The organism is Microbacterium sp. NPDC064584, from assembly GCF_040687315.1.
Lineage (GTDB): Bacteria > Actinomycetota > Actinomycetes > Actinomycetales > Microbacteriaceae > Microbacterium > Microbacterium lacus.
Map to the genome: position 1 here is coordinate 1 of NZ_JBFBMZ010000007.1, position 53506 is coordinate 53506.

63 protein-coding genes and 1 pseudogene (1 of these 64 cut by a window edge) are annotated in these 53506 nt (G+C 68.8%); 35 read left to right on the forward strand and 29 right to left on the reverse strand.

Translation table 11 applies throughout. The features are described 5' to 3' along the window. Window positions 1–89: 89 nt before the first annotated feature. Both AB0P18_RS10870 and AB0P18_RS10875 read right to left on the reverse strand, forming a co-directional pair. Window positions 90–314 (reverse strand): hypothetical protein, encoded by a 225-nt coding sequence (locus AB0P18_RS10870; RefSeq protein WP_344055582.1) that lies wholly within the window; start codon window positions 312–314, stop codon window positions 90–92. A gap of 28 nt (window positions 315–342) precedes the next feature. After that, window positions 343–1302 (reverse strand): DNA-3-methyladenine glycosylase 2 family protein, encoded by a 960-nt coding sequence (locus AB0P18_RS10875; protein WP_363360024.1) that lies wholly within the window; start codon window positions 1300–1302, stop codon window positions 343–345. A gap of 99 nt (window positions 1303–1401) precedes the next feature. On the opposite strand from AB0P18_RS10875, the gene AB0P18_RS10880 reads away from it, so the two are divergent. Beyond that, the gene (locus AB0P18_RS10880; RefSeq protein ID WP_363360025.1) at window positions 1402–2409 is read left to right on the forward strand and encodes a DUF1214 domain-containing protein; all 1008 of its coding nucleotides are present in this window, start codon (window positions 1402–1404) and stop codon (window positions 2407–2409) included. Here AB0P18_RS10880 and AB0P18_RS10885 read toward each other — a convergent pair. The 7 genes and pseudogenes from AB0P18_RS10885 to AB0P18_RS10915 all read right to left on the reverse strand — a co-directional run bounded on the left by AB0P18_RS10885 (window position 2394) and on the right by AB0P18_RS10915 (window position 5723). After that, window positions 2394–3359, reverse strand: coding sequence for a DUF2332 domain-containing protein (locus tag AB0P18_RS10885; RefSeq protein ID WP_363360027.1), 966 nt, complete (start codon window positions 3357–3359; stop codon window positions 2394–2396). The genes AB0P18_RS10880 and AB0P18_RS10885 overlap by 16 nt on opposite strands. A gap of 83 nt (window positions 3360–3442) precedes the next feature. Further along, window positions 3443–3682 (reverse strand): annotated as a pseudogene (locus tag AB0P18_RS10890) (recombinase family protein); the annotation flags it as partial. Continuing rightward, complete coding sequence (locus AB0P18_RS10895) at window positions 3661–3957, reverse strand: hypothetical protein (RefSeq protein ID WP_363360028.1); 297 nt, start codon at window positions 3955–3957, stop codon at window positions 3661–3663. The gene AB0P18_RS10895 and the pseudogene AB0P18_RS10890, both read right to left, overlap by 22 nt. Before the next feature lie 123 nt (window positions 3958–4080). Next, window positions 4081–4329, reverse strand: coding sequence for a hypothetical protein (locus AB0P18_RS10900; protein ID WP_363360029.1), 249 nt, complete (start codon window positions 4327–4329; stop codon window positions 4081–4083). A 129-nt stretch (window positions 4330–4458) separates the two neighbouring features. Continuing rightward, window positions 4459–4584 carry a hypothetical protein gene (locus AB0P18_RS10905; protein ID WP_363360030.1) on the reverse strand — a complete coding sequence of 42 codons (126 nt, stop codon included), beginning with the start codon at window positions 4582–4584 and terminating at the stop codon, window positions 4459–4461. Between the two features lie 477 nt (window positions 4585–5061). Continuing rightward, window positions 5062–5202 carry a hypothetical protein gene (locus tag AB0P18_RS10910; RefSeq protein ID WP_363360031.1) on the reverse strand — a complete coding sequence of 47 codons (141 nt, stop codon included), beginning with the start codon at window positions 5200–5202 and terminating at the stop codon, window positions 5062–5064. 41 nt (window positions 5203–5243) lie between these two features. Further along, window positions 5244–5723 (reverse strand): VOC family protein, encoded by a 480-nt coding sequence (locus tag AB0P18_RS10915; protein ID WP_363360032.1) that lies wholly within the window; start codon window positions 5721–5723, stop codon window positions 5244–5246. A 226-nt stretch (window positions 5724–5949) separates the two neighbouring features. Between AB0P18_RS10915 and AB0P18_RS10920 the strand changes: the two genes are divergently transcribed. Next, window positions 5950–6243 carry a hypothetical protein gene (locus tag AB0P18_RS10920; protein WP_363360033.1) on the forward strand — a complete coding sequence of 98 codons (294 nt, stop codon included), beginning with the start codon at window positions 5950–5952 and terminating at the stop codon, window positions 6241–6243. Between the two features lie 107 nt (window positions 6244–6350). Here the strand turns inward: AB0P18_RS10920 and AB0P18_RS10925 are convergent, their stop codons facing one another. The 4 genes from AB0P18_RS10925 to AB0P18_RS10940 all read right to left on the reverse strand — a co-directional run bounded on the left by AB0P18_RS10925 (window position 6351) and on the right by AB0P18_RS10940 (window position 8481). Then, complete coding sequence (locus AB0P18_RS10925) at window positions 6351–6731, reverse strand: hypothetical protein (RefSeq protein WP_363360034.1); 381 nt, start codon at window positions 6729–6731, stop codon at window positions 6351–6353. Continuing rightward, window positions 6728–7297, reverse strand: a complete 570-nt coding sequence (locus AB0P18_RS10930) for an RNA polymerase sigma factor (RefSeq protein WP_363360035.1) — start codon at window positions 7295–7297, stop codon at window positions 6728–6730. Before AB0P18_RS10930 ends, AB0P18_RS10925 begins: the two co-directional genes overlap by 4 nt. Then, window positions 7294–7944, reverse strand: coding sequence for a hypothetical protein (locus AB0P18_RS10935; RefSeq protein ID WP_363360036.1), 651 nt, complete (start codon window positions 7942–7944; stop codon window positions 7294–7296). Before AB0P18_RS10935 ends, AB0P18_RS10930 begins: the two co-directional genes overlap by 4 nt. A 231-nt stretch (window positions 7945–8175) precedes the next feature. Further along, a complete protein-coding gene (locus AB0P18_RS10940) occupies window positions 8176–8481 on the reverse strand; it encodes a hypothetical protein (RefSeq protein ID WP_363360037.1) in 306 nt (101 codons plus the stop codon). Between the two features lie 225 nt (window positions 8482–8706). Between AB0P18_RS10940 and AB0P18_RS10945 the strand changes: the two genes are divergently transcribed. Genes AB0P18_RS10945 through AB0P18_RS10955 form a run of 3 tightly spaced genes read left to right on the forward strand, consistent with a single transcriptional unit; the run spans window position 8707 to window position 10248 of the window. After that, complete coding sequence (locus tag AB0P18_RS10945; protein WP_363360038.1) at window positions 8707–9180, forward strand: hypothetical protein; 474 nt, start codon at window positions 8707–8709, stop codon at window positions 9178–9180. Window positions 9181–9220: 40 nt separating this feature from the next. Beyond that, window positions 9221–10111: a glycosyltransferase family 8 protein gene (locus AB0P18_RS10950; RefSeq protein WP_363360040.1), complete on the forward strand. Its 891-nt coding sequence runs from the start codon at window positions 9221–9223 to the stop codon at window positions 10109–10111. After that, window positions 10108–10248 carry a hypothetical protein gene (locus AB0P18_RS10955; protein WP_363360041.1) on the forward strand — a complete coding sequence of 47 codons (141 nt, stop codon included), beginning with the start codon at window positions 10108–10110 and terminating at the stop codon, window positions 10246–10248. The genes AB0P18_RS10950 and AB0P18_RS10955 overlap by 4 nt, the downstream gene beginning before the upstream one ends. Before the next feature lie 124 nt (window positions 10249–10372). Here AB0P18_RS10955 and AB0P18_RS10960 read toward each other — a convergent pair whose 3' ends face one another. Both AB0P18_RS10960 and AB0P18_RS10965 read right to left on the reverse strand, forming a co-directional pair. Further along, complete coding sequence (locus tag AB0P18_RS10960) at window positions 10373–10579, reverse strand: hypothetical protein (protein ID WP_363360042.1); 207 nt, start codon at window positions 10577–10579, stop codon at window positions 10373–10375. Between the two features lie 63 nt (window positions 10580–10642). Further along, window positions 10643–10864 (reverse strand): hypothetical protein, encoded by a 222-nt coding sequence (locus tag AB0P18_RS10965; RefSeq protein WP_363360043.1) that lies wholly within the window; start codon window positions 10862–10864, stop codon window positions 10643–10645. A 291-nt stretch (window positions 10865–11155) separates the two neighbouring features. Here AB0P18_RS10965 and AB0P18_RS10970 point away from each other — a divergent pair, with 291 nt between their 5' ends. Then, complete coding sequence (locus AB0P18_RS10970) at window positions 11156–11485, forward strand: hypothetical protein (RefSeq protein ID WP_363360044.1); 330 nt, start codon at window positions 11156–11158, stop codon at window positions 11483–11485. 194 nt (window positions 11486–11679) lie between these two features. Here AB0P18_RS10970 and AB0P18_RS10975 read toward each other — a convergent pair whose 3' ends face one another. Continuing rightward, window positions 11680–12420, reverse strand: a complete 741-nt coding sequence (locus AB0P18_RS10975; protein WP_363360045.1) for a winged helix-turn-helix domain-containing protein — start codon at window positions 12418–12420, stop codon at window positions 11680–11682. 559 nt (window positions 12421–12979) lie between these two features. Between AB0P18_RS10975 and AB0P18_RS10980 the strand changes: the two genes are divergently transcribed. From AB0P18_RS10980 to AB0P18_RS11020, 9 genes are all read left to right on the forward strand, one after another. Then, entirely contained in the window at window positions 12980–14005 is a 1026-nt protein-coding gene (locus tag AB0P18_RS10980) for a LacI family DNA-binding transcriptional regulator (RefSeq protein WP_363360046.1), read from the forward strand. Window positions 14006–14117: 112 nt separating this feature from the next. Then, a complete protein-coding gene (locus AB0P18_RS10985) occupies window positions 14118–15428 on the forward strand; it encodes an extracellular solute-binding protein (protein ID WP_344055559.1) in 1311 nt (436 codons plus the stop codon). A gap of 56 nt (window positions 15429–15484) precedes the next feature. Next, on the forward strand, window positions 15485–16447 hold the full coding sequence (locus tag AB0P18_RS10990) for a sugar ABC transporter permease (protein WP_344055558.1): 963 nt from the start codon (window positions 15485–15487) through the stop codon (window positions 16445–16447). Continuing rightward, a complete protein-coding gene (locus tag AB0P18_RS10995; RefSeq protein WP_344055557.1) occupies window positions 16447–17352 on the forward strand; it encodes a carbohydrate ABC transporter permease in 906 nt (301 codons plus the stop codon). The genes AB0P18_RS10990 and AB0P18_RS10995 overlap by 1 nt, the downstream gene beginning before the upstream one ends. Continuing rightward, window positions 17352–19574, forward strand: coding sequence for an alpha-xylosidase (yicI, locus tag AB0P18_RS11000; RefSeq protein WP_363360047.1), 2223 nt, complete (start codon window positions 17352–17354; stop codon window positions 19572–19574). The genes AB0P18_RS10995 and yicI overlap by 1 nt, the downstream gene beginning before the upstream one ends. A gap of 70 nt (window positions 19575–19644) precedes the next feature. After that, window positions 19645–19953 (forward strand): GNAT family N-acetyltransferase, encoded by a 309-nt coding sequence (locus AB0P18_RS11005; protein WP_363360048.1) that lies wholly within the window; start codon window positions 19645–19647, stop codon window positions 19951–19953. A gap of 31 nt (window positions 19954–19984) precedes the next feature. Continuing rightward, on the forward strand, window positions 19985–20404 hold the full coding sequence (locus AB0P18_RS11010; RefSeq protein ID WP_344055554.1) for a DUF1622 domain-containing protein: 420 nt from the start codon (window positions 19985–19987) through the stop codon (window positions 20402–20404). Window positions 20405–20483: 79 nt separating this feature from the next. After that, a complete protein-coding gene (locus AB0P18_RS11015) occupies window positions 20484–20645 on the forward strand; it encodes a hypothetical protein (protein WP_363360049.1) in 162 nt (53 codons plus the stop codon). After that, window positions 20642–20962 carry a hypothetical protein gene (locus tag AB0P18_RS11020; RefSeq protein WP_363360050.1) on the forward strand — a complete coding sequence of 107 codons (321 nt, stop codon included), beginning with the start codon at window positions 20642–20644 and terminating at the stop codon, window positions 20960–20962. The genes AB0P18_RS11015 and AB0P18_RS11020 overlap by 4 nt, the downstream gene beginning before the upstream one ends. A 1-nt stretch (window position 20963) precedes the next feature. On the opposite strand, the gene AB0P18_RS11025 is transcribed toward AB0P18_RS11020, so the two are convergent. After that, a complete protein-coding gene (locus AB0P18_RS11025; RefSeq protein WP_363360051.1) occupies window positions 20964–21704 on the reverse strand; it encodes an alpha/beta hydrolase in 741 nt (246 codons plus the stop codon). A gap of 63 nt (window positions 21705–21767) precedes the next feature. Between AB0P18_RS11025 and AB0P18_RS11030 the strand changes: the two genes are divergently transcribed. From AB0P18_RS11030 to AB0P18_RS11045, 4 genes are all read left to right on the forward strand, one after another. Then, a complete protein-coding gene (locus AB0P18_RS11030; RefSeq protein ID WP_363360052.1) occupies window positions 21768–23258 on the forward strand; it encodes an MFS transporter in 1491 nt (496 codons plus the stop codon). Between the two features lie 55 nt (window positions 23259–23313). Then, the gene (locus tag AB0P18_RS11035) at window positions 23314–24468 is read left to right on the forward strand and encodes an exonuclease SbcCD subunit D (RefSeq protein WP_363360053.1); all 1155 of its coding nucleotides are present in this window, start codon (window positions 23314–23316) and stop codon (window positions 24466–24468) included. Next, window positions 24465–27455, forward strand: a complete 2991-nt coding sequence (locus tag AB0P18_RS11040; RefSeq protein ID WP_363360054.1) for an AAA family ATPase — start codon at window positions 24465–24467, stop codon at window positions 27453–27455. The genes AB0P18_RS11035 and AB0P18_RS11040 overlap by 4 nt, the downstream gene beginning before the upstream one ends. A gap of 61 nt (window positions 27456–27516) precedes the next feature. Then, window positions 27517–27702 (forward strand): hypothetical protein, encoded by a 186-nt coding sequence (locus tag AB0P18_RS11045; RefSeq protein ID WP_344055547.1) that lies wholly within the window; start codon window positions 27517–27519, stop codon window positions 27700–27702. 6 nt (window positions 27703–27708) lie between these two features. Here AB0P18_RS11045 and AB0P18_RS11050 read toward each other — a convergent pair whose 3' ends face one another. From AB0P18_RS11050 to AB0P18_RS11065, 4 genes are all read right to left on the reverse strand, one after another. After that, window positions 27709–28266, reverse strand: a complete 558-nt coding sequence (locus AB0P18_RS11050; RefSeq protein WP_363360056.1) for a nucleoside phosphorylase — start codon at window positions 28264–28266, stop codon at window positions 27709–27711. 118 nt (window positions 28267–28384) lie between these two features. Further along, the gene (locus tag AB0P18_RS11055) at window positions 28385–29848 is read right to left on the reverse strand and encodes an NAD(P)/FAD-dependent oxidoreductase (RefSeq protein WP_363360057.1); all 1464 of its coding nucleotides are present in this window, start codon (window positions 29846–29848) and stop codon (window positions 28385–28387) included. A gap of 3 nt (window positions 29849–29851) precedes the next feature. After that, on the reverse strand, window positions 29852–31921 hold the full coding sequence (locus AB0P18_RS11060; protein WP_363360058.1) for an NAD(+) synthase: 2070 nt from the start codon (window positions 31919–31921) through the stop codon (window positions 29852–29854). Between the two features lie 36 nt (window positions 31922–31957). Then, on the reverse strand, window positions 31958–32386 hold the full coding sequence (locus tag AB0P18_RS11065; RefSeq protein WP_363360059.1) for a YdeI/OmpD-associated family protein: 429 nt from the start codon (window positions 32384–32386) through the stop codon (window positions 31958–31960). Window positions 32387–32533: 147 nt separating this feature from the next. Here AB0P18_RS11065 and AB0P18_RS11070 point away from each other — a divergent pair, with 147 nt between their 5' ends. From AB0P18_RS11070 to AB0P18_RS11080, 3 genes are all read left to right on the forward strand, one after another. After that, window positions 32534–36079: a TM0106 family RecB-like putative nuclease gene (locus AB0P18_RS11070; RefSeq protein ID WP_363360060.1), complete on the forward strand. Its 3546-nt coding sequence runs from the start codon at window positions 32534–32536 to the stop codon at window positions 36077–36079. Between the two features lie 186 nt (window positions 36080–36265). Continuing rightward, the gene (locus tag AB0P18_RS11075) at window positions 36266–36787 is read left to right on the forward strand and encodes a hypothetical protein (RefSeq protein ID WP_363360061.1); all 522 of its coding nucleotides are present in this window, start codon (window positions 36266–36268) and stop codon (window positions 36785–36787) included. Next, a complete protein-coding gene (locus AB0P18_RS11080) occupies window positions 36784–38031 on the forward strand; it encodes a type III PLP-dependent enzyme (protein ID WP_363360062.1) in 1248 nt (415 codons plus the stop codon). Before AB0P18_RS11075 ends, AB0P18_RS11080 begins: the two co-directional genes overlap by 4 nt. Before the next feature lie 5 nt (window positions 38032–38036). Here the strand turns inward: AB0P18_RS11080 and upp are convergent, their stop codons facing one another. Beyond that, the gene (upp, locus tag AB0P18_RS11085; protein ID WP_344055539.1) at window positions 38037–38669 is read right to left on the reverse strand and encodes a uracil phosphoribosyltransferase; all 633 of its coding nucleotides are present in this window, start codon (window positions 38667–38669) and stop codon (window positions 38037–38039) included. Window positions 38670–38724: 55 nt separating this feature from the next. Here upp and tadA point away from each other — a divergent pair, with 55 nt between their 5' ends. Further along, window positions 38725–39186 (forward strand): tRNA adenosine(34) deaminase TadA, encoded by a 462-nt coding sequence (gene tadA, locus AB0P18_RS11090; protein ID WP_363360063.1) that lies wholly within the window; start codon window positions 38725–38727, stop codon window positions 39184–39186. A 278-nt stretch (window positions 39187–39464) separates the two neighbouring features. Here the strand turns inward: tadA and AB0P18_RS11095 are convergent, their stop codons facing one another. Together AB0P18_RS11095 and AB0P18_RS11100 are read right to left on the reverse strand one after the other, a co-directional pair. Continuing rightward, window positions 39465–40445, reverse strand: coding sequence for a cation diffusion facilitator family transporter (locus tag AB0P18_RS11095; protein ID WP_344055537.1), 981 nt, complete (start codon window positions 40443–40445; stop codon window positions 39465–39467). A gap of 46 nt (window positions 40446–40491) precedes the next feature. Further along, window positions 40492–41604 carry an alpha/beta hydrolase gene (locus tag AB0P18_RS11100; RefSeq protein ID WP_363360064.1) on the reverse strand — a complete coding sequence of 371 codons (1113 nt, stop codon included), beginning with the start codon at window positions 41602–41604 and terminating at the stop codon, window positions 40492–40494. A gap of 124 nt (window positions 41605–41728) precedes the next feature. On the opposite strand from AB0P18_RS11100, the gene proC reads away from it, so the two are divergent. The 3 genes from proC to AB0P18_RS11115 all read left to right on the forward strand — a co-directional run bounded on the left by proC (window position 41729) and on the right by AB0P18_RS11115 (window position 44696). Further along, window positions 41729–42574, forward strand: coding sequence for a pyrroline-5-carboxylate reductase (proC, locus tag AB0P18_RS11105; protein ID WP_363360065.1), 846 nt, complete (start codon window positions 41729–41731; stop codon window positions 42572–42574). A gap of 66 nt (window positions 42575–42640) precedes the next feature. Further along, a complete protein-coding gene (locus tag AB0P18_RS11110; RefSeq protein WP_363360066.1) occupies window positions 42641–44008 on the forward strand; it encodes a potassium transporter TrkG in 1368 nt (455 codons plus the stop codon). Beyond that, window positions 44001–44696: a TrkA family potassium uptake protein gene (locus AB0P18_RS11115; RefSeq protein WP_363360067.1), complete on the forward strand. Its 696-nt coding sequence runs from the start codon at window positions 44001–44003 to the stop codon at window positions 44694–44696. Before AB0P18_RS11110 ends, AB0P18_RS11115 begins: the two co-directional genes overlap by 8 nt. Before the next feature lie 12 nt (window positions 44697–44708). Here AB0P18_RS11115 and AB0P18_RS11120 read toward each other — a convergent pair whose 3' ends face one another. Both AB0P18_RS11120 and AB0P18_RS11125 read right to left on the reverse strand, forming a co-directional pair. Then, window positions 44709–45380 (reverse strand): TrkA family potassium uptake protein, encoded by a 672-nt coding sequence (locus tag AB0P18_RS11120; protein ID WP_344055530.1) that lies wholly within the window; start codon window positions 45378–45380, stop codon window positions 44709–44711. After that, complete coding sequence (locus tag AB0P18_RS11125) at window positions 45373–46776, reverse strand: potassium transporter TrkG (RefSeq protein WP_363360186.1); 1404 nt, start codon at window positions 46774–46776, stop codon at window positions 45373–45375. Before AB0P18_RS11125 ends, AB0P18_RS11120 begins: the two co-directional genes overlap by 8 nt. A 101-nt stretch (window positions 46777–46877) precedes the next feature. Here AB0P18_RS11125 and AB0P18_RS11130 point away from each other — a divergent pair, with 101 nt between their 5' ends. Beyond that, window positions 46878–47285: a metalloregulator ArsR/SmtB family transcription factor gene (locus tag AB0P18_RS11130; protein WP_344055529.1), complete on the forward strand. Its 408-nt coding sequence runs from the start codon at window positions 46878–46880 to the stop codon at window positions 47283–47285. Between the two features lie 7 nt (window positions 47286–47292). On the opposite strand, the gene AB0P18_RS11135 is transcribed toward AB0P18_RS11130, so the two are convergent. Next, window positions 47293–47682 carry a hypothetical protein gene (locus tag AB0P18_RS11135; protein WP_363360069.1) on the reverse strand — a complete coding sequence of 130 codons (390 nt, stop codon included), beginning with the start codon at window positions 47680–47682 and terminating at the stop codon, window positions 47293–47295. Between the two features lie 158 nt (window positions 47683–47840). Here AB0P18_RS11135 and AB0P18_RS11140 point away from each other — a divergent pair, with 158 nt between their 5' ends. The 4 genes from AB0P18_RS11140 (at window position 47841) to AB0P18_RS11155 (ending at window position 48933) form a co-directional block, all read left to right on the forward strand. Further along, entirely contained in the window at window positions 47841–48032 is a 192-nt protein-coding gene (locus tag AB0P18_RS11140) for a helix-turn-helix domain-containing protein (RefSeq protein WP_257503521.1), read from the forward strand. Between the two features lie 123 nt (window positions 48033–48155). Next, window positions 48156–48254 (forward strand): AURKAIP1/COX24 domain-containing protein, encoded by a 99-nt coding sequence (locus tag AB0P18_RS11145; protein WP_003792170.1) that lies wholly within the window; start codon window positions 48156–48158, stop codon window positions 48252–48254. 113 nt (window positions 48255–48367) lie between these two features. Next, entirely contained in the window at window positions 48368–48661 is a 294-nt protein-coding gene (locus tag AB0P18_RS11150; RefSeq protein WP_344055527.1) for a rhodanese-like domain-containing protein, read from the forward strand. Next, complete coding sequence (locus AB0P18_RS11155) at window positions 48658–48933, forward strand: glutaredoxin family protein (protein ID WP_344055526.1); 276 nt, start codon at window positions 48658–48660, stop codon at window positions 48931–48933. The genes AB0P18_RS11150 and AB0P18_RS11155 overlap by 4 nt, the downstream gene beginning before the upstream one ends. On the opposite strand, the gene AB0P18_RS11160 is transcribed toward AB0P18_RS11155, so the two are convergent. Continuing rightward, window positions 48915–49721 (reverse strand): tyrosine-protein phosphatase, encoded by an 807-nt coding sequence (locus AB0P18_RS11160; protein ID WP_363360070.1) that lies wholly within the window; start codon window positions 49719–49721, stop codon window positions 48915–48917. The genes AB0P18_RS11155 and AB0P18_RS11160 overlap by 19 nt on opposite strands. A 5-nt stretch (window positions 49722–49726) precedes the next feature. Next, on the reverse strand, window positions 49727–51067 hold the full coding sequence (gene aspS / locus AB0P18_RS11165; protein WP_363360071.1) for an aspartate--tRNA(Asn) ligase: 1341 nt from the start codon (window positions 51065–51067) through the stop codon (window positions 49727–49729). Between the two features lie 148 nt (window positions 51068–51215). On the opposite strand from aspS, the gene AB0P18_RS11170 reads away from it, so the two are divergent. From AB0P18_RS11170 to AB0P18_RS11185, 4 genes are all read left to right on the forward strand, one after another. Continuing rightward, a complete protein-coding gene (locus AB0P18_RS11170; protein WP_363360072.1) occupies window positions 51216–51887 on the forward strand; it encodes a DedA family protein in 672 nt (223 codons plus the stop codon). A 26-nt stretch (window positions 51888–51913) separates the two neighbouring features. Then, a complete protein-coding gene (locus tag AB0P18_RS11175; RefSeq protein WP_363360073.1) occupies window positions 51914–52282 on the forward strand; it encodes a DUF6264 family protein in 369 nt (122 codons plus the stop codon). Window positions 52283–52361: 79 nt separating this feature from the next. Further along, a complete protein-coding gene (locus tag AB0P18_RS11180; protein WP_363360074.1) occupies window positions 52362–52991 on the forward strand; it encodes a histidine phosphatase family protein in 630 nt (209 codons plus the stop codon). Beyond that, window positions 52991–53506 carry the 5' portion of a TlpA disulfide reductase family protein gene (locus AB0P18_RS11185; RefSeq protein ID WP_363360075.1) on the forward strand. The gene runs 96 nt beyond the window's last position, so 516 of the gene's 612 nt are visible here — the first part of the coding sequence; it begins with the start codon at window positions 52991–52993; its stop codon lies beyond the right edge, outside the window. Before AB0P18_RS11180 ends, AB0P18_RS11185 begins: the two co-directional genes overlap by 1 nt.

Below are 53506 nucleotides of genomic sequence, written 5' to 3' on the forward strand. Positions count from 1 at the left end.
CATCGAGCATTACAACGCTCATCGCCACCACACCGCCATCAACGGCACACCCCTCAGCCGAGTGTTACCAACGTGACTGCCGAGTACACCTAGAGCTGCGCGCCGTTGTCGTCGGGGTCGTCGATGCCGATGTGCCGCCCGCGCCAGGATTCGTACGCGATCAGCCAGCCGACCGAGATCGCCAGGGCCAAGACGATGCCGATCCACAGCTGTCCCCAGATCAGACCGAACAGCACGCCGCCGGCGAAGATCAGGATCGTGCCGATGAGCCACTGGATGCGGCCCTTCGGCCAGCCGGTGCGAGGTTCAGACATGGAATCAGCCTAGGGCGCGGCCTCGAGCTCAGCGGTTGCGGTGGTCCTCGGGGTGCAGGCGCGGAGCGCGCCGGGGCTCGCGGATGCCGCTCGCTTCGAGGTAGCGGATCACGCGCTGACGCTGACCCGCCCACGGGGCGAGCAGCTCCAGCATCCCGTCGTCGTCTACGCGAGAGCCGGTGAGGGCATAGCCCACTTCGTGTGCGAGGTGGAAGTCGCCGACGCTCACGGCGTCGGGATCTCCGAGCGCGCGGATGCGGGTCTCGGCCGAGGTCCACGCGCCGATGCCGCGCTGGCTGATCAGCACGCGGTCGCGGGCCTCGCCGTCGGTCGCCGCCATGAAGACACGGCCGATGGCCTCGCCGCGGCGGGCCGCCTCGACGATCGTGCGCGACTGCGGGGGCTCGAGACCGGCGCGGTGCCACGACCATGACGGGATGCGACGCCACCCCTCGATGTCCGGCGGGGCGTACATCGGCTTCGGCGTCGGCCCGGGGGCGCGCTCACCGTGCCAGGTGACCAGTCGGCGCCACGCGCCGAACGCCTGCATGCCGGTGACTTTCTGCTCGATGATCGCGCTCGCCAGGGAGTCGAAGAACAGGTCGGTGCGTCCGATGCGCACGCCCGGGTGGCGGTGATGCGCGTCGGCGATGAGCGGATGCCGCGTCGCGTCGAAGTCGCCGGGATCGTCGTCCCGCCCGCAGAGCGCAGGCAGCTGATCCAGCGCCCAGGACGCACCGGGGCCCCACGCGGCGCCGCGTATCACGCCGGGGGAGACCTCTCGGATCGCCAGGGTGGCGATGCCCTCCGGGGTCCTGCTGGCGCGCCAGATGACCTCGCCCGCGATCACCATGGTGGGGTCGCCGCCGCCGTGGCGCTGATAGACGACGGTGCGACGCACGTCGACCGGATGCCGCGGGCGGTACTCGGTCTCGAGCGGTCGATCGGCGGCGGTCCGCGCTGCCGGCCGGAGCTCCGCGATCGTCATGCGCTCACCCTACGCTCCGCCCACCGACACTCGGCGCTCGCGACCGCGCCCGCGCGGAATACGATGGCGCCAGGTGTTCAGTGAGCGGGCGGAGGAGCGGTGGTCGAGCTGGTCACGGTCGAGAACTTCGTGCGTGCGGAATCTGATCGCATGTTCGCGGCGATCGGCTCCGATACCGGTGGGATCAACGGGTGGAAGCACTATCGTGATCCGTCGCCGTTGGACCATCAGAACGTCATTCGACTGAACCGCGACACGCTGTACAGCGCGTCGATCGTGGACGCTCGCGAAGGGTTCACCCTCACGCTTCCGGACACCAGCGGCCGGTACATGTCGGCGATGATCATCAATCAGGATCACTACATCCCGGCGGTGTGGCACGGTGCCGGCGAGCATTCCCTCACCCGAGCGGAGGCGGGTAGCGATTACGTCCTCATCGGCATCCGCACCCTCGTCGATCCTGCCGACCCGGATGACGTCGCGACCGTCAATGCGCTGCAGGACCAGATCACCCTCCGCGCTTCGAGCGCCATCCCGTTCACGCGTGACGTGGTCGACGAGGCGACTCTCGACGAAACGCGAGCAGCGCTGCTGACCCTCGCGAAGGGTCTGCCGAACTACGCCGGAGCGTTCGGCGCCGAACGCGACGTGGACCCGATCCGTCACCTGATCGGCTCGGCCTCTGCCTGGGGTGGCCTGCCCGAGACCGAGGCATTCTACATCAACGTCGAGCCGGGGCTGCCGGTCGGCGACTATGAGCTCACCGTGGGAGACGTGCCGGTCGACGCGTTCTGGTCGATCTCGGTGTACGGCGCCACGGGGTACTTCGAACCGAACGATCGCGGCGTCTACAACCTCAGCAGCGTCACCGCCGCGCACAACCCCGACGGCACCACGACCATCCGGTTCGGCGCGGGTGACGCACCGAACACCATTCCCATCACGGACGGGTGGAACTACCTCATCAGGCTCTACCGGCCACGCCCCGAGGTGATCAACGGCACGTGGACCTTCCCCGCCATCGAGCGCCGGCCAGATAGTGGGGCCCCGCCCGACCGACTCGAGTCCGCGCAAGAAATCACGCGGATGGATCAGAGCGCCAGGTAGCTCTGTCCGTGGGGGCCTGTGAGGGCTACCGGTCGACCGTTGACCGCGAGTATTGCTCTCTCGCCGACTTCGGCGTCGACCTGGCTGCTGACGGTCGGGATCACGCCCGGTCCCTCGTTGCTGATCCAGGTCACGCTCGGAAACGACGACACGAGCTCCACGAACGTTTCGCGCTTGTCCAGCGGTAGGTAGTTGAGCACGGCGCTGTGGAAGACGACGACGTGTGCGCCGGTGGGTGCGTCGTTGATGAGCTCGGGAATCTTCTCGAGGAGGTCATCGTGCACGAGGTGCGACGGGTCGGCGGCGGCGATGGTTGCGGCGTCGTGAAGTCGTTGTCGGCGTTCGTCGTGTTCCGGCCAGACCAGGGTCTCCAGCCAGTTCAGTTGCTCCGGGTCTTGGGCGTCGATCGGGTTTAGGTCGACCCCGGCGCGCCAGGCGATGTTCGGCAGCCGCGACGGCACGCTTCCGCTGTCGATGGTGCAAGTGATGACGACGCGGCTTCGCCCGTCGTCCGGGTCGAGCTCGGTGATGGCGCCCTCATCGTCATAGCGGTAGCTGTACCGGTCCGGGTACAGCGCTAGTCCGGCGGAGGCGCCGGCCTCGATCAGAGCGAGATCGCCGTCGAGTCGACTCAGGATCGGGAGCAGCACCGCGCACCGGGCCGCTTCGTTGGTCTGTGTCGAACGCGTCTGGACAACTGCGGTGACGGTCGACCAGTTCGAAAGAAGCCAACTGCGAAACGGATCGTAGGGTCCTTCTGGTGCCCCGAGGTGGCGCGCTGCCGCGAAGACCAGATTCGGTTGGCGTTTGATGCCCGGGAGTTGGCCGATCAGATTCGTCACTTCTGGATCATCAGCAATGGCCTCTGCCCATCGGAAGTAGATCTCGGAGACTCCGCGAGCCTCAACATCGGCAAACCGTCGATACGCGGCCGCGACCTGCTCATCCACTCCGCCACGCTATCCCCACCTCAAGGGCCGATCAGCACCGCCGATGGGATGGACTCCGCGGGGGGAGCGGCGTAGTCAGGGGTTGTCAGAAGCAATTTGCGTTGAGCCATCGACAGCTTCGGCTGCTTGCCCTTCAGATGTCCTTTGGCGCGGGCGACGGCCATCCCTTCCTTGGTGCGCATGCTGATCAGGTCGCGTTCGAACTCGGCGACCATGGCGAGCACATTGACCAACAGCCTTCCGACGGGGGCGGTGGGGTCGTATCTGCTGCCGCCCAGGCTCATGGCGACGCCCTTCGGCGTCAATCCGTCGGCGATGTCCCGGCATCCCGACTGGATCGCCCTTGCGCAGCTCGAGAGCCGGCGAGGAAGGCGATAGCCAGGAGTCCGATCGCCAGGATCACCAGTCCGATGATCGCGACGCGTGACAGGAACACGCCGCCCGCATCGGGAACGAACGTGGCATTCGCGAGCGGCTGGTAGGCGAACCAACCGAAAGCAACGGGAGTCATCAGCCCGACGATCAGCACCACAGCACCCGCCACGGCCACGACCACCGCCGCCGTCCAGCCCACCACCGACTTCTTGCGTTCGTTCACGCGTCGACACTATCCAGGTGCCGAGCGTGGGGATCGGTCTACGGGCCCCGCGCGAGGATTTAGCGGGACGAGGCGCTGACCATACACGGCGCCTAAATCGTGGCCACAGTCGTCACTGCGTTGTCAACCACGGTGTTCGGTGGGAGGTTCGCTGGCTGCCACGACCCGACTGGCGCTTCTCTGCTTGATCTCCCGCCCGAGCTGGATGCCGCCTGCGATGACCGCGACGAAGCCGGCCGCAAAGAGTAGAACGCGAAGCCAGATTTCCGCTTCAGGCATGAAGAGCGCAGGCGCGGCGAAGATGAACGTCGCTCCCACGAAGTACCAGACGGCGATATTCGGCGTGTCTTTAGTGCTCTGCGACGAGTTCATCTTTTCCCTTCCGATCGAGGCGGACTTCCCTACGCTCACGTTCGCTCCAGACGTTCACAACTGGTGGTCTGAACTCGAGTGGCTTGATCGACGCACAGGGTCTGCAGTAGTTAATCCATCGCACCGTGGTTACGTGGTCGTCAGGTGAGTGGCGAGGAAGGTGGCCGCCTGGAGTGTCAAGCGCGGTTCTGCGTCGCGCAGGTACTTGGTTGCAGCCACGGTGTCCTGCGCCGCCGCGACGTCGAAGGGAATCACGTCGCGCGCCCAAGCGAGCGCGGGTGCGGGCGGTTGGCCACCGGTCGGAATCGTGCCACCGAAGAGGAGCTGGAGTCTCCTCCGCGGATCCTCTCGATCTCCGAATACTTTCGCTGCCCATGTGCTCTGCATGATCCACCTCCGTCCACCACGCTATGTATCGGCGGCCGGACCCGCCTCCACCTCGCGACGGATACCGTGCCCGCAAGTCGATCCCATCTGACACGCTTCCCGATGCGCAAGACGCCCGTCATCGCGAATCCGCATCGGGCGGGTCTTGCGGGAACTCAGACAGCTTGAGGATTGTCACGCCGGCGCTCGAGTCGCCCGTCGAGGTGCGTCGCACTGGCCCACGCTGAACCGAACGCAATCTCGCAGGCACGCCTCGTGCGTCAATCGCGCCCCGCCCGGCGCCAGCAGCGTGAACGCGATCTCGCGCCGCATAACCGCGCACCTGCCGCGCCGGACTCGCCAGCCCTACACCGGCTCGGTCGTGCGGATCAGGCCACGGTTGAGGCACGACCACGCGACCAGGAACCGTTCGTCGTGGAAGATCTCGAAGTTCAGCTCGTTGCCGCAGGTGGGACAGGTGCAAGGGGTCGCGGCATCCCTCCTCATGGTCGAAGCCTGAACTCGACCGGCCCACCGCGGCTCCGCCCTCAGCTCGGCAGCTGCTCCTGCGACCACCGCTTCATGTCGGCGGTGAAGGCGGCGTCGCGCAGCGGCGCGGGTCGTCGCGCGGTGAAGACGAGTCGCAGGCCCTGCGGACTGACCACGGTCAGGTCACGCGTGTTCCACGGGGTGTCGGCCGGTCCCTCCACGACCGTGCGGTCGAACGACTGCGCGCGGGCCGCGAGGTCGTCGAGCTCGCTATAGGTGGCGGCGAGCGACAGCTGGACGCCGGTACCGACGTCCGCAGCCGCTCCCTGCCGCAGCAGGATGTCCTGATACCGCCAACGCCGCAGGTGGATGAGCACGGGCTGGTCGCCCGGGGGCATGGCGAACAGCTCGATGAAGTCGAGCGCCTCGACGAACCATCGCGCCGCGGCACGGACGTCGTCGACCTCGAGAGAGATGAAGGCCGGCATGCCGTAGATATCGCGAGTGATGCCGGTCTGAAGTTCGGTCGTGTCTGTCATACCGACGAGTGTGGGCGTTGACGCAACGTCAAAGTCAAGCCCCGCGGTCGCAGTGCCCGGCAGTACGAGGATCGCCCCTAGCGCTAGAAGTCGAGATCGGTGATGCCGACTAGAGCGACGGCGATGCCTATCTGACTGGCAGCCCCCTCAAGAACGGGCTTCCCGCTGCGGGATCGGCTATCGGCCAGAGGGATCCGGTTGGACGGCGCCTCTTACAATCCAGGGTGTGGACCAACCTTGCGAGTCGCTGGCAAACCTTCCCGATCCTTCAGCCCATGGGTTTCTGGAGTTCAGGTACTTCGCGCATGAGTACCACCTGATGGCCGAGGCCGACAAATGGGCGCTTGTCCGAGTGGCTGACGCGCGCCGCTTGGCTTGGCTTAGCCGCACCGAGTCCGGATGGGTCGTCGTTCCACCCGAGGGAGACGGCCAATGGAACGACAAGACACACCGCGACGCGCTCGAGGCCTTCTTGGACGACAACGACGAGTGGGAATTCATCGCCGAGCCCGAGCGATGAAGGACCCTCTTCCGGCACGCTAGGCAGCGACCGGACCGCAAGGGCCGAGGCGCTAACGGTTTCGAGGTAAGTGCCCGAGGAGTGCCTCCCCGAAGTGGGGTAGCCAATCAACGGTTGAGTTGGTCGACTTCAGCGATCTTGTCAAGGCGGTCGAGAAGGAGGTCGCCGGCGGAAGCGATGGTGCCGACCGCGAACTGAGTAATGACGATTCCGATGATCACGAAGGCCACGGTCGCCGGCCATGCGTATCGTCGCGTGACGGTGAGCACGATGGCTACGATCGCGCTGAGGATGGCGATCGTCTGTCCCGCCACGGTCGCGAATGCCATCCGAAGGGCACCGTCCACAGTCAGAGCGCCATAACTGTTCAACGCGACCTTCAGCAAGAACGGCAGCACAAAGACTCCCACGACGAGAACTGCACCGCGGCTGATGCGGCGAGGTCTGCTCACCGTCGGAGCCTGATCGAGGTCGGTCGGCACTGTCATGGTTGCGACCCTATCCGGCGAGGTGTGCGAGGGGACCGTCCATCAGAGGGCGGATGCAACTCAGGATTGGTGACGGAGAGTTGGGCGCGTAGATCGTCTTTCGCTTTTTGGTAGCGGCTGCGCGCTGTGGAGGCGGGGATCCCGGTGACCTGGGCCGCTTGGGCGATGGTGAGCCTGTCCCAGTGGACGAGTCTGATCAGCTCCGCAATATCTGGGTCGAGGCGGGCGACGGCATCTCTGACGTCGAGGCCGGCATCGGAGGCCGGCGCAGTGCTCTCGGGGTGAAGCATGAGTCGTAGCCGATCTGCTAGTCGCCAGCGGCGCCGTTCGGCGCGGTCAGCGTTGGCGAGGACGTTTCGTGCGACGCCGAACAGCCACATGCGCGCCTCTGTCGTGTCCTCTGGCACGTCTGCTGCTTTCCGCCAGGCTGTCAGCATGGTTTCGGCGACTAGATCGGCGGCGTCGTTGGTTCCGACTCTTCGTTCGAAGTAGGCGAGGATGTCGACGGCGTTGAAGGAGATGACGTTGGTCAGATGGGCGGCGAGGTCCTTATCTGTGCGCGTCACCACTGCATCCCCGGGCAGATGGCGTCGCTTTGCCAGGAGAAGTCGTCCGGATCTACGTCGTACCCGTTGCGCTGCAGCTCGGCAGCGACGGCCGTGGTGACGGCCGCCGGCACCGCCGAGACGTACTCCACGTCGGGGCTGGGATAGTTCTCGGTCCCGTACCCGATCTGGACGTCTTTGCCATTGAGGCGCGCGACCGACGGTGGGGCCATGCGCTGCTTTTGGATCTCCGCATCGACGTCGAGGATGGCAGCGATGTCCACGCTGCGCAGGTAGGCCGCTGTCTCTTCGCTGATCGCGGGGGTTGGTCCCTGCAGGTTCCCGATGACCTGGAACTCACAGTTCATGCCGCTGGGCAGCGTGACACTGAACGAGTCCGGCGATTCCTGCTGCCACCACGGCAACAGTCCCCCGGTGCTCGCCGCGGCCGCGCCTGCCCCACCCAGCAGCACCACGGCCGCGACACCGATCGCCCCAGCACGGGTGAAGCCCCGCCCCGCCCGCGCTGGGCGGTGATCAGTTTGAGCGGCCACGCTCATCCGAGCCAGCTCATCTTCGATCGCGTCAGTCACCAGGGTCGTTGCCGGGCCCGCGTCATCCAGCAGACCGTCAAGCGGATCGTGTGGTGTGTTGCTGCGTTCCGTCATTGCCCCGAATCCTTCCACCGAACACCTTCACTCTGTACATGTCCGGCACAGCGCAGAACGTCCACGCGAGCAAACACCGATTGGTGATTTGGGTGTCCCCTCCGCACGCATGTGGTGGAGCCCGAAAATGCAGGCCGTCAGCCGGTCGACCAGCGTGACGGTTCTCGTCGCGCAAGTGGATCCCCTTGTGGGCCGGCGGAGTCGGCACGGCGAGCCCATCGCTAGATTCGTCTACCCGCCGGCCGCCTCGGCCTCGACACGGTGGTTGTGCACGGGGAAAACGGCTGCGCCTGGTGCGAACGCGGCTACAACAAGGGCGCCCGACCAGATGCCTACGACGGGAGCGAGCAGCGTCACGCCGAGCGCAACCAGAACGGCCGCAACCACCCTGAGGACGACGCTGACGCGCGGTGTTTGTTCCGGGCGCGTCCAATACGGCACCAGAACCCCCGCGTTCGCCCGGGACACAACGGTTGCGGAGCCAAAGAAGAGGGCCGAGCCCAGGATCAGGCAGATCCAGCCCAGTTGAAGCACCATGCCTCTTATGTGAACACCACAGACGGCTCCAGTCAAACCTTTGCAGCACGCCGGCTTTCTTGCGCGCATTGTCTGCCGTTGGATCAGACGACAACCCATCGGTCGGCGATCTTCGGGTGATCGGTTACCGGGTGCGGATCCGTGACCGCGCAACGCGTGTCTCACTTTCGTCAAGAGGTGCACGATGCTCTCTGATTCGTCGAGGGCGGCGGGTACGGTCGGTCCATGGACGGAAGCCGCCTGAGCTACGCAGCGCTGCTCACGCTGATACTCCTCTTGGCGGCGATCGCTCTGACATACACGATGGTGGTCAGCGGTCTGAATGTCGCAGGATGTGGAGACCGATGCGACTACCCGTCGATCACGCGCGCCATGAACGGGTTCCTGGTCGCCGCAGGTCTTTCACTCACCATCGCTGTTGCTGGCAGCTATCTGCTCCGCGAAGGGGTGGTGGGTTCTCATCGCACCCGTTGCCGGGGCTCTTGTTCTGGTCCTGGCATTCTGGGTCACCTCCACAATCGCGCGCACCGCGACGCAGCTGTAGGGCCGATCGCGTTCCGTGCGCGGATCCCATCTGAGACGACATCTGTCGCATTGATCGACCGGCTTGCGGTCAGTCAGGCAATAGGAGCGGCATTGCTTCACAACATTCCTCGACACGTGTACGGGCTGTTCTACTCGGAGTCACGTCCGTGTTAGCGTCCCCCGTTCAGGTCGGGAGCGTTGCAAGGAGGATGTCTTGGACATCGCATTCACGGTTGATGCCGCCTACTTCGAGCACGCCGCCGTCGCGATCGAGTCGATCCTGCAGTTCGAATACGCGAAACCCGTGACGTTTTGGATGGTCCTTGCGGACGATGTGCGCGACGGGGCCAGAGAACGTCTGGTGACTCTGGTCGGCTCGCGGGCCGCGGTGCGGTACGTGACTCCCGCGGTCGTCGCTGGCTACGGGAGTTCGACTGATCCGTACACCCAGCATGTGTCCGACGCGATGTATCTGCGGTTGCAGCTCGTCGATCTACTCCCCACAACAGTGCGCCGGGTGCTGTATCTCGATGCCGACATCCTCTGCGTGAGTCCGGGACTCGACTCCCTATTCGACTTCGACCTCGACGGGAAGACCATCGGCGCGGTCCGCGACGCATTCACCCGCAGGATGAATGACCACGGAGGCCTTCCAAGGCTGAACGACCTGGCACATATCAACCCGCAGGGCCTCTACTTCAACTCCGGAGTGCTCCTTATCGACACCCTTGCATGGCGGGAGCGGGACGTACGTGCCCGCGCCGAGAGTTACCTGGAGGACTCGGCGTCGGTACTCAGATTTCCGGACCAGGACGCATTGAATGCCGTCTGCCACAGGGATTGGTACCGGCTCGACAAGCGTTGGAATCACATGATGGCTTGGCGACTGGAGGCCGAGCGCGACGGCATTCTTTCAGACGCCGTCATCGTCCATTCAGCTGGCCCGCTCAAGCACTGGCAGGCGGACTTTCCCCCGGGCCGGCGGCGTGACCTCTACTCCGCCCTCGCTAGCAAAGTCAGGGCGATACCTGAACGGCTCCCCACGACGAGGCGCAGCCCTCGTCTGCTGATCGGCGCGGAGTCCATTTCAAACACGGGGCGATGACCGGCCGCACCCAGGGCCTCATCGTCGCTGCCGGCGGGTCAGCACTCTACGTCGTGATCTTCGCCGCCATCATGGTGCTGCTTCGCGATCCCACCGCCACCGCCGCACTCAATCGCGTTCGAAAGCGCAAACAGTGATCACATGAATCCGCACTGAGGGATCCCATCTGAGACGACATCTGTCGCGGTGGTCGACCGGCTTGCGCATACTGCCGTTCGCGATACCGATCGACGCGGGAGCTGGAAGCGCGGTGGGACTCGATCAACCGATGCGAATCTCGGTGGAGTGATCGGTCGCGCGCCAGGGTACGGGGAACGGAGTGAGCAGAGCGCCGTTCGGGTAGTCAGGTGCCACGGCTTCTTGATAGGTGTATGCCTCATCCTCGTCATCAAAGACGCCGAGGATGACGTTGTCGGGTGAACTGTCGTGGTAGACGATCCATACCTGTTTCACATCGGTACGGTACATCGATGCCCGATCGCCAAGACCGCGCTAAGCCACCGGTAATCGGGCAGTGCGCTACCGCTCCGGCTAACTCTTGCGAAGGAGCATCACGACTCCGACCACGAACAAGATCGCGCCCGCGCCCATGAGTACTGGAAGGTAGACACCGGCCGGCAGGTTGAGCCGCCCGATCTTCTCGTCCGCATCATTCAGCAACACCGTGGGGATCGACAACGTCACGATCAGCGCGCCGATGACAACCAAGAGAATGCCTTGGCGCCGCCTCGGATCTCCCGTCAAGGCAGCCATCCCGAAGAACTGGGCACATCAGGGTGTCGAGACATTGATGTCAACCTACACATCCGCTCTGGTCCTGGCCTCGGACCGCTCAATAGCCGCCGCCAGCGAACCGTGCTCCGCTCACGTCCTGAGAAGGATCCCTATTCGGGCGGGGCTCATTGAGGGGACGCACCCGTGCAGCCGCGATCCTCAAGCCTGCTTCGGGTGGATGCGACGATAGCGCGATGAGCGGCAATGCTTCACTCGACGGTGGCCGCGTGCTGGTTAGTCTGAGGCGGGAGTCAGGAGTGTACGAGCAACATGAGCGAAGCTACGACTGTGCCGGACAGCAGGGTTGGACATGCGGTCTGGCTCACCGTGCTCCTCGGTGGAGCGACCGTGCTTTCGGCGGCGACGATGTACTTGCTTCCTCTGGCGTGTTCTAGTTCTTGCGATGCAGATCTCGCCGCGTCTGCAATTCAGGTGTTCTACTGGGCCGCGGCGCTTGTTTTGGTGAGCGTGATGATCGGTGTCTTTCTCCTCCGACACCGGGGTTGGTGGGTCATCGCGGCTCCCGTCGCCGGCATGGGAGCACTGGGAGTCGCCTTTGTGATCGCATACTCGCTGGCAACACTGCCGGTCGTCACTTAGCGGACCGTATGCCGGTCGTCTTGCGGTCGCCTATTCAACGGTTCCGTGCTCACCGTCGATGACGTGGTGACCACGGGCAACGGTTACAAGCGGAGATGTCCGTAGACGCGGCACGAGACACTGCCCGATCACCGCCCGTCAACTGCAGCAGCATCCCGGCGGGCGGCGATCGGGATGAGAGCGCGCCGCCGACCTTAGAAGCGGTCGGGCGAGGGCGTGCCGTGTCCGTAGCGGATCGACACGTCGGCGTGACGGTCGAAGCGGTAGCCGACGCCGCGGACGGTGCGCACGATGTCCTCGTAGCGTCCGAGCTTCGCGCGCAGGCGGCGCACGTGGACGTCGATCGTGCGCTCGCCGGGCGACTCCTCTTCGCTCGCGTTCTGCCACAGCGAGCCGACGAGCTCGGTGCGCTCGATCGTGCGCCCCTCGCGGAGCACGAGGTACTGCAGCAGCTCGAACTCCTTGAAGGTGAACGCGGCGGACTCACCGTCGATCAGCACGCGCTTGCGTGAGATGTCCACGACGACGCCACCGGGCGCGCGGTCCTCGTCTTCGGGCTCGTCCGCCTTCGTGCGGGCGATCGCAGAGGGCTCGTGGAGGGCGAGGCGGACGACGTCGACGTCGCGGCCGCCCGAGCCGACCGGCGCGAGCGCGACCGTCGCGTACGTCTCAGCCTCGGGCGCGAGATCGGCGAGCGTGCGGCGGAGGGCGTCGACGAGGACGCCGAGGCTCACTCCGGATGCCGCGGCCTTGGCCTCGTCGATGCCGACGTACAGGGCGAAGCCGCGGGGTGCGGTGCCGGCCGGGAGGGCGCGGGCCTCGGCGGCGGGCGTGGCAGCCGGAACGGGCGGTGCGGCCGGAGCCGCCGGAGCAGACGGGACCGCGCGCAGGTGACGCGGGGCGGCGGGACGTTCGAGAAGGGCGGTGTTCGACATGAGGTGTCCTTGCGGAGAGAACCCGGTCGCGGGTTCGGTGTGTGCTGCGATGCGGCCTCAGGAGCGGGCCGGTGATTCGGCATCCGCATCCGCGTGATCGACGCGGAGTTCGGATGCTCGAGGGATCCGTGCAGCGTTACAGAAGCTGCGCGCGGATCGAGCGGATCGCTGTGTTCAGCGACGGCTTCGTGTCAGCGACACATTCGACAACACATGACGACGCGGCCGGCCATCATCATGCCGGCAGTCCCGTTCGCCTCCAGGGCGGACAGAGAGCGTGCGTTGTCAGTCATGTCGCGATTATGACGGATTGCGTCGAAAATCGTCAAATCGCGCGGATGCCGCAGCCTCGACGTGACGGAATGTTACAGATTGCTCAGTCGCAGCTCGCGCCCGCGCCGACCTTCCCGACACCCACCACGGAGCGCATTTGTTGCCACTTCCAGCAAAAGGCTTGCGCTCCGCGTCGAGATGCGCTTACCATCGCCATCGAAGCGCTTCGCGGAAGCGCTTCGATCTTCCGGACCGCGGGCGTCCGGACCACGACGACGGAGCGGACATGGTCAAGATCAACGAGGTGGCACAGGCCGCCGGCGTCTCGATCAGCACGGTGTCGTACGCGCTGAGTGGCAAGCGCCCGATCTCGCCGGACACCCGTCGCCGCATCGAGAAGGCCGTGCACGAGCTCGGCTACAGCCCGAACGCGGGGGCGCGGATGCTGGCCGGCAGCCGGACGCAGATCTTCGCGCTGACCGAACCGCTGCGCAAAGACACCCACGCGCCGACGCACATGGCGTTCGTCCTCGCGACGGCGGTTGCGGCCCGACGCAACGACTACGACATCCTCCTGCTGACGGACGAGGATGCGACGGCCGGTATGAGCCGCGTCGCCTCGAACGGACTCGTCGATGCGATCCTGGTGCTCGATGTCGCCCCGGATGACGAGCGCGTGAAGCTCGCTCGGGCGATCTCCACGCCCACGATCTTCATCGGCATCCCGAACGACAACGCCGGACTCGTCTGCGTCGACCTCGACTTCGCGGCGGCCGCAGAGCTCGCCGTCGATCGGCTCGCGGATGCCGGCCACCGCGCGATCGGCCTCGTCGGCCAACCCGAGGTCAGCTACGAGATGTCGAACTTCCCGCCGCGCGTCCTGGCCGCATTCGAGAAGCGTGCCGGTGAGCGCGACATCCAGTCCGGATTCGGGGCCACCGGCTCCAAACACACGAGCAGGACGGCAACGCGCCGCACCGTCGCACGACTTCTCGATGAGGGCGCGACCGCCCTCGTGCTGCACTGCACCGAGGAGGCGCACGTCGTCGTGCTCGGCGAGCTCGCCGAGCGGGGGCTGCGCGTCCCCGAGGACGTCTCGCTCATCTCGGTGGGGGCGTCCTTCGACACGGCCGCGCTGCGGACGCCCGTCGACATGATCCCGCTCGTGCCGCAGACCTCGTGCGACCTGGCCGTGGACCTCGCGCTGCAGAGCCTCGGCGAGGATCGGCCCGAACCGGGACTGCGCCTGATCGACCCCGTCTACGCCGCACACGGCTCCCTCGCCGCCCCGCCGGGGGGCTCCGCCGACTGAGCGTCCGCCGCCCCTCGTTTTCCGTTCGCCGGTCATCGAAGCGCTTCGACAACTTCACCTCCCACCCGCACCGCACATGAGACCACCGCAGGTCCAGAAAGGAATGCCACTGATGGCACGTATCACCCGCACCACGAAGAGGGGGCTCGTCCTCCTCAGCGCACTGACCGTCACCGGTCTCGCGCTCGCCGGCTGCTCCGGCGGCGCAGGCTCCGCAGAGGAGTCCGGCGACACCCTGAAGCTCTGGCACTACGAAAGCGCCGACAGCGCGATGGGCAAGGCCTGGAACGAGGCCATCAAGGTCTTCGAGGAGGAGACCGGCGCCACGGTCGAGTTCGAGGAGAAGTCCTTCGAGCAGATCCAGAAGACCGCGAGCCAGGTGCTGGACACCGACGCCGCTCCCGATCTGATGGAGTTCAACAAGGGCAACGCGACGGCAGGCTTCCTCGCGAGCACGGGCCTGATCACCGACATCTCCGACGCGGTGGACGAGTACGGCTGGGCCGACAAGCTCGCCCCGTCGCTGCAGACGACGGCGAAGTACAGCGAAGACGGCGTCATGGGCGGTGACGCCTGGTACGGCATCCCGAACTACGGCGAGTTCGTCGGCGTCTACTACAACCAGGACGCCTTCGAAGCTGCGGGTCTCGAGATCCCCACGACCTACGACGAGTTCGTCTCGGTGCTGGACGCGTTCGTCGCGCAGGGCATCACTCCGCTCGCCGAAGCCGGCGCCGAGTACCCGCTCGGACAGCTCTGGTACCAGCTCGCCCTGAGCAACGGCGACCGCCAGTTCGTGAACGACTACCAGCTGTACGAGAACCCCGTCGACTGGCAGGGCGACACCCTGACGACGGCGACCACGACGCTGAAGGAGTACGTCGACAAGGGCTACATCGCCTCCGATGTCTCCTCGATCAAGGCGGAGGACGCCGGCGTCGCCTTCATCAACGGCACCGCCCCGATCTTCGTCTCCGGCTCGTGGTGGTACGGCCGCTTCGTGAACGAGGCGACCGGCTTCGACTGGACCATGACCGCGTTCCCGGGTGCCGACCTGTCGCTCGGCTCGTCGGGCAACCTCTGGGTCGTGCCTGAGAACGCGGCGAACAAGGAACTGGCGTACCAGTTCATCGACATCACGATGCGCCCCGAGATCCAGGCGATCATCGGCAACAACGGCGGTGTCCCGGTCGCGGCCGACCCCGCCGACATCACCGACGAGAAGAGCGCCGAGCTCATCTCGACGTTCAACGGGATCCTCGACCAGGACGGACTGTCGTTCTACCCCGACTGGCCGGCGCCCGGCTTCTACGACGTGATCGTGCAGGAGCTGCAGGGCCTCGTCACCGGTGTGCAGGACGTGAAGACCACGAACGCCAACCTCGGCGAGCAGTACGACGAAGGAACCGCCGAGTTCCGTTGATCCGCGGTGGGGCGGTGTCCTTCCGGATGCCGCCCCACCCCGTCCTGGAGTTGACCATGTCTGTTGCCACTCGCTCGGGCCGCGTGAAGCTGCCACCCGAGCAGCCGTCCATTCCTCAGCGCAAGGGGGGAACCGGCGCGTACTGGATGTACCTGCTGCCCGGCTTCGCGCTGTTGATCGTGATCGTGATCGTCCCGCTCATCTGGAACGTCTACCTCACCTTCACGAAGTGGAAGGGCGTGCGCACGCCCGAGTTCATCGGGTTGGAGAACTGGCAGAAGCTCCTCACGGACGACGACTTCTGGACCTCATTCACCAACTCGGTCTGGATGGTCATCGCGATGGTGGTCGTCCCCACGATCGTGGGGCTCATCGTCGCGGCGCTGCTGTTCGACGTCGTGGGTCGCAAGTTCGGCGGCAAGGTCGGCAGCTTCTTGCGGGCCACGTACTACCTGCCGCAGATCCTCCCGGTCGCCATTGCCGGCATCGTCGTGGGCTGGATCGTCCGCCCGGGCGCGGACGGCGCTCTCAACCAGATCCTCGGATTCTTCGGCATCCCACCGGTCGACTGGCTCGGGCAGATGCCGTCCGCCCTCATCGTGCTCATGGTCGTGCTGATCTGGGTGCAGCTGGGCTACCCGATCGTGGTCTTCATGGCCGCCCTGCAGCGCGTCGACCCGGAGCTGTACGAGGCCGCGGAGCTCGACGGAGCCAACTGGTTCCAGCGGTTCTCGGCCATCACGATGAGCATCATCCGCCCGGAGATCTTCGTCGTCACCCTGACCTGCACGATCGCCGCGCTCAAGGTCTTCGGACCCGTCTATGTCATCACCCGCGGCGGTCCCGCCGGGGCGACCCTCGTGCCGGCGTACTACGCGTACACGGAGTTCTTCACCAAGCGCAACGTCGGCTACGGCGCGACGATCGCGACGGTGCTCACGATCGTCGTCGTGATCGTCTCGATCGTGTTCATCCGGGTGCAGAACTCGATCGAGCTCAAGGAAAGGGCGGGACTGTGATGGCCGTCGGAACCGTTCTGACCACCACCCCGGCCACGTCGGCCAAGACTCCGCGGCCGTCGCGCGGGCGCGGCGGGATGACGAAGAAGCGCAGCATCGACTGGCTGCTGCTGGCCCTCGTGATCGTGGGCGCGCTCGCGGTGATCGCGCCGTTCTATCTCGTGCTCGTGAACTCGTTCAAGTCGCCGATCGACTACGCGACCTCCGGTCCGCTCGCGCTGCCGGAGTCGCTGGACTTCTCGGGAATCGTGAAGTTCTGGGAGCGGGTGAACTTCCCCGAGAAGGTCTGGAACTCGATCTTCATCTCGGGCGTCGTCGCCGTGCTCGCCGTCCTGATCTCGATGCTGAACGCGTTCGCGATCGGCATCGGCCGGGTCAAGGGCCGCTCGTGGATCGTGCTGCTCTTCCTCCTGGCGAACCTGCTGCCGCAGGAAGCCCTGCTGTACCCGCTGTACTACATGTTCAAAGAGGTGGGTCTCTACGACAACGTGTGGTCGGTGATCATCGTCTTCACCGTGATCCAGGCGGCCTTCGGCACCTACCTGCTCTCCAGCGTCTACGGCACGTTCCCGAAGGAGATCCTGGAGGCGGCCTCGCTCGACGGCGCCGGCCGCTGGCAGATCCTCTGGCGGGTCGTCTTCCCGATCAGCCGCCCGACCCTGTCGGTGCTGCTCATCTTCTTCTTCATCTGGACGTGGAACGAGTTCCTCATCCCGCTCACGTTCCTCGCCTCCAACGCCAACCAGACCGTGCCCGTCGCGATCAGCGTGCTGCAGGGCGACCGGCTCATGGACGTCACGACGACGAGCGCGTCGGCCCTTCTGGGCATCATCCCCACGCTCATCTTCTTCCTCATCTTCCAGCGCACCCTCACCAGGGGCATCACCTCAGGAGCAGTCAAGTAATGAAGTTCACCGACGGGTTCTGGCAGCTGCGACCCGGCGTCACCGCGCTGTACGCCCAGGAGGCGTACGACATCGATCGGCAGGATGCCGCGCTCGTGGTCACGGCACCGACCAAGGTGATCGCGTCGCGCGGCGACGTGCTCAACCGGCCGACCCTCACCGTCACGCTGTCCTCGCCGCTGGAGGGGATCGTGCGGGTGCGGATCGCGCATCACACGGGCGGCGCGTGGCACGGCGGCTTCGATCTGCCCGGCGCGGTCGACGGCGGCGTCGGCTCGGCATCCGTGACCGAGGACGGCGGCGTGCTGCAGACCGGGCGCCTCACGGCGCGGATCGCCCCCGGTGCGCCGTGGGACCTCTCCTTCGAGATCGACGGGCAGCGCGTCACCGGCAGCGGCGGGCGGTCGCAGGGGTACATCTCGCTGGATGCCGACGCCCAGGTCGACCGCGGAATCGTGGGCAACGCGCGCACGGGTGCCGTCGCACCGGTCGAGCGTGTGTTCGTGCATGAGCAGCTGGATCTCGGCGTGGGTGAGCTCATCTACGGGCTGGGGGAGCGCTTCGGACCGCTCGTGAAGAACGGGCAGACCGTCGAGGTGTGGAATGCCGACGGCGGCACCTCGAGCGAGCAGGCGTACAAGAACGTGCCGTTCCACCTCTCCAGCCGCGGCTACGGCGTGCTGGTGAACGATCCGGGTCACGTCTCGTACGAGATCGGGTCGGAGGCGGTCGAGCGCGTGCAGTTCTCGGTGCCCGGCGAAGTGCTCGAATACTTCGTGATCGCGGGCCCGACGCCCAAGGACGTCCTCGAGCGCTACACCGCGCTGACCGGTCGCCCCCCGATCGTGCCCGCGTGGTCGTACGGACTGTGGCTGTCGACGTCCTTCACGACCGACTACGACGAAGCGACCGTCACGTCGTTCGTGGACGAGATGGCCCGGCGCGAGCTGCCGGTGTCGGTCTTCCACTTCGACTGCTTCTGGATGCGCGAGTTCAACTGGTGCGACTTCGAGTGGGATCCGCGGGTCTTCCCGGACCCCGACGGCATGCTCGCCCGCCTGCACGAGAAGGATCTGCGCGTGTGCGTGTGGATCAACCCGTACATCGCGCAGCGATCGCCGCTGTTCGCCGAGGCGGCGGCATCCGGCTATCTCGTGAAGCGCCCCGACGGCTCCGTGTGGCAGTGGGATCTCTGGCAGGCCGGCATGGGCCTGGTCGACTTCACGAACCCGGATGCGACCGCCTGGTACCAGGGCAAGCTCCGCGCGCTGATCGACCAGGGCGTGGACTGCTTCAAGACCGACTTCGGCGAGCGGATCCCGCTCGAGGTGGACTACTTCGACGGATCCGACGCGTCGCGCATGCACAACCTCTACACACAGCTCTACAACAAGGCGGTCCACGACGTGCTCGTCGACGCCAAGGGCGAGGGCGAGGCCGTCCTGTTCGCCCGCTCGGCGACGGCCGGCGGCCAGAGCATGCCGGTGCACTGGGGAGGCGATTCGACCTCGACGTTCGCCTCGATGGCCGAGACGCTCCGCGGCGGGCTCTCCCTGGCCCTCAGCGGATTCGCGTACTGGAGCCACGACATCGGGGGCTTCGAGGGCACTCCGGATGCCGACGTCTTCAAGCGGTGGACGGCGTTCGGGCTGCTGGGCTCGCACAGTCGGTTCCACGGCTCGGGCTCGTACCGCGTGCCGTGGGCGTTCGACGAGGAGGCCGTCGAGGTCACGCGCGTCTTCACCCATCTGAAGATGCAGCTCATGCCCTACCTCTACGCGGCCTCCCTGGAGGCGGCATCCCTCGGCACCCCGCTCCTGCGGCCGATGGTGCTCGAGTTCCCGGACGACCCGGCCGTCGGCTACCTCGACCGGCAGTACATGCTCGGCGCGGACATCCTCGTCGCGCCGGTCTTCAGCGCGACGGGGGACGTGGACTTCTACCTCCCCGACGGCACCTGGACGCATCTGCTGACCGGCGAACAGGTCACCGGCGGGCGGTGGCGGCGCGAGCGGCACGACTTCCTCTCGCTCCCGCTGTACGTCCGGCCCGGTGCCGTGATCCCGTGGGGAGCCCGCACCGACCGTCCCGACTACGACTACCTGGAGGGGCTGCGCCTCCGGGTGTTCGCGGGCGGGAAGGGCACGGCCGAGGTCGTCGTGACGGCGCCGGACGGCCGTGCGGAGACCTTCCGCGTGAACCGGTCGGAGGTGACCGACTGAGATCTGCGCTCCCGGGAATCGCACAGCCCGGCTCGGCCATCGCCGAGCCGGGCGGACGTACCCTGTCAGGGTGAGTTCCTCGACAGCGCTGACCTTCACCCGAGAGGCGGACGCCTCGCGCTACACCCTGCACCGCGGTGACGACCTGGTGAGTGTGCTGGACTACCGCGACGACGGTCGCACCGTCGCGATGACCCGCGCGTACACGGTGCCCACGTTCCGGGGTCACGGGTACGCCGGCGAGGTCGTCGACCGCGCGGTGGCCGACCTCGAGAAGCGAGGGGACCGTCAGGTCATCCCGGTGTGCTGGTACGTCGCCGACTGGTTCGCCGCGCACCCCGAACGCGCCGGCATCCTGCAGCAGCGCGCCCGCGCGTAGTCAGCGGGTACCGGGCCATATGCTGGCCGACGTGGACATCGAGACCGTCTTCACCGCGATCGCCCTCGGCTTCGAGGCGATCGGCGCGCTCGCGATGGTCATCGGGTTCGTGATCGCCGTCGTGCTCGGCTGGCGGTCACTGCGCCGGGGAGAGGGCGGTTCGGCGGCGTTCTCGGTCCTGCGCACGACGCTGGGGTCGGCCATCCTCCTCGGGCTCGAAGTGCTCGTGGCAGCCGACCTCATCCGGACGATCACGTCGAAGCCGTCGATGGAGGACGCCCTCATCCTCGGGGTCATCGTGCTGATTCGGACGATCCTGTCGATGTCGATCCAGATCGAGATCGAAGGCACTCTGCCGTGGCGGCGGGCGCTGCTGACCAGCGGCGGGCAGATGATCGGCGAAGCCGTCTCGCGCGACCGAGCCGCCTCCGCCGCGTCGCGTCCGGCGTAGACCTCGGCGCGATCCGCCGTCAAGCCCTAGGGGTGAGCGGGCGCGGTGCGCGAGTGTGGGGGAGTCGATTGGAGACACCATGAGCACGGACGCCTCATCCACGGGCCTGCCGCCGAACACCCCGAACGGAACGGACGCCACCGCCGATACGGGGGATGATGTCGAGAGCGATCAGCCCGGCCAGAACGCCGACCCCGACCTGATCACCGATGATGACCTGAAGAAGGGTGAAGACCAATGAGCGACGCACAGAGTGGCGCCTCCGCAGTGGACTCCGTCGGCGGGGCGGTCCACGATTCCGACGACAAGCGCGCGCAGGTCGACGGGAACGGGCAGCCCGTGCAGAACGAGCCCGTGCTCGAGCAGAACGACGCCAGCACCGAGGACAAGCTCCAGGGGATCGCCGCGCAGACCCGCGTCGATCTGGGGGACGAGTCGCACGACCGATATGCGGAGGTCATCCGTCAGCGGCTGTCCGACGCGCAGATCGAGCTCAGCGACGACGAGGTCACCACATGGGCGCGCCGCGCGCACCCGAGCGGTGGCGACGGGGTCTGAGTCAGCCCCGAAGGAACCGTCGGATGGCGGCGGCCGAGGCCGCGGCATCCCGGATCATCGTCTCGTGGCCGTGCCCGGCGATCTCGGTCGCCGAGGAGTCGGGCAGGGCCGCGACGACGAAGCGGCACCATGCCGGCGGGCAGACGCGATCCGACTCGCCGCGGATGACGAGCGTCGGCGCCGCGACGCGCGGGTAGACGGCTTCCGGTCGATGCGCGAGCATCGCGCGGAGCTTGCCGCGCAGATTCGGTCCTGCCCGCAGGTACTCCCGGGCTCCGATCGCAATCACCCGCGGACTCTCGATCGCGATGTCCTGGACGAGCCGGAGGATCTGCTGCCACGCCGTCCGCTCCCGCCGGTTCACCGTGGGCCCGATCAGGACGACGCGGTCGACGAGCTGCGGATGCCGCGCCGCGAGTTCGACGGCGATCTGGCTGCCCATCGAATGCCCCACCACGACGACCGGCGCGCTGCGGCGATCGCGCAGCAAGGCGGCGAGAAGGTCGGCCGTCCGCTCCATCGTCAGGACGCGGACCGGCTCGGGTGCCTCGCCGTACCCGGGCAGGTCGACGGCGATCGTGCCGCCGCCGGCAGCGACGAGATGCTTGGACAGGTCGGCGAAGATCGTGCGGCCCATCCCGATCCCGTGCACCAGCAGGAACGTGCTCTGCGCGTCGGCGGCGCCGCGGGTCTCGGCGACGAGGGTCGCGCCCGCATGGCTGAAGGAGGCGATCGCGCTCACCCGTCGAGGCTAACCGCATCCCGAGCGACCCCCGGAACCGCCCGCAGGACTAGCGTGGACGCGATGTCCGATACCGCCTCGCGCACCGCCGCCCCCACCGGGACGATCACCCTGAGCGCCCCCCAGCGGTGGCGGGCCTTCTGGGTGTGCGTCGCCGTCGCCGCGATCACGATCCTCGACCTGTCGAAGGTGAACGTCGCGCTGCCGTCGATCGAAGAGGCGCTCGGCGCCGGGTCGACCGAGCTGCAGCTCATCGTCTCCGGATACGTGCTCACGTTCGGGCTCGTGCTCGTGCCGATGGGCCGGCTCGGCGATCAGCGGTCCCGGCGCGCGCTGTTCATCGTCGGCCTGTCGCTGTTCACCGTCACGAGCCTGCTGTGCGCGATCGCGGTGAGCCCGGTGATGCTCATGGTCGCCCGGCTGCTGCAGGGCGTGGCGGCCGGCATTCAGATGCCCCAGGTCCTGGGGCTCATCCAGCAGCTCTTCCAGGGCAAAGAGCGCGGACGGGCGTTCGGACTGTTCGGCGCCACGATCGGCATCGCGACGGCGTTCGGGCCGACACTGGGTGGACTCCTCATCCTGGTCGGCGGGGCGACGGACGGCTGGCGCCTCATCTTCTGGATGAACGTGCCGCTCGGGCTCATCGCGATCGGGCTCGCGATCTGGGTGCTGCCGCGCACGCGGTTGAAGACGGGCAAGGCGCTCTCGTTCGACGTGTTCGGCGTCGTGCTCTTCGGCCTCGCCGTGCTCTCGCTGATGTGGCCGTTCCTCTTCACGACCGGGTCGCCGGACGACGACCCGCGTCGGTGGTGGCTCCTGGTCGCGTTCGTGCTCTTCGCCGGCGCGTTCGTCGCGTGGGAGCGCCGCTACGAACGCAACGGCAACCAGCCGCTCATCCGGTTCGCGCTGTTCCGGGTGTCCTCCTTCCGCAACGGCACCCTGCTGATCGCCGCGTACTTCACCGCGCTTCCCGCTCTGTTCCTGCTCACGACCCTCTTCCTGCAGACCGGCGTCGGACTCGAGCCGGTGTACGCGGGCATGGTCTCGATCGGGTTCGCTCTCGCGAGCGCGGTGTTCTCCTGGATCGGCGGCAACCTCGTCGGGAAGTACGGGCGACCGGTGGTCGTCTGGGGCCTTTCGGCGGTGCTCCTGTGCGTGGTCGGGCTCGCCGCCGCGGCGCTGTTCGTCCCCGCGGATGCCGTCGCGTGGGTCATGGCCGGCGTCATGGTGGTCGGCGGCATCGGCGGCGGACTCGTGATCTCGCCCAACCAGACGCTGACCCTCGCCGACATCCCGGTCAAGCAGGGCGGGGTGGCCGGCTCGATCGGACAGCTCGGCCAGCGCATCGGCACCGCCGTCGGCACGGCTGTGGCCCTGTCGCTCTTCTACGCCACGATCTACCGCGAGGCCGGCGGAGACGCACCGGACATCGTCGTCTATCACGACGCCTACGCGTACGGGATGATCGCCGTCGCGATCTTCGTCGCCCTCGCGTTCTCGATCTCGGTCATCGACCTCGGCTCGCGGCGCAAGAAGAAGCAGAAGGTCGGCTGAGCGAAAGCCCGCTCGCCTCGGCGGCGATGTCGGCGGCCCCCCGTAGCGTGTGAGCATGCGGATCCTGCACACCTCCGACTGGCACATCGGGCGGTCCTTCCACGGACACTCCACGCTCGACGCGCTGCGCGGTGTGCTCGAGCGCCTCGCCGATCAGGTGCGCGAGAACGACGTCGACGTCGTCATCGTCGCCGGCGACGTGTTCGACTCCGCCGCGCCCGCGGCCGCGTGCTACTCCCTGCTGACCGACACCCTCGCCGCACTTTCGGCCTCCGGTGCCCAGATCATCGTGACGAGCGGAAACCACGACTCCGCCGCGCGACTCGGCTTCCAGTCCGCATTGCTGCGGGACGGGATCCACGTCGTGACCGATCCGCTCACGGTCGGCATCCCGATCACGATCGCCGACGCGCACGGCCCCGTGCACTTCTACGGCATCCCGTTCCTCGAGCCCGCGCTCGTGCGGCATCTGTGGCCGGATGCCGGGCTGCGTTCGCAGCAAGCCACCATCGTGCACGCGATGGGTCTCGTCCGCGCCGACCTCGAGGCCCGCGGCGGGCGCTCGGTCGCGATCGCACACTGCTTCGCCGCGGGTGTGGAGGCCACCGCCGGTGTCGAGCGCGAGATCCGGCAGGGGAGTCTGGACGTCGTCGCGCTGAGCGCTTTCGACGGGCCCGACTACGTCGCGCTCGGCCACATCCACGGCCGCCAGCAGCTCTCCGACCGGGTGCGGTACGCCGGAGCGCCGCTGCACTACAGCTTCGGCGAGGGCGACAAGCCGCGCGGCTCGTGGCTGGTCGACCTCGACGCCGACGGGCTGTCGAGCGTGACCTGGCTCGACCTGCCCGTGCCGCGGTCCCTCAAGACCCTCCGCGGCACGCTCGATGAGCTCCTGACCGACGAGCGCTTCACCGATTCCGAACAGGCGTGGGTGTGCGCGCAGTACACCGACGCGACGCCCCAGCTCGATCCGATGCGGCGTCTGCAGGCCCGGTATCCCTTCTGCGCCACGGTGATGCACACGCCGGAGGGTCGGCGCGCAAACGACGGCCTGACCTACTCCCGTCGCGTGCGCGCGGCGCGCAGCGATGCCGAACTCGTCGATGCGTTCCTCATCCACGTGCGCGAGGGCGAGGGCGCAAGCGAGCACGAGGCGCGGATCGTCCGCGACGTCATCGACGAGCGCAGTCTCGCCGAGGCGCGCGCATGAGACTCCACCGTCTCGAGATCGAAGGGTTCGGGCCGTTCCGGGAGCGGCAGGTCGTCGACTTCGACGCCTTCGCCGCCGACGGTATCTTCCTGATCGCGGGCCGCACCGGCGCCGGAAAGTCGAGTGTGCTCGACGGCGTGTGCTTCGCGCTCTACGGCGGGGCGCCGCGCTACGAGGGCGCGGACAAGCGCCTGCGCAGCGACCACTGCGCACCGGAGGACCCGACGACGGTCTCGGTCGAGTTCAGCGCCGCCGAGCGGCGGTGGCGGGTGACCCGCTCACCCGAATACGAACGTCCCAAGCTGCGCGGACCGGGGCTCACGACCGAACCCCACCGCGCCCAGCTCGATGAACTCGTCGACGGCGAATGGGTCGGTAAAGCAGCGCGCCCGGTCGATGTGGCCCGCGAGCTCGACGAGATCCTGGGGCTGAGTCAGCAGCAGTTCCTCCAGGTGATCCTCCTGGCACAGGGGCGATTCGCGGAGTTCCTCCTCGCCAAGAACGACGACCGGCAGCGGCTGCTGCGCAAGCTGTTCGGCACGCGCACGTACGAGGATTATCAGAACGCGTTCGAGCAGCGCCGGAAGGACGCCGAGCGCGCGCTGACGGCCGCCGGCGACGGAGTCGGGATGCTCCTCGGCGAGGCGGAGCGCCTCACGCGCGAGACGGCGGGGGACGAGCCCTCGGCCGACGGGACTCCGTCGACCGCCGACCGCTTCGCGGAAGTCGAGCGCGCCGTGCAGCGCGCCGCGTACCGCGCCGAGACGAGTGCGCGCGAGCGCGATGCCGCCGACACCGCGCACGCGGCGGCCGAGGCGCGGCACCGTGCCGCGGCGACCCTGCGCGAGAAGCAGGTGCAGCGCGTCCGCGCGCGGACGGCACTGGCCGCCTTGGAGTCCGCGTCCGGCGCGATCGACCACGACCGTCTGGTCCTCGAGCGCGCGGTCGCCGCCGAGGCACTGCGCACATCGATCGATGCCGCCGCCCGCGCCGAGGCGGCCGCGAGCCGTGCGTCCGCCGCCGAGCAGCTCGCGCTGACGGCCTGGATCGCGGCGGGGGAGCGACCGGATGCCGCCGGGCTCGGCATCCGCATCGCGCAGCTCACCGGCGAGATCGCGATCGCGACGGCCGCCGCGTCGGCGGAGTCCGAACTCGCCGCCGCCGAGAACGCCGTGGTCACCACGCGGGAGACGTGCGCCGAGTTCACGGCGCTCCTCGGCCGGATCGACGAGGCACGGGCAGGGCTCCCCGAACGACTCGCCCGGCTCGACGAGCAGATCCGCCTGCACACCGCCGCCGCGGGTGCGCTCCCCGCGGCGCAGGCGCACCGCGACGAGGTCGCCGAGCGGCTCGCCGCCGCGCGGGAGGCGGAACAGCTCGCGGGCGCGCGGAACGACGCCGACGCCGCGCACGCCGTGGCACTGACCGCGCTCGAGCGCGCCGCAGCGACGGTGAACGCGCTCCTCCGACAGCGCCTCGCGGGCCATGCCGCCGAACTCGCCGCCGCCCTCGTCGACGGAGGACCCTGCGCGGTGTGCGGCGCGCTCGAGCATCCCGCACCGGCGCCGCTGACGGACACCGTGGTGACCGATGACGACGTCGCCGCGGCCGAGGCGCAGAAGGATCACGCGGCGGATGCCGAGCGCTCGGCATCCGGGCGCGCACGGCTCGCACGCGACGCCCACGCCGCTGCCCTCGCCCGAGCGGGCGGCGAGTCGGTGGAGACGCTGGAGACCGCCATGACGGCCGCGGAGGTTGCACTCGTGGCCGCCGCCGACTCCGCCCGGTCACGAGACCGACTGCAGGCCGAGCGCGACGAACTCCACGCGACCGACGAGGCCGCAGCCACCGAGCGCGAGGCACTCGCGGCCGAGCTGGTCGAGGCGCAGACCGCGCTCGCCCGCCACGAAGCGCAGGCTGCGGGCGCACGCGCGACCGTGGATGCCGCCCGCGGCGACTTCGCGTCGGTCTCGGCCCGCATCGCGGAGGCGACTCGGCTTCGGAGCCTCGCGCAGGCGCTCGAGGACGCGCACGCGGAGTCCTCCGTGCGGGCGGCTGCCTCCGCGGATGCCGCCGCCGACCTCGCGGTCCGCATCGAGAGCTCCGGGTTCGTCGATGCGGCGGAGGCCACGTCGGCTCTGCGCGACGCGGGGGAACGCACAGCGCTGGACGCCCGGATCCGCGACCACGACGCGGCGCTGCGCGCCGAACGGGACCGTCTTCGCGAGCTCGAGCTCGACCTGGCGGGCGAACCTGATGATCCGATCGACCTCGAACCGCTCAGCACCGCTCTGGCGGCTGCACGCGACGCGTGGAGCGCCGCGGTGGATGCCGCCGTGCATGCCGCGCAGACGCACGAGCGCCTCCGCGACCTGCACGCACGCGCCGTACAGGCGCACGCGACGATCGCCGACCTCGCCGACGAGTACGACGTCGTGGCCCGGCTCGCGAACACGGTCGCCGGCAAGGCCCCGAACACGCACCGCATGACGCTCGAGTCGTTCGTCCTCGCCGCCGAGCTCGAAGAGATCGTCGAGGCCGCGAATCTGCGTCTGCAGGACATGTCGTCCGCCAGATATCGGTTGCAGCACACCGACGCCCGCGCGGCGCGGGGAGCGGCATCCGGCCTCGGTCTGCAGGTCATGGACGCCCACACGGGTCAGGCGCGTCCCGCGCAGTCGCTCTCCGGCGGTGAGACGTTCCTCGCCTCGCTCGCCCTCGCGCTGGGCCTCGCGGAGGTCGTGACCGCCCGCGCAGGAGGCGTGAAGCTCGACACCCTGTTCATCGACGAGGGCTTCGGTTCGCTCGACGACGACACGCTCGACCTCGCGATGCGCACGCTCGACGAGCTCCGCCAGGGCGGGCGCACGGTCGGCCTCATCAGCCACGTCGCGGCGATGAAGGAGCAGCTCCCCGCTCAGCTCGTGGTGGAGGCCACGGCGCAGGGCCCGAGCGTGATCCGCCAGGACTCGGCGCTTCCGGTCTGACCGGAGCTTCCTCCCGGCACGAGGGCGGAGGAGCAGGGCTCAGGCGCCGTAGGCTGGAGGGGTGAACAAGGGAACAATCTGGACCATCGTCGGCGTCGTCGCAGCCATCGTGATCGCGTGGTTCCTCGTGAACATCCTGTTCTCGGTGCTGGCCTTCGTCTTCAAGCTGCTCGCGGTCGCGGTCGTGGCGCTGATCGTCTTCGTGATCCTGCGCGTGATCTTCTCGCGCCGCGACACCGAGGTCTGAGCCGGCTCAGACGCCGTACTCGTCGCGGATGAACTCGCGCAGCTGAGCGCTGCAGGCGGTCACCGTCGCACGCCAGTCGGTGATCGCGTCGTCCTGCGCACGATCCGAGACCGCCTTGATCACGCGGATCGGGACGCCGAACTGCTCCGCCACCCACGCGTACGCGTACGCCTCCATGTCGACCAGGCCTGCCCCGAGGGGCCGGATCACCGCGACGGCCTCGACGTCGTCGACGAAGTGGTCGCCGGTCGCGATCGTGACGCCTTCGCGTCCGAGCTCGACGCGGGGCGGCAGGGACACGTGCTGGCCCACGATCCCGTCGATGTCGGTCACATCGTGCTGGATCGCGGCATCGATCTCGTACACGTCCGCACTCAGCAGTGTGTCGATCGCACCGGCGGTGCCGACCACGACGATCTCCTCATAGCTGGCGGCATCCAGAGCACGGGTGAGCGCATACGTCGCCTGCAGCTTGCCCGGACCGGTGACGAGCCGGTCGAATCCCGGAAGGTCCTCCGGAAAGGCGACGAGTTCGGCTTCGAGGGCGGCGACCAGGAGTTTCATCCCTCCAGTCTCCCAGGTCGTGCCCGCAAGCTTCGGCGCCATGTTCCTGCGACGGCGCCTGAGGTTTCATAGGGCCATCGCAGATCGGTGTCGCCAACCTGCCGGGGGAACGCGGGGATCAGACGCTGAACAGGTCCGCGGGGACGACCTCGCCGACTCCGGCGTCTCGCAGCACCTGCCGCGCGGCGTACCAGCCGGGCATGCCGGTGACCCCCGGACCGGGGGGAGTGGATGCCGAGCCCAGGTACACGCCGGGCATCGGAGTCCGCCACGGCGCAGGGGAGACCACCGGCCGGCGCACCGCCTGCACGACGGTGAACGCGCCGCCCAGGATGTCGCCGCCGATGTCGGACGGATTGAACGCGACGCGCTCCCCCGCGGTCATCGCGTGAGAGCCCAGGACGCGGTCGCGGAAACCCGGAGCGAAGCGCTCGACCTGCCGGGTCACGAGCTCGGTCGGGTCCAGCGGGGAGTCTGCGGGCACGTGGATGTACGCCCACAGCACAGCCTTGCCGCGCGGCGCCCGCGTCGGGTCGAGGACCGACGGCTGGACGGCGAGCACGTACGGTCGGCCGGACACCGCACCCCGCGCCACGGTGTTCTCCGCGTGCTCGACCTCCGCGCGCGTTCCGCCGAGGTGCACCGTCGGCGATCGCGCGACGTCGGGGTTCTCCCAGGGGATGGGGCCGTCCAGTGCGAAGTCCACTTTCGCGGCGCCGGCGCCGTAGCGGTACCGGCGAATCGCCCGTGCGTAGCCGCCGGGGATCCCGGGGTGGGTGAGCAGCAGCCGCGGCGACGTGTCGAGCACGAGCACGTCGCCGGCGGCCGGGTCGCCCCAGTCGAGGTCTGCGAGCGAGTCCACGCGGTGCTCCGTCACGACCTCGCCGCCGTGCGCGCGCAGGTCGGCGATCAGCGCGTCCGCGATGCGTTGCGCGCCGCCTCGGGGGTAGGCCCACCCGTCGCCGGTGTGGCCGTGTGCGGCGAGGAAGAGCCCCGACGCGGCGGCGCCGAGCGAGGGCAGGCGGGTGTTCGCGTGCGCGAAGACCCCGGACAGCAGGGCCGCTGCCTCCTTCGTCGAGAAGGTCCCGCGGCCGAGCGCCGTGCCGAGCTGGAGGACGCGCAGACCGAATCTCGCGGTGGTGAGCGGATGCCGCGGCACGCGCAGCAGCTGCGAGCCGGTGAAATCCACCACGGCGTCCAGGTGCGAGCTCAGCGGCCGCAACACTGCGCGCCACGCGCGGGCGTCTTGTCCCAATGCTTCGGCGGTCCGGTCGATGTCGCGCCACGCGATCGCCGCCCGTCCGCCGTCGAGCGGTTGGGCGTAGGAGATGTCGGGGGTGACCCAGTCGATCCGGCTGCGCAGCCGGAAGGCGCGGAAGAACGGGGAGCTGAGCGCGGCGGGATGCACCGCGGATCCGATGTCGTGGCGGAAGCCCGGGAGCGTGAGCTCGGCCGTGCGAAGACCGCCACCGGCCTGCGCGGACGCTTCGAGCACGCGCACCGAGTAGCCGGCCCGCGCGAGCGCGACGGCGGCCGTGAGGCCGTTGGGCCCGCTGCCGACGACCGTGGCGCGCTTGCCCATGGATCAGTCGTCCGCGCGGGCGGATTCGGAGAGGGCGGCATCCAATTCGGCGAGCCAGACCGCCGCGTTCCCGTCCGACGGCGCGCGCCAGTCGCCGCGCGGGGAGAGGGATCCTGCCGGCGACACCTTCGGGCCGTTGGGGATCGCCGAGCGCTTGAACTGCGCGAACGCGAAGTAGCGCTGCAGGAAGACCCGGAGCCACTTCGCCACCGTGGGCAGGTCGTAGGCGTACCGGTCCTCGGCGGGGAAGCCCGGCGGCCACGCCCCGGCATCCGCATCGCGCCACGCGCGCTCGGCGAGGAAGGCGATCTTGGACGGCCGCATGCCATAGCGGAGGATGTGGAAGAGCGCGAAGTCGTGCAGCGCGTAGGGGCCGATGCGGTCCTCGGTGGACTGCAGCTTGCCGTCCTGTCCCGCCGGGACGAGTTCGGGGCTGATCTCGGTGTCGAGCACCGACTGCAGGACCCGCTTGGCCTCGGCGCTCAGCCCGGTCGTGTCATCGGCGATCACCCAGCGGATGACGTGCTGGATGAGGGTCTTCGGAACTCCGGTGTTCACGGCGTAGTGGCTCATCTGGTCGCCCACGCCGTACGTCGCCCAGCCGAGCGCGAGCTCGGACAGGTCGGACGTGCCGATCACGAGCCCGCCCCGCTGGTTCGCCAGCCGGAACAGGTAGTCCGTGCGCAGTCCCGCCTGCACGTTCTCGAACGTCACGTCGTGCACGGGCTCGCCGTCGGCGAACGGATGCCCGATCCGGCCGAGCAGCTCGGTGGCGCCATCCCGGATGTCGATCGTCTCGATCGATGCGCCGATCGCCTCGGCGAGGGCGATCGCGTTGGACTTGGTGTGATCCGAGGTCGCGAACCCCGGCATCGTGAAGGCGAGGATGTCGCTGCGGGGGCGCCCCATGCGATCCATCGCCCGGGCGATCACCAGGAGCGCGTGGGTGGAATCGAGGCCGCCGCTCACACCGATCACGGGCTTGGGCCCGCCGATGGCCTGGAGGCGCTGCACGAGACCCGACACCTGGATGTTGAAGGCCTCGTAGCAGTCCAGCGCGAGACGCGCGGGGTCATCCGGCACGAACGGGAAGCGGTCCAGCGCGCGGTGCAGGCCGATGTCGCCGGCCGGCGGGTTGAGTTCGAAGTGCACCGTGCGGAACATCGCGTCGGCGTGCTCGGCGCGCCGGTTGTCGTCGAACGTGCCCTGGCGGAGGCGATCCTGCCGCAGGCGGTCGAGGTCCACGTCGGCGATCGCGCGACGAGGACCGTCGGGGAAACGCTCGGTCTCGGCCAGCAAGGTGCCGCCCTCGTAGATCAGGGTCTGACCGTCCCACGAGACGTCGTTCGTCGATTCGCCCTGCCCGGCAGCGGCGTACGCGTACGCAGCGAGGCACCGCAGCGACTGCGACCGGCAGAGGATCTTGCGGTCCTCGGCGCGGGCGATCGTGATCGGGCTGCCGGAGAGGTTCAGCAGGACGGTGGCCCCCGCCAGCGCCGCGGAGGAGGACGGCGGGATCGGCACCCAGACGTCTTCGCAGACCTCGGCGTGGACGACGAGACCCGGCACGTCGAGGGCTTCGAACAGCAGGTCGGGTCCGAACGGCGCCTGCAGCTCGCCGATCCGGATGTCCTGCCCCGCCTGATCGTCGCCGGGGGCGTACCAGCGGCGCTCGTAGAACTCGCGGTACGTCGGCAGGTACGACTTCGGGGCCACGCCGAGCAGCTCGCCGCGGTGGATCACGACGGCGCAGTTGTAGAGGCGGTTGCGGTGCCGCAGCGGCGCACCCACCACGAGCATCGGCAGAAGATCCTCGGATGCCGCCACGAGCGTCGCGATGGCGTGCTCGGTCGCATCGAGCACGGCATCCTGCATCACGAGGTCGTCGATCGCATACCCGGTCAGGCACAGCTCGGGGAAGACGGCGACGGCGACGGCATCGGCGTCGCACGCGCGTGCGGTCGCGAGCACGGTTTCGGCGTTGCGCGCCGGGTCGGCGATCGCGACGGGGATCGTGCACGCGGCGATGCGGGCGAAGCCGTGGCGGTAGGCACTCTCGAAGTCGAGGCTCATCCGCCCAGTCTGTCAGGAGGGCGGCGCTTCGTCGCGTCAGCCGAGTTTCGCCACGATCGCCGCGATCCGGCGGTCGCGGGTGTCCGCGGTCTTCGCGCCTTCGACATTCGTGACGTGCGCCTTCTGCGCGCTCGGGGCGAGCGCGTCGAACGCCTGCCGCGCTCCTGCGGCATCGAGAGCGGCACCCAGATCCGTGGGCACCTCCACGGTGCGCGGGGTCGTGTCGAGCTCGAGGTCGACCGTGATCGGATCTCCGCCCGTCAACCCCGTGGCGGCGCGCTTGTCGGAGGAGAACGGGATCAGGTGGCGCCCGCCCATGACCGCGAGCGTGCTCGGATAGCGGAAGCCGTTCACGGTCACGAGCACCGCGGCGCGCTTTCCCCCGCCCAGCTCGGAGACGAGGTCGGGCGGGACCTCGATGCCCGTGTTGTTGCCCTGCTGCAGAAGCGTCGTCTCGAACCGCATATCCGGGAGCGTACAACCGACCTGCTCCTCGCGAGAGGGCAGATGTGCCGGGCGACACGCCGTGTCCAGGGTGCATGTGTGCCCTCTCGCGAGCGGCAGGCGGTGTCGGGGGACGCACGTACGATCGGGGGGGACGAAAGGGACCCTGTGCGATACATCCCGGCTGAGGCGCGCGTCGTCTGGAGCGCGAGCGACCTCAAGGCGGCCGCCGAGTGCGAGTTCGCCTGGCTGCGGGCGATCGACGCGAAGCTCGGGCGCATCGCGGCGGTCGACGAGCCCGAAGACGCCACACTCGAACGCGCCGGCCGCCTCGGCGGCGAGCACGAGCTGCGTGTGCTCGCCGACTACCGACGTCGGTTCGGTGAGGGCGTGATCGAGATCGCCGCGGCGCGATCATCGGATGCCGACGCGCTGGCCGCCGCCGTCGCCCACACGAACACCGCCCTCGCCTCGGACGCCGACGTGATCTACCAGGCGGCTTTCGCGACGGACGAGTTCGTGGGCTTTGCCGACTTCCTCGTCCGCGACGACGGCGGCCGGTGGATGGTGCAGGACAGCAAACTCGCGCGCCGCGCCCGGGTGACCGCACTCATGCAGCTGGCCGCTTACGCCGATCAGCTCGACCGGCTCGGCATCCCGCGCTCCGATCGCGTCGAGCTCCTGCTGGGCGACGGGTCGACGAGCGAGCATCTCGTCGACGATCTGCTCCCCGTGTTCGATCTCCGCCGCGCCCGCCTGCGCGCCCTGATCGCCGACCGCGCGCTCGACCGCGGCGCCGACGCGCCGGCGATCGCATGGGGCGACCCCCGCGGCGAGCTCGGGGTCATCGCGTGTGGGCGGTGCGCGACGTGCGACCTCGAAGTGATCGCGAATCGCGACCTCCTGCTCGTGGCGGGAATGCGCCCGGTGCAGCGCGAGCGGCTGCGCGCCGCCGGCGTCGAGACGATCGACGCTCTCGCCGCGGCTCCGACCGGGCCCGCGGGCATAAATCCGGACACATTCGCGATGCTGCGCACGCAGGCGCGGCTGCAGCTGAGCGCGCCGGCGGGCACGGGCGGGGCCGACCCGACCGGCGCCCCGCCGCCGTACGAAGTCGTCGCGCCGAAGGCGCTCGGTGCCCTCCCGCGGCCCGACCTCGGAGACCTTTTCTTCGACTTCGAGGGCGATCCGCTCTACACCGAGGGCGATGCGACGGTGTGGGGCATCGACTACCTGTTCGGGTGGGTGGACGTCCGCGAGCAGTACAGCGCGCTGTGGGCGCATTCGTTCGCCGACGAGAAGGCGGCTCTGCAGCGCTTCCTGGATCTTCTCGAGGTGCACCGGGCCCGGCATCCGGATTTCCACATCTACCACTACGCCCCGTACGAGCCGACGCACCTGCTGACGATGGCGGCGCGCTATGGGACGCGCGAGGCCGAGGTCGACCGCCTGTTGCGCGACGGCGTGTTCGTCGACCTGTACCCGATCGTCCGGCAGGCGCTGCGGGTCGGGTCGCGGTCGTACTCGATCAAGAAGCTCGAGCCGCTCTACATGGGCGCCGACGTCCGCACGAGCGACGTGCAGAAGGGCGACGACTCGATCGTCCGCTACGTCGAGGCGCGCGCTCTGCAGGACGAGGGGGCGGATGCCGCGGCGCAGGCGATCTTCGACGACCTCGCCGATTACAACCGCTACGACTGCGTGTCGACGAGGCGTCTGCGGGACTGGCTCGTCGACCATGCGCGGGAGGCGGGGCTCCGCCCGACGCCGAACCAGGACCCGGACGAGCGGTCGTACGAGCCGTCTCCGCGCGCGGTCGCCCTCACGGCGCTCGCCGCAGACCTTCCCGACGAATCACCCGAGTCCGCCGCCCTGCAGCTGGGCGCCGCGGCGATCGACTACTACCCGCGCGAGGCCAAATCGTTCTGGGCCACGCACTTCCTCCGCCTGCGCGAGCCGCTGTCGCTGTGGGAGGAGACCCGCGACGTCACGGTCGTCGACGCCACCCGGTCACGCGTCATCGAGGACTGGCACCACCCCGAGGGCAAGAGCGAGCGCCGACGCGTCGAGCTCCGGGGCGAGCTCGCACCCGGGACGCGGCTCAGTGAGGGCTCCTCGCCGTTCGCGATCTACGAGCTGCCCGCGCCGTTCCCGTTCGATGCGAAGCCGCGGTGGATCCACGGCGTCCGAACGGTCACGGTCGTCGAGGTGCTCGATGACGGGGCGATCGTCGAAGAGCTCGCGGTGGACGGGAACACGTGGGACGAGCTGCCGATCGCACTGACACCCCAGGCGCCGCCGAGCGCCGGCCGTCAGCAGGCGGCGATCGACGACTGGGCCGATGGTCTCCTCGCCGCCGCGCCCGATCTGCCCGGCCATCCAGCGACTGACATCCTGCTGCGCCGACCCCCGCGCACCCGCGGCGGGTCTCTCCCGGCATCGACCGGCGACGACGTCGACGCGATCGTCCGCGCGGTGCTCGACCTCGATCAGAGCTACCTCGCGGTGCAGGGACCGCCCGGGACCGGCAAGACGTTCGTCGGCTCGCACGTCATCGCGCGGCTCGTGCGCGAGCACGGCTTCCGGGTCGGAGTCGTCGCGCAGTCGCACAACGTCGTCGAGCACATGCTCGGACGCGTCGTCGCGGCGGGCGTCGAGCCGGGCATCGTCGGCAAGGCGCCCAAGGACGCCTCCGCCCCCGGCATCCCGTACACGGTGATCCCGAAGAACGGCATGACCGCATTCACCGCGGAGCATGCTGCGACCGGGTTCGTCGTCGGCGGCACCGCGTGGGACTTCGCGCACGAGGGGCGCGTACCCCGGGGCAGCCTCGACCTGCTCGTGATCGACGAGGCCGGACAGTTCTCCCTCGCCTCGACGATCGCGGTCTCGCTCGCCGCGCCGCGGCTGCTTCTGCTGGGCGACCCGCAGCAGCTGCCGCAGGTCAGCCAGGGGACCCATCCCGCACCTGTGGACAGATCCGCGCTCGGGTGGGTGATCGACGGGGCCGATGTGATCCCCGCCGAGTACGGGTACTTCCTGGCGCGCACGTGGCGCATGAGGCCCGAGGTCGCGGCGCCCGTCTCCCGGCTGTCCTACGGTGGCGAGCTCGCCGCGCATCCGGCGACGGCGCGGCGCGTCCTGGACGGCATCCGTCCGGGTCTCCTTCCGATCCCGGTGCGCCATCACGGCAACGCGACGCAGTCTCCCGAGGAGGCGGCCGTCGTCGCCGCGCTCGTCCGCGACCTCGTCGGGCGCGAGTGGACCGGCATCCGCATCGGCGAGGACGGCGACGCCGAAACGCTGCCGCCCCGCCCGCTGGGCGAGCGCGACATCATCGTCGTCACGCCGTACAACGCGCAGCAGGTGGCCGTCGAGCGAGCACTGACGGATGCCGGATTCCCCGACGTGCCGGTCGGGACGGTCGATCGCTTCCAAGGTCAGGAGGCCGCGGTGGCGATCGTGTCGCTCGCCGCGTCGTCCGGGCGCGACGCACCGCGCGGACTCGAGTTCCTCCTGCTGCGCAACCGGCTGAACGTGGCGATCTCCCGCGCGATGCATACGGCGTATCTGGTCTCGTCACCGGGCCTGCTGGACGACCTCCCGCGCACGCCGGACGGAGTGGCGCGGCTCAGCGGGTTCGTCCGGCTGATGCAGTCCGCCGATGCGTCGGTGGACGCGCGGGAGCCGGTGACGGTGCTCGAGGCCCATTAGACGGCTCGGGCGCGACTGTCAACCCCGTCCGTTCCGGAACCCGGAGTTCGTACGCTATCCAGGCGTCTTTCGGGACGCAGGCCGCGGCATCCGTTCGGCGAGGGGTGGATGCTGCGGCCATCTCTGCCTTGCGCCGACGTATCACCGCGTGCCCGGGGCGCTCTCCCTTTCAACGAGGGGGAGAACATGACTGCCATCGACGCCGGATCCACCGTCCGTCTGGAGACCGCCACCGCGGACGCACCCAAGCGGCGCGGACTGCTCTTCTGGGTCATCCGGTACCTGCCCGCCGAGATCGTGGGCACCGCGGCGATGATCGTGGCGGGGCTGGCCGTCACGGCCTGGACCGATGTACCTGCACTCATCGCGCTCGCAGCCATCGTGGGGGAGAGCCTCGGCTTCTACGCCGTCCTGGCGATCACGATCTACGCCGAGCAGTCCGCGGTGTCGGCGAACGGCCGGAACGCCGTCGTGCGCACGTTCATGCTGCTGGTCGCCGAGTTCGGGCCCGCCGAACTCCTGGACACGCTGCTCGTGCGCCCCGCAGCGCTCACACTCGGTGTCTGGCTCATCCCCGATCCGGTGTGGGGTCTGCTGGCGGGCAAGGTGGTCGCGGACATCATCTTCTACGCGGTGGCCGCCGGATCGTTCATGATCACCGCGAAGACGGGTCTGCGCGAAGGACGCGCCAAGGAGCAGGACTCGTGAGCATCGCCACCACCCGCCGCGCGGAGGAGGCCTTCCGCGACGCGCGTCGCGAAGAGGCCGCCTCCCTGATGCGATCGGATGCCGCTCGCGCGGCGATCGCGCTGCACGGCACACCGGTTCTGCTGCTGCAGACCGAGCGCGTCCGCGCCCAGTACCGCCGCCTGCGGGCGGCGCTGCCGTTCGTCGACTTCCACTTCGCGGTGAAGGCCCTCGCTCACGAGGGGGTCCTGGAGACGCTCGCGGAGGAGGGGTGCGGCTTCGACGTGGCGACCGGCGAAGAGCTCGCGCTTCTCGATCGCGTGCCGCGCGGACGCATCATCCACACGCACCCGATCAAGAAGGCCGCCGAGATCGCGGAGGCGATCGACGCCGGCGTGCGGACGTTCGTGATCGACAACGAGATCGAACTGGCGAAGTTCATCGGAGCTCCGTCGGATGTCCGGCTCCTGGTGCGGCTCGCGTACCGCAGCCCGCACGCGAAGAGCGACCTGTCCAGCAAGTTCGGGGTGGGCCCGTTCGAGGCCATGCACCTGATCGTCGCGGCGCACGAGCGCGGCATCCGCGTCGCCGGCTTCAGCTTCCACGTCGGCAGCCAGCTCGATGACCCGGCCCGATTCGCCGCGGCGATCACGGAGACGGTCGCGCTGATCGATCGCGTCCGCGCCGAGCTCGGCGTGCACCTGGACGTGCTCGACATCGGCGGGGGCTTCCCGATCGCGTACGACAGTGCGGTGCGGTCGATCGAAGAGCTCGCGGCCGTGATCGGCCCCGTGCTGGCGGCGCGCGCGGGCGACCTGGAGATCCTCGCCGAACCCGGACGGGCGATGGTCGCGGAGTCGATGATGCTCGTCACGAGCGTCGTGGGGGTCGCCGAACGTGACGACGGGCGGTGGTACTACCTGGACGACGGCCTCTACGGGGCGTACTCGAACGTGCTCACCGAGGACGTGCATCCGCTGATCTTCGCCGAGCGCGAGCTGGAGGCTGTGGACACGTCTGCGCACCGCTGGGCGACGCTCGCCGGGCCGACGTGCGACTCGAGCGACGTGATCGCCCGCGAGGCGCTCATGCCCGAGCTCGAGGTCGGCGACCTGCTCGTGAGTCCGGCGATGGGCGCGTACACCGTCGTGACGGCCAGCCGCTTCAACGGCCGACCCGTGACGACGATCGCCGTGCTGGACGCCGTCGAGGTCGCGCGGGTCGGCGCTGTGGAACGCGAGCCGGCCCTCGCTGCGCTGGCGTGACCGACTCAGACCGTGCCGTAGAGGCGGTCGCCGGCGTCACCGAGTCCGGGCACGATGTAGCCCTTCTCGTTGAGCCGCTCGTCCAGCGCGCCGAGCACGAGTGTCACGTCGTGGCCTTCGACCTGCTTCTCGATCGCCGCGACGCCCTCCGGCGCGCCCAGCAGGCAGATCGCCGTGACGTCGCGGGCGCCGCGGGCGAAGAGGAACTCCATCGCGGCGCCGAGCGATCCGCCGGTGGCGAGCATCGGATCGAGCACGAAGCACTGCCGGTCGCTCAGGTCCTCGGGGAGGCGCTCGGCGTACGTCGTCGGCTCGAGCGTCACTTCGTTGCGCGCCATGCCGAGGAACCCCACTTCGGCACTCGGCAGGAGCTTGACCATGCCGTCCAGCATCCCGAGGCCGGCGCGGAGGATCGGCACCACGAGCGGACGCGGGTCGCTGATGCGCACACCCACCGTCGTGGTGACCGGAGTCTGGATCTCGTGCGGGCTCACGCGGACGTTGCGCGTGGCCTCGTAGGCGAGGAGGGTGACCAGTTCTTCGGTGAGCTGGCGGAACACCGGCGACGGGGTGGTCTGGTCGCGCAGGACCGTGAGCTTGTGGGTGATGAGCGGGTGATCCGCGACGTGCAGGCGCATACGTTCAGGGTATGGCACCGGGGCTCCCCGGCGTGGTGGGGCGTACGCTCTGAGGGTGATCGCCGCCCCCTCCGACGCCGCGGCGATGCGACGTGCCCTGGTGCTCGCCCAGGAGGCAGCCGCGGACGGCGACGTGCCCGTCGGTGCGGTGGTGACGGATGCCGAGGGCGCGGTGATCGGCGAGGGCCGCAACCGGCGCGAGGAGACCCACGATCCGACGGCGCACGCCGAGGTCGTGGCGCTGCGCCAGGCCGCGGTCGCGCGCGGCGGCTGGAACCTCGACGGGTGCACGCTCGTGGTCACGTTGGAGCCGTGCGTGATGTGCGCCGGAGCGATGCTGCAGGCGCACATCTCGCGCCTCGTCTACGGCGCGTGGGACGACAAGGCCGGCGCCGTGGGATCGGTGTACGACGTCGTCCGCGACCGACGGCTGCCGCAGCGCGCGGAGGTGATCGCCGGCGTGTACGCCGAGGAGGCGGCATCCCTCCTGCACACGTTCTTCACCGCCCGCCGCTAGCCCCTCGCGCTCCGCGCCCCGCGCGCCGATCCCTCTGCCGCGGAGGTGGTCCCTCTCCCCCCGAGATGGTCCCTCTCGCGTCGAGATGGTCCCTTTCGCGTCGAGATGGTCCCTTTCCCTTCGAGGTGGTGTCCACCATCTCGGGGGAGAACCCACCATTTCGGGGGAGGAGCCACCGTTTCGGAGGGAGGGACCACCATTTCGGCGGGAAACCCACCATGTCGGGGGGAAACCCACCACCTCGGCGGGAGAGCGCGACGGAGAGCGGATGCCGCGCGTCAGTCGGCGGAACGGATGACGATCTGCTCGGTGGCCGGCTGCGCGGCGAGCGAACCCGAGTCGTCGGGGCCGGCGTACACGTCGGGCTCGAAGTAGATCGCCCGCGCGATCGGCACCGCCGCGCGCACGCGCGCCTCGACGATGTCGATCTCGGCCGCGACGTCGGCGAACAGCTTGTCCGCCGCGAACCCCAGCTTCGCCGCCACCAGGAGCTCGTCGGGGCCCAGGTAGAGGGTCTTCACGTGGATCAGGTGCTCCACCTCGGGGCCGGAGGTGATCGCCTTCACGATCTTGCGGTGATCGGCGTCCGTCGCCCCCTCGCCCACGAGCAGGCTCTTCGTCTCGATGCCGAGCGTGATCGCGACCACGATCAGGAGCGTGCCGATCATGAGCGTGCCGATCGCGTCGAACACCGAGTTGCCGGTGATCGTGGTGAGCCCGACGCCGAGGAGGGCGAAGACGAGTCCGATGAGGGCCGCCACGTCCTCGAGGAGCACGACGGGCAGCTCGGGTGCCTTCGCGTGCCGGATGAAGCCGACCCACGACTCGCCCTTCTTGCGGACGAGGTTGCTCTCACGGATCGCGGTGCGCAGCGAGAACGACTCCAGTCCGATCGCGATCAGCAGCACCGTGAGCGGAACCCACACGTTCTCGAGCTCGTGCGGGTGCGTGAGCTTGTCGACGCCCTCGTAGATCGAGAACAGACCACCGACGGAGAACAGGATGATCGAGACGACGAACGCGTACACGTAGCGCTCGCGGCCGTATCCGAACGGGTGCTCGCTGTCGGCGCGCTTCTTGGCCTTGCGGCCGCCCAGCAGGAGCAGCAGCTGGTTGCCGGAGTCGGCGACCGAGTGGATGCCCTCGGCGAGCATCGAGGCTGAGCCCGAGAAGAACCACGCGATGAACTTCGCCAGGGCGATGCCCATGTTCGCCAAGAACGCGGCGATGATCGCCTTGCCGCCACCCGATGCACTCATGAGTGACGAGTCTAGGTTCCCGGACCCGCCCGCGTCCCCGCCCGCGTCAGTCGGCGGACTTGAGGATGATCGTCTCGGTCGGGGGTGCGGGATCGGCGGGAGCTCCGACGTAGCCGATCACCGACAGCAGCGCGTGACGGAACTCCGCGGGCGCCTCCAGGTGCGCCGAATGCCCGACGCCCTCCAGCGCCACCTCGGTGACCTCACCGCCCGCGGCGGCGTACGCGTCGAGCACGTCGCGGGTCTGCGCGACCATCTCCTGGGCGGGGGCGACGTCCGCGCCGGGCCAGCCGGGCACGATCCCGAGCTGTCCGAGGTAGTTGAGGTCGTAGAACGACGTGTCCGAGACGATCGCGTCGGCGGTGCCGTGGATCCAGGCGATCGGCGGCTTCGGGTCGAGCTCGACGATGCCCGAGACGTCGAAGTACCGCGGCGTCATGGTGTTCAGGACGCCGATCGTGCCCGCGGCGAATCCGGGCCAGTTCGCGCTCGCCGCGCCGTCGCCCGGATAGTTGCCCGTGGCCGTCGAGGTCGTGAGCATCGACTCGACCCAGGTGTCCTCGTGGTCGGTCGTGTATCCGGCCGCGACATAGCCCGACCGGAAGACGCTCCGGGGTGAGGTGGGCGCGTCCGCCGTCGTGTCGCGGTCGATGAGGCGCTGCACGAAGTCGGGGTTCGCACCGCCGCCGCCGGTCCCGGCATCGTCATCCGTGAGCCGGGTGCCGTCGCGGCGCGTACCCCCGAACCCGTACGGCGAGACCGGCGACTGCAGCGTCAGGCTCAGCACCGGGTGATCCAACGCATACTGCATCACGACGCCGCCGCCCATCGACCAGCCGACCAGGTGCGCCGTGGGGATCCCGAGCGCCTCGAGCGTCGCGAACACGTCGTCGCTGAAGTCGCGGACGCCACGGGTCGCATCCACCGGCGCGTGCTCGGTCGCACCGAAGCCGCGCAGGTCGATCGCGATGACCCGCAGGTCGCTCGGCAGGTCCTGCATGACCTCCTGCCAGAACAGCGACGACGACACGTTGCCGTGGATCAGCACGACCGTCCGATCCGGGGGTGTCGCCGGATCGTCGCCTTCTCTCTCGAGGATGCCCACGTTCAGATCCGGGGTTTCCACGATGCGGGAACGGATGCCGTCGAAGAGGCTCATGGGAAGGATCCTTCGTTGTGCGCGGGGGTCTTTCGCCGCTGTTTCCTCGACTATAGCCCCGCCCCGCACGCCGGTGAACGGGGTTTCAGGTTCGTCTCCTCGCAGCCTGGTTAGGATGATCGGCATGCCTGCACAGACCCCTGCCCTGCCCCCCATCGCGATCATCGGCGCGGGCTCGATGGGAGGGGCGATCCTGCAGGGGCTCGTCCGCTCGGGGCTCGCCGTGGGTGGGGTGACGGTGACCAATCGCACGCGTGCGAAGGCTGGGCCGCTCGCCGGTCAGCCCGGCGTCACGAGCATCGCCCTCGAAGACCAGCCGGACGGGAACTCCCGGGCCGTCGCATCGGCGCGCATCGTGCTCATCGGCGTGAAGCCGGCGATGGTCCCGGAGCTGCTGAGCGAGATCACGCCGCACCTCGGTCCCGACGCCGTCGTCGTCAGCCTCGCGGCGGGAGTGACGATCGCGACGTTCGAGTCGATCCTCCCCGCCGGCACCTCGGTGCTGCGATCGATGCCGAACACCCCGGCCGTCGTCGGCCTCGCGGTGACCGGCCTGTCCGCGGGGACGGCCGCGACGCCTGAGGACACCGCCCTCGTGCGGGCGCTGTTCGAGACGGTCGGCACCGTGATCGAGGTGCCGGAATCCCAGATCGACGCGCTGTCGACGATCTCCGGCTCGGGCCCCGCCTATGTGTTCCTCCTGATCGAGGAGTTCACGAAGGCCGCGATCGGTAAGGGCTTCAGCGAGGCGGACGCCCGCACGATGGCCGAGCAGACCTTCATCGGCGCGACGGCGCTGCTGGCGGCATCCGATGTCGACCCCGCCGAGCTGCGGCGGCGGGTGACGAGCCCGAAGGGCACGACCGAGCGCGCGGTGGCGGTCCTGCAGGACGCGCACCTCGACGACGTCTTCGTCCGGGCGACGGATGCCGCGCTCGAGCGCGCGCGCGAACTCGCGGCCGGTGCGTAGCCTCGCCTGCGCAGTGTCGCGCCCGCGTTCACGGCGATGACGACGCGGAAGGCTAGTCTCTGGTCCGTGGCCCGTCGCCCTGCCGTCACCGCTTCGCGGTCGCGCCGTGGAATACGCCTGCACCCCGCTCAGGCTGTCGTGGCCGGCTTCGCCGCGACCAACCTGATCGGCACCGCGCTGCTCAGTCTCCCGATCTCGTCGCGCTCGGGCGAATGGACCGGCTTCGTCGACGCGCTGTTCACGGCGACCTCCGCAGTGTGCGTCACCGGCCTCACCGTGCTGGACACGGCGACGCACTGGAGCCCGTTCGGGCTGGTCGTGATCCTCGTCCTCATCCAGCTCGGCGGCTTGGGGATCATGATCTTCGCGTCGCTGGTCGGACTCGCCTTGGCGCGGAAACTCACAGTCCGTTCGCGCCTGAACACCGCCGCCGAGGCGAAAGCCGTCGGCTACGACGATGTCCGCGGGCTCGTACGCGGCATCCTGCTCATCTCGCTCATCATCGAGGCGGTCACCTTCTGCTTCCTCGCACCGCGCTTCATGCTCGCCTATGGCTATGGTCCGGGGGAGGCGGCGTGGTACGCGCTGTTCCACAGCGTCTCGTCGTTCAACAACGCCGGATTCGCGCTCTACAGCGACAACCTGATCGGGTTCGCCGCCGACCCCTGGATCTGCCTGCCCCTGTGCGGGGCGATCATCCTCGGCGGGCTCGGATTCCCGGTGATCATGCAGCTGCGCAAGGAGTTCCGGCGCCCGCTGCACTGGAGCATGAACACCAAGATCGTGCTGTGGGCCACCGCAACCCTCCTCGTGGGTGGCACGGTCTACATCACGGTGTTCGAGTGGTCCAACGCCGAGACACTCGGCGCCTACGATCCTGCGACGAGGCTGCTCATCGGCTTCTTCCATTCGGTGCAGACCCGTACGGCGGGGTTCAACTCGGTCGACATCGGACTGATGCACGACGAGACGTGGCTGGGCATGGACGTGCTGATGTTCATCGGCGGTGGGCCTGCGGGAACAGCCGGCGGCATCAAGGTGACCACCTTCGCCGTGCTGTTCTTCATCATGGCCACCGAGCTGCGGGGTGAGGGCGCCGTGAACATCTTCGGCAAGCGACTGTCTCGCGCGGTCCACCGGCAGGCGATCACCGTCGTGCTGATGGCTGTCGCGGCCGTCATGGTGGCGACGATCTCGCTCATGGTCATCACGGGCTTGTCGTTCGATCGGGTGTTCTTCGAGACGGTGTCCGCGTTCGGCACGGTGGGCTTGTCCACTGGCATCACCGGTGACCTGCCCGACGCGGCCGAGATCGTCTTGGTGCTCTTGATGTTCCTCGGCCGGCTCGGTCCGCTGACCCTCGGCAGCGCCATCGCGCTGCGACAACGTCGCATCCTGTACGAATACCCCAAGGAGAGGCCCGCCATTGGCTAAGTTCTCGCTCTTCTCAGACACATCCCGCCGGATCGCGGAGGCCGATTCGGTTGCGGTGATCGGGCTCGGCCGCTTTGGCAGCAGCCTCGCGCTGGAGCTCATGGCGTCGGGGACGGAGGTGCTCGGCATCGACAGCGACGAAGAGATCGTGCAGTCGCACAACGGTCAGCTCACGCAGGTCGTCCGGGCGGATTCGACCAAGGAGGAGGCGCTCCGTCAACTGGCCGTGGACGAGTTCGACCGCGTCGTGGTCGCGATCGGCGACGACGTGCAGGCCTCCATCCTCACGGCGTCGCTTCTGCTCCAGTTGAAGGTTCCCGTCGTCTGGGCCAAGGCGATCAGCGAACAGCACGGCACGATCCTCGCCCAGGTGGGTGTGCATCACGTGGTGTATCCCGAGAAGGACATGGGTCGGCGCGTGGCGCACCTCGTGCGCGGTGCCGCGATCGACTACCTCGAGATCGACCGGGGCTATTCGCTGGTCAAAGCCACCGTTCCCGCCTCTTTCGTCGGCGTGCCGTTGGGTCAGACGCGCCTTCGCCAACAGCATGGTGTCACCATCGCGGCGTACCGCGACGACAGCGGATCCTGGCAGAACGCCGACAACGCGACGGTGCTCGCTCCCGGCGCGGCGGTCTTGATCGTCGGGCCGACGTCGAGAGCCGAGGCCTTCGCTCAGCTGCGCTGACCGGACGATGACTCAGCGGTCGAGTGCCGCGAACCGCTCGATGTCGCCGTTCGTGCCCGACACGATGATCAGGTCGTGGTTCGTGACGATCGTGTTCGCCTCCGCGTAGCGGAACGGCTTGCCCGGGCTCTTCACCCCGACCACGGTCACGTTGTACTTGGACCGCACGCCCGATTCGTTCAGCCCCACTCCGCGGATGAACTTCGGCGGGTACATCTTCGCGATCGCGAAGTCGTCATCGAACCGGATGAAGTCCAGCATCCGCCCGCTCACGAGATGGGCGACGCGCTCGCCGGCCTCGCGCTCGGGGTAGATGACGTGGTTCGCGCCCACGCGGGCGAGGATCTTGCCGTGCGACTGCGACACCGCCTTCGCCCAGATCTGCGGCACCTTCAGGTCGACGAGGTTCGCGGTGATCAGGACCGAGGCCTCGATCGAGGATCCGACGGCGACGACGGCCACCTGGAAGTCCTGCGCGCCGATCTGCTTGAGCGCGTCGACGTTGCGGGCATCGGCCTGCACGGCGTGCGTGACACGTTCGGACCATTTCTGGACCAGATCCAGGCTCTCGTCGATCGCGAGGACCTCGCGGTCCAGCCGGTCCAGCTCGCCGGCGCACGCGGCGCCGAAGCGTCCGAGTCCGATCACCAGGACAGGAGCATCGCCCCTGATGCGCTCAACCAACGATCGGCCTTTCCACCGGCAGCGCGAACAGCTGCGAACGGGATGACGCGGCCACGGCCGCGGCGAGAGTCACTGTACCAATGCGGCCCATGAACATCGTCAGCGCCATCACGTAGACGCCGGCGTCGGGCAGGGATTCGGTGAGGCCGGTCGACAGGCCCACGGTCGCGAAGCCCGAGATCACGTCGAACAGCACCGCCTCGACGGGCGACTTGGTGATGTGCGCGATCGTGATCGTGGAGAGCGCGACGATCGTCGCGCCCCACGCGACGACGGACAGCGCGACGCGCTGCACGTCGCTCGGGATGCGGCGCCCGAACGCCTGCACGGACGGGCGTCCCTTCGCTTCGGACCACACCGCGAGCGCGAGCACGGCGAGCGTGGTCACCTTGATGCCACCCGCGGTGGATGCCGACCCTCCGCCGACGAACATGAGCATGGACCCGACCAGGAGCGACGAGCCATTGAGTTCGCCGATGTCGACGACGGAGAACCCGCCGGATCGTGTCATCGCGGACAGGAAGAACGACTGGAACACGGTGTCCCACGCGTCGCGGCTTCCGAAGGTCTCGGGGTTGTCGAACTCGAGGGCGAGGAACGCCGCTGCGCCGAGGAAGAACAGCAAGACGGTCGTGATGAGCGTGAGCTTCGCGTGCAGGGTCCAGTGCCGCACGTGCCACTGGTGGCGCCACAGTGTGTAGATGACCGGGAAGCCGATCGAGCCGAGGAAGACCCCCGCCATCATCACGGTGAGGAAGAAGTAGTCGTACTGGAACGGCAGGATGCCGTCGGGGTTGGGCGAGAACCCGGTGTTCGTGAACGACATCGCCGCGAAATACGGTGCCTCCCAGAGGGCGACGAGCGGATCGACGCCGCCCACCAGGAGGGAGGGGTACATCAGCACGGCGAGCCCCGCCTCGATCACGAGGGTGGACAGCGCGACGGTGCGCAGCAGAACACCGACTTCGCCGAGTCGAACCGTCTGTCCTTCGTTCACGACGCCGCCGTGCGCGCGCATCGGATTCGTGTCGCCCGCCGCGATGAGTTTGGCGCGCAGACCCAGTCTTTTGGAGATCACGAGCCCGAGGATCGACGCGAGCGTGAGGACGCCCATCGCGCCGACGTTCACGCCGATGAAGATGATGACCTGGCCGAACGGCGACCAGTACGTTCCCATGTTCACCGTGGTCAATCCGGTGACGCAGATCGTGGAGACCGCGGTGAACAGGGCGTCCGCAAACGGTGCCCGCGTGCCGGTGGCGGTCGCGGCGGGGAGGGACAGGAAGCCGGTGAACAGCAGGATGAGTGCGGCGAAGACGAGGACCGCGAACCTGGCGGGCGAAGCGGTGGTGAGGTCCTGCAGGCGATCCCAGGCCAGGCGCAGGGAGGCTCTCATCCGCGTCACGAAGGACCCCTTCGGGTCAGTCGCCATGCGCGGCCCCCTCGCTCGAAACCTCAGTCATGGTACTCCGGCAGATGCCCGACTAACCTAAGCACATGGCGGACATCTTCGACGTGATCGCGGACGGCACCCGCCGCGACATCCTGCAGCTCCTCCTGGATCGGTCATCCGCCGGAGAGCGCGGGACGAGCGTGTCGCACATCGTGCAGCAGCTCGGTGTCAGCCAGCCGACGGTCTCCAAGCACCTGAAAGTGCTGCGCGAGGCGCAGCTGGTGTCGGTTCGCGAAGAGGGCCAGCACCGCTACTACAGCCTGTCGGCCGCGCCGCTGGACGAAGTCGACGACTGGCTCATCCCCTTCCTCGACGACGGGGCGGATGCCGAGCTCGGCGGCTCTTCCACGCTCCCGGACTCGGCGGCGCATGCGGCGGACACCCTGGGGCGTGCGGCGGCGTCGGCCAAGCACGCGTTCGAGAGCGCGCTGAAGAAGCTGCCGGGCCGCTGAGCCGGGCTCAGGAGTTCGGCGCCGTGGAGTCCTGGTCCTGGTCCTGCTGCGGCGCACCCGGAGTGGGACGGTCGCCGTCGCGGTCCCCCCAGCTCTGACCGGGATCGCCACCCGGGAAGCCGCGGTCTCCGAACTCAGCGGCGGGCCCGCCTCGACCCGAATCGAGAGCGAAGCCGGTCGCCACGCCACCGCCGAAAGCGAGTGCCAGCAGAAGCGCGCCTCCCGCGGCGATCCCGCCGATGAGCCAGCCGCGGGACGACGGGCGCGTCGGTGGGGCTGTGGGCTCCGGCGTGGCAGGCGACGCGCCGGCGGGCGGCGCTTCGGGAAGGACGGCGGTCGGCTGCTCGGCAGGCGTCGTGGGACCGGGTGCGGTGGGTTCGGAATCGTCGCGGGACATGCGTTCGATGCTCGCGCGAGCGCTGAGGTGCGACCTCTGCGGCGGGTATGGGTCGGCTGGGAACGGCACACGCTCCGATCCCAGTGGTCACACGGGTTTACAGGCGTCGCACGCACCCCATAGAGTGTGCTGTGCACGATCCTGGGGAAGGGGAGATCATGGCGGAACTGCCTGATGTGCGCTTCCTGACCGTCGCGGAGGTCGCCGACATCATGCGCGTGTCGAAGATGACCGTGTACCGGCTCGTTCACGCGGGTGAGCTGCCCGCCGTCCGGTTCGGGCGCAGTTACCGCGTTCCCGAGTCCGCCGTCACCGACGCGCTGCAGCGCCCGATCGCCGACGTCGGCTGACCGAGATTTCTCAGGCCGACGCGCCTGATAGACTTTGCCAAGGCATTTTTCCGTTCTTGCCGTTCCCGGGCACGACTGCACGAGAGTGCAGGTAGCCCAGACCCCGACTTAGTGAGGTTTTCCGTGGGTTCAGTCATCAAGAAGCGCCGCAAGCGCATGGCGAAGAAGAAGCACCGCAAGCTGCTTCGCAAGACTCGCCACCAGCGCCGCAACAAGAAGTAGCAGCGGCCGCGGGCATCGCCCGCGCACACCGAGCGCCTGTCCGAGGACGGGCGCTTCGTGTTGTCGGCACCGCGGTGGCGCTCACCTGGTCTCGGCAGCACCAGAATGGAACCATGAAGTCGATCACCGTCGAGCAGCGCCGTGCCCGTGAGGGCGTCCCTCTCATCGATGTCCGCGAGCCCGACGAGTTCGCCGCCGGGCGCGTGCCCGGAGCCGTGAACCTTCCGATGTCCCGCATCGGCGAACTGCTGGATCAGCTGCCCGACGGCGAGTTCGATGTCATCTGCGCTCTCGGTGGGCGGTCGGGTCGTGTGGTCGAGGCGCTGGAGGCGCGCGGATACGACGCGGTCAACGTCGAGGGCGGCACGAACGGATGGATCGACGCGGGCTACCCCGTCGAGCGATGACCGAGATCACGCTGATCGGCAAGCCCGACTGCCACTTGTGCGATGTGGCGGAGGAGATCGTCGGTTCGGTCCTCGCTGAACTGCCCGACGAGGTGGCCGACCGCATCGAGCTTCGCGAGGCGTCCATCGCCGACGACCCCGCTCTGTACGAACTGTGGTGGGAGAAGATCCCGGTCATCCTGATCGACGGCCGGCTGCACGCGCACTGGCGAGTCTCAGCCGATCGTCTTCGAGCGGCGCTCACGGACGCGGCTCAGCCGACGAGTCGCTGACGCAGGCGTCCGAGGTCCTCCTCGGTCGCTCCGCCGCTGCGCAGATAGGCGGCAGAGCCGCCGTGCTCCCGGTCGACCCACTCGAGTGCCGTCGTGATCGCCGACGCGGGCGTCTGCGCGATGAGCTCCTCGAGGGCCGGTGTCCGCGGGATCCCCATGGCGGCGATCATCCCGAACATCCGGTCCGCCCACGCGCCCGCCAGATTCGCCTCCGACGACGCGTAGTCGGCGATTAGGGCCTCACGCTGCACCCCCACCGCGTCCAGGACCAGCGCGACGCTCACGCCCGTCCGGTCCTTACCCGCCGTGCAGTGTACGAGAACAGCCTCGCGATCGGCGGCCGGCGCCGGAGGGTCCGCCACGACGCGCGTGAACTCGGCGAAGACGCCGGCTCCGTGCGCAAGCATCGATGTGTAGAGCGCGCTCAGCTGCGGCAGTCGCGCGAGGGCCTGCTCGACGGCCGCCTCGGCGTGAGCGCCCGGCGCGGAGAGTGCCTGATCGGCCAGTCCGTTCAACGCGCCCTCGAGCAGCTCGAGATGCACGACGCGGAACTCGGTCTCGGCGGGCAGACGGTCGGGGGAGAGTTGCCGCTCCATCGGCGTCCGGAAGTCGACGATCACGCCGATGCCCGTGTCCGCGAGCCGGCGCCCGCCCTCCGGGGTCAGTCCGCTCAGCGCATCCGAGCGGAAGAGCACGCCCGCCCGGACGGCGCCGCCGCCGATGAGCGGCATCCCGCCGACATCACGGAAGTTGACGGTGCCCTCCGGCGCCCCGTGTCCCGCTGCCATCGCGCTCAGGGAGCCAGGCGCGTCGGGCCGCGGAACAGGTAGGTCACCTCGCGGATCGACGATTCGCCGAGCAGGAGCATGAGGACGCGCGCGAGACCCATCCCGAACCCGCCGTGCGGCGGAGCGCCGAAGCGGAAGAAGTCGAGGTAGAAGTCCAGGTGCTCGGGATCGAGCCCCTTCTCCTTGGCCTGCTCGATCAGGACGTCGACGCGGTGCTCGCGCTGCGCGCCGGTCGTGATCTCCACGCCGTTGAAGAGGAGGTCGTAGCTCTTGGTGAGCCCGGTCTGCTCGTCGCGCATGTGGTAGAACGCACGGATCTCGGGATGGTAGTCGGTGATGAAGACGAACTGGTGGCCGTAGGTCTCCTGCACGTAGGCGGCGATCTGACGCTCGCCCTCGGGGTCGAGGTCGCCGTCGGTGCGCGGCACTTCGTAGCCGCGCGACTTCACGATCTCGAGGGCCTCGGCGAGCGGGATGCGCGGGAACGGGACCGTCGGGACCTGCACTTCGACCTCGAACAGCTGCGCGATCTCTTCGCCGTGCTTGTCCTTGACCGCCTGGAAGGCGAACTGCAGCAGCTCCTCCTGCATCCGGGCGACGTCCTCGTGCGAGTCGATCCAGCTGATCTCCGCGTCGATCGAGGTGAACTCGGTCGCGTGCCGGCTCGTGAACGAGGGGTCGGCGCGGAACGCCGGGGCGATCTCGAAGATCTTGCCGAAGCCGGCGACCTGGGCCATCTGCTTGAAGAACTGGGGCGACTGCGCGAGATAGGCGGTCTGGTCGTTGAAGTACTCCAGGGCGAACAGTTCCGCGTTGGACTCCGACGGGCTCGCCATGAGCTTCGGCGAGTGGACCTCGATGTAGTCGCGCTCGATCCAGTACGTGCGCAGCGCGTGTTCGAACGTCGTCTGCACGCGGAAGATCAGGTTGTTGCGCCGCTGCCGGAGGTCGAGGAAGCGCCAGTCCATGCGCTTGTCCGGGCTGCTGTCGGCCGCGATGGGCGTCTCCGGGTTCGCCGCCGCGGCGATCTCGAGCGTGCCGACCTTGATCTCGACGCCGCCGAGCTTGACGCGCTCGTCGTGTTTGAGCTCGCCCCGCACGGTGAGGAAGGTGCCGGTCGCGAGCGCGGAGATCACGTCGGTGAGCGCGAGGGCCGCGGCATCCTGCTCCGTGCCGTCCTCCGCCGGGCGCGTGGCGGGGTTCACGAGCTGCACGGCGCCGGTCTCGTCCCGCAGGATGACGAACTGCACCTTCTTCTGATCGCGCACAGTCTCGACCCAACCGGAGACCGTGACCGGTCCGTCCTCGCGGGCGTGCAGCTGGGAGACGAGAGTGCGTTCGGTCATGACGGATCAGTCTACGCGGGGCGGATGCCGCTCCCCGCGAGTCGCCCGCACCCAGGCTTCGGTCACCTTCGCCCCGTAGCCTGGAGAGGTCTCGTCCGTCTGGGCGACGGCATCCGATCACCGCCCGACGACTCGCAGGAGCCGCACGATGACCGCAAGCCCCGCCGACGGATCCTGGCTGACCGCCCTGAGCGACTGGGCCGTCTCCCTCATGGACGTGATCGGCCCGATCGGGGCCGGCCTCGCGATCGCGCTCGAGAACCTCTTCCCGCCGCTGCCCAGCGAGGTCATCCTGCCGCTGGCGGGTCTGGCCGCGAGCCGCGGCTCCTTCACGCTCATCGAGGCGCTCGCCTGGACGACCGCCGGCTCGATCGTCGGCGCGTTCGCTCTGTACGGGCTCGGCGCGTGGCTCGGCGCGGACCGCCTGCGGCGCCTCGCCGCGCACATCCCGCTCCTGCACCCCGAGGACATCGACCGCACGGTCGCGTGGTTCCAGCGGCACGGTGGCAAGGCGATCTTCTTCGGACGCATGCTGCCGGTGTTTCGCAGCCTCATCTCGATCCCCGCGGGGATCACGCGGATGCCGCTGCTGAAGTTCGGTCTGCTCACCGCCGCCGGCAGCCTCATCTGGAACAGCATCTTCGTGCTCTCCGGGTTCTTCCTCGGGGAGTCCTGGCACGTCGTGGAGCAGTACGCCGAGATCCTGCAGTACATCGTGATCATCGGGGCCGTCGGCGGTGTGGCGTTCTTCATCCACCGCCGCGTGCGCTCCCTGCTGGAGCATCGACGCAACGGAGCCGTGGAGGACGGCGCATCCTGAGCGGCCACGCCTCCTAGGATGGGCGCGTGACGCAGCCGCCCGCCCTCCCCTCGCCCGCCAAGCGTCCGCTGCGGACGTGGGACCTCGTCCTGACGATCATCCTGCTCGTCCTGGCCGGCGTCCTCGCGGCGATCATGTCGTTCTTCGGCTTCTTCCTCGCGATGGCCTCGGACCCCTGCGGCGTCCGCGACTGCAGCTTCGACCTGATCACGACCGGCATGTTCGTCGCCGTCGGGCTGCCCTGGCTGTTCCTCATCATCACCGCCGTGGTGTCGATCGTTCTGCTGATCAAGCGCCGGCTGGCGTTCTGGGTTCCGCTCGTGGGCGGCGTGCTCATCATCGCGTCGTGGTTCATCGGCGCGTTCATCGCCGCGGCCGGTGTGCCGGGCTCCTAGCTCTCGGCCGGCATCCCGGGCTCCTGGCTCTCGGCCGGCATCCAGACTGCCCATATCTTCGCCCACGTAGACTGGCAGGGTGCCCGCCGATCGCCTCCATCTCGTGCGCCACGGAGAGGTCCACAACCCCCGCCGCGTGCTGTACGGACGGCTTCCGGGCTACGGACTCAGTGCCGACGGCCGCCGCATGGCGCGCCAGGCGGCCGAGTACGTCCACGGTCTCGGCCGCCCCGTCGGAAGCCTGATCGCGTCCCCGCTGCAGCGCACGCGCGAATCGGCGGAGCCCTTCACCGAACTCCTCGGCATCGAACCCGTGATCGATGACCGGGTGATCGAGCCGACGAACGTGTTCGAGGGACGCCGGATGAGCCGGGCGATGATGAACCCGTTGAGCTGGCGACACCTCTCCCGCCCCGAGATCCCGTCGTGGGGCGAACCTTACGCGCAGGTCGTCGACCGGATGCAGGCCGCGATGTCCGACGCGTGGCACGACACCGGATCCGGCGACGTCGTGATCGTGAGCCACCAGCTGCCGATCTGGGTCACCCATCTTTTCGTCGCCGGCCTGCCCACCCGGCACGATCCCCGTCGCCGGCGCTGCGCCCTCTCCAGCGTGACGAGCTTCGAGCTCTCGGGCGACGTCTGGCGCGAAGTGGGTTACGTCGAACCGGCGTCGACCGCCGGTGCGGTGGATGTGGGGGCGGTGTGATGCGCGGCATCCGTTCGTCTTCGACCCGTCGCATCGCGGCGCTCGCCGTCAGCGGCGCGCTCGTCTTCTCTCTCGCGGCCTGCGCGAACGACCCGCTCGCGGACCAGTACCGTCAGGGCGACAACAAGGGGTTCATCGCCGGCGACGGTGCCGTGCAGGAGATCCCGGAGGATCAGCGGGGAGAGCCTGTGGAGTTCGCGGCCGCGACCGAGAACGGCGATCCCGTGTCCAGTGCGGACTACGCCGGAGACGTGCTGGTCGTGAACTTCTGGTACGCCGCATGCGGACCGTGCCGCGCGGAGGCGAAGGATCTCGAGGCCGTCTACCAGGAGTTCGCCGGCGAAAACGTCGACTTCCTCGGGGTGAACACGCTGGACTCGCCGGCGGCCGCGACCGCGTTCGCGGAGAACTACGGCATCACCTACCCGAGCGCGATCGCCGCCGAGACGCCCGCGATCAAACTCGCGTTCGCGGAGAAGACGCCGATCCAGGCCACGCCGACCACTCTCGTCCTC

What these genes read in the sequence shown, in the direction of transcription:
- AB0P18_RS10870 (WP_344055582.1), bottom strand. Translation starts at nt 314, where the DNA reads ATGTCTGAACCTCGCACCGGCTGGCCGAAGGGCCGCATCCAGTGGCTC.
- AB0P18_RS10875 (WP_363360024.1), bottom strand. Translation starts at nt 1,302, where the DNA reads ATGACGATCGCGGAGCTCCGGCCGGCAGCGCGGACCGCCGCCGATCGA.
- AB0P18_RS10900 (WP_363360029.1), bottom strand. Translation starts at nt 4,329, where the DNA reads ATGAACTCGTCGCAGAGCACTAAAGACACGCCGAATATCGCCGTCTGG.
- AB0P18_RS10910 (WP_363360031.1), bottom strand. Translation starts at nt 5,202, where the DNA reads ATGAGGAGGGATGCCGCGACCCCTTGCACCTGTCCCACCTGCGGCAAC.
- AB0P18_RS10915 (WP_363360032.1), bottom strand. Translation starts at nt 5,723, where the DNA reads ATGACAGACACGACCGAACTTCAGACCGGCATCACTCGCGATATCTAC.
- AB0P18_RS10925 (WP_363360034.1), bottom strand. Translation starts at nt 6,731, where the DNA reads ATGACAGTGCCGACCGACCTCGATCAGGCTCCGACGGTGAGCAGACCT.
- AB0P18_RS10935 (WP_363360036.1), bottom strand. Translation starts at nt 7,944, where the DNA reads ATGACGGAACGCAGCAACACACCACACGATCCGCTTGACGGTCTGCTG.
- AB0P18_RS10940 (WP_363360037.1), bottom strand. Translation starts at nt 8,481, where the DNA reads ATGGTGCTTCAACTGGGCTGGATCTGCCTGATCCTGGGCTCGGCCCTC.
- AB0P18_RS10945 (WP_363360038.1), top strand. Translation starts at nt 8,707, where the DNA reads ATGGACGGAAGCCGCCTGAGCTACGCAGCGCTGCTCACGCTGATACTC.
- AB0P18_RS10955 (WP_363360041.1), top strand. Translation starts at nt 10,108, where the DNA reads ATGACCGGCCGCACCCAGGGCCTCATCGTCGCTGCCGGCGGGTCAGCA.
- AB0P18_RS10960 (WP_363360042.1), bottom strand. Translation starts at nt 10,579, where the DNA reads ATGTACCGTACCGATGTGAAACAGGTATGGATCGTCTACCACGACAGT.
- AB0P18_RS10965 (WP_363360043.1), bottom strand. Translation starts at nt 10,864, where the DNA reads ATGGCTGCCTTGACGGGAGATCCGAGGCGGCGCCAAGGCATTCTCTTG.
- AB0P18_RS10970 (WP_363360044.1), top strand. Translation starts at nt 11,156, where the DNA reads ATGAGCGAAGCTACGACTGTGCCGGACAGCAGGGTTGGACATGCGGTC.
- AB0P18_RS10975 (WP_363360045.1), bottom strand. Translation starts at nt 12,420, where the DNA reads ATGTCGAACACCGCCCTTCTCGAACGTCCCGCCGCCCCGCGTCACCTG.
- AB0P18_RS10980 (WP_363360046.1), top strand. Translation starts at nt 12,980, where the DNA reads ATGGTCAAGATCAACGAGGTGGCACAGGCCGCCGGCGTCTCGATCAGC.
- AB0P18_RS10985 (WP_344055559.1), top strand. Translation starts at nt 14,118, where the DNA reads ATGGCACGTATCACCCGCACCACGAAGAGGGGGCTCGTCCTCCTCAGC.
- AB0P18_RS10990 (WP_344055558.1), top strand. Translation starts at nt 15,485, where the DNA reads ATGTCTGTTGCCACTCGCTCGGGCCGCGTGAAGCTGCCACCCGAGCAG.
- AB0P18_RS10995 (WP_344055557.1), top strand. Translation starts at nt 16,447, where the DNA reads ATGGCCGTCGGAACCGTTCTGACCACCACCCCGGCCACGTCGGCCAAG.
- yicI (WP_363360047.1), top strand. Translation starts at nt 17,352, where the DNA reads ATGAAGTTCACCGACGGGTTCTGGCAGCTGCGACCCGGCGTCACCGCG.
- AB0P18_RS11015 (WP_363360049.1), top strand. Translation starts at nt 20,484, where the DNA reads ATGAGCACGGACGCCTCATCCACGGGCCTGCCGCCGAACACCCCGAAC.
- AB0P18_RS11020 (WP_363360050.1), top strand. Translation starts at nt 20,642, where the DNA reads ATGAGCGACGCACAGAGTGGCGCCTCCGCAGTGGACTCCGTCGGCGGG.
- AB0P18_RS11030 (WP_363360052.1), top strand. Translation starts at nt 21,768, where the DNA reads ATGTCCGATACCGCCTCGCGCACCGCCGCCCCCACCGGGACGATCACC.
- AB0P18_RS11035 (WP_363360053.1), top strand. Translation starts at nt 23,314, where the DNA reads ATGCGGATCCTGCACACCTCCGACTGGCACATCGGGCGGTCCTTCCAC.
- AB0P18_RS11040 (WP_363360054.1), top strand. Translation starts at nt 24,465, where the DNA reads ATGAGACTCCACCGTCTCGAGATCGAAGGGTTCGGGCCGTTCCGGGAG.
- AB0P18_RS11050 (WP_363360056.1), bottom strand. Translation starts at nt 28,266, where the DNA reads ATGAAACTCCTGGTCGCCGCCCTCGAAGCCGAACTCGTCGCCTTTCCG.
- AB0P18_RS11055 (WP_363360057.1), bottom strand. Translation starts at nt 29,848, where the DNA reads ATGGGCAAGCGCGCCACGGTCGTCGGCAGCGGGCCCAACGGCCTCACG.
- AB0P18_RS11060 (WP_363360058.1), bottom strand. Translation starts at nt 31,921, where the DNA reads ATGAGCCTCGACTTCGAGAGTGCCTACCGCCACGGCTTCGCCCGCATC.
- AB0P18_RS11065 (WP_363360059.1), bottom strand. Translation starts at nt 32,386, where the DNA reads ATGCGGTTCGAGACGACGCTTCTGCAGCAGGGCAACAACACGGGCATC.
- AB0P18_RS11075 (WP_363360061.1), top strand. Translation starts at nt 36,266, where the DNA reads ATGACTGCCATCGACGCCGGATCCACCGTCCGTCTGGAGACCGCCACC.
- upp (WP_344055539.1), bottom strand. Translation starts at nt 38,669, where the DNA reads ATGCGCCTGCACGTCGCGGATCACCCGCTCATCACCCACAAGCTCACG.
- AB0P18_RS11095 (WP_344055537.1), bottom strand. Translation starts at nt 40,445, where the DNA reads ATGAGTGCATCGGGTGGCGGCAAGGCGATCATCGCCGCGTTCTTGGCG.
- AB0P18_RS11100 (WP_363360064.1), bottom strand. Translation starts at nt 41,604, where the DNA reads ATGAGCCTCTTCGACGGCATCCGTTCCCGCATCGTGGAAACCCCGGAT.
- proC (WP_363360065.1), top strand. Translation starts at nt 41,729, where the DNA reads ATGCCTGCACAGACCCCTGCCCTGCCCCCCATCGCGATCATCGGCGCG.
- AB0P18_RS11125 (WP_363360186.1), bottom strand. Translation starts at nt 46,776, where the DNA reads ATGAGAGCCTCCCTGCGCCTGGCCTGGGATCGCCTGCAGGACCTCACC.
- AB0P18_RS11130 (WP_344055529.1), top strand. Translation starts at nt 46,878, where the DNA reads ATGGCGGACATCTTCGACGTGATCGCGGACGGCACCCGCCGCGACATC.
- AB0P18_RS11135 (WP_363360069.1), bottom strand. Translation starts at nt 47,682, where the DNA reads ATGTCCCGCGACGATTCCGAACCCACCGCACCCGGTCCCACGACGCCT.
- AB0P18_RS11140 (WP_257503521.1), top strand. Translation starts at nt 47,841, where the DNA reads ATGGCGGAACTGCCTGATGTGCGCTTCCTGACCGTCGCGGAGGTCGCC.
- AB0P18_RS11150 (WP_344055527.1), top strand. Translation starts at nt 48,368, where the DNA reads ATGAAGTCGATCACCGTCGAGCAGCGCCGTGCCCGTGAGGGCGTCCCT.
- AB0P18_RS11155 (WP_344055526.1), top strand. Translation starts at nt 48,658, where the DNA reads ATGACCGAGATCACGCTGATCGGCAAGCCCGACTGCCACTTGTGCGAT.
- AB0P18_RS11160 (WP_363360070.1), bottom strand. Translation starts at nt 49,721, where the DNA reads ATGGCAGCGGGACACGGGGCGCCGGAGGGCACCGTCAACTTCCGTGAT.
- aspS (WP_363360071.1), bottom strand. Translation starts at nt 51,067, where the DNA reads ATGACCGAACGCACTCTCGTCTCCCAGCTGCACGCCCGCGAGGACGGA.
- AB0P18_RS11170 (WP_363360072.1), top strand. Translation starts at nt 51,216, where the DNA reads ATGACCGCAAGCCCCGCCGACGGATCCTGGCTGACCGCCCTGAGCGAC.